Annotated in this window: 48 protein-coding genes and 5 tRNA genes (1 of these 53 running past the window's edge); 23 read left to right on the top strand and 30 right to left on the bottom strand. The window is 57.0% G+C overall.

Translation table 11 applies throughout. The features are described from left to right. The 4 genes from K0B87_01260 to buk all read right to left on the bottom strand — a co-directional run. Positions 1-71, bottom strand: part of the annotated coding region (locus K0B87_01260; GenBank protein MBW6513368.1) for a thymidine kinase (this coding region is incomplete at its 3' end). 360 nt of the annotated region lie to the left of the window's left edge; 71 of its 431 annotated nt are in view. 74 nt (positions 72-145) lie between these two features. Then, positions 146-877, bottom strand: coding sequence for an RNA methyltransferase (locus K0B87_01255; protein MBW6513367.1), 732 nt, complete (start codon positions 875-877; stop codon positions 146-148). 166 nt (positions 878-1,043) lie between these two features. Next, complete coding sequence (locus K0B87_01250) at positions 1,044-2,768, bottom strand: T9SS type A sorting domain-containing protein (protein ID MBW6513366.1); 1,725 nt, start codon at positions 2,766-2,768, stop codon at positions 1,044-1,046. 23 nt (positions 2,769-2,791) lie between these two features. After that, the gene (gene buk / locus K0B87_01245) at positions 2,792-3,871 is read right to left on the bottom strand and encodes a butyrate kinase (GenBank protein ID MBW6513365.1); all 1,080 of its coding nucleotides are present in this window, start codon (positions 3,869-3,871) and stop codon (positions 2,792-2,794) included. A gap of 230 nt (positions 3,872-4,101) precedes the next feature. Here buk and bamE point away from each other — a divergent pair, with 230 nt between their 5' ends. After that, positions 4,102-4,926: an outer membrane protein assembly factor BamE gene (gene bamE / locus K0B87_01240; GenBank protein MBW6513364.1), complete on the top strand. Its 825-nt coding sequence runs from the start codon at positions 4,102-4,104 to the stop codon at positions 4,924-4,926. A 269-nt stretch (positions 4,927-5,195) separates the two neighbouring features. On the opposite strand, the gene K0B87_01235 is transcribed toward bamE, so the two are convergent. The 20 genes from K0B87_01235 to K0B87_01140 all read right to left on the bottom strand — a co-directional run bounded on the left by K0B87_01235 (position 5,196) and on the right by K0B87_01140 (position 25,999). After that, positions 5,196-7,478, bottom strand: coding sequence for a C10 family peptidase (locus tag K0B87_01235; GenBank protein MBW6513363.1), 2,283 nt, complete (start codon positions 7,476-7,478; stop codon positions 5,196-5,198). Positions 7,479-7,663: 185 nt separating this feature from the next. Continuing rightward, entirely contained in the window at positions 7,664-8,134 is a 471-nt protein-coding gene (gene rpsG, locus K0B87_01230) for a 30S ribosomal protein S7 (protein ID MBW6513362.1), read from the bottom strand. A 16-nt stretch (positions 8,135-8,150) separates the two neighbouring features. Beyond that, positions 8,151-8,531 (bottom strand): 30S ribosomal protein S12, encoded by a 381-nt coding sequence (rpsL, locus tag K0B87_01225; protein MBW6513361.1) that lies wholly within the window; start codon positions 8,529-8,531, stop codon positions 8,151-8,153. Positions 8,532-8,563: 32 nt separating this feature from the next. Beyond that, positions 8,564-13,039 carry a DNA-directed RNA polymerase subunit beta' gene (rpoC, locus tag K0B87_01220; protein ID MBW6513360.1) on the bottom strand — a complete coding sequence of 1,492 codons (4,476 nt, stop codon included), beginning with the start codon at positions 13,037-13,039 and terminating at the stop codon, positions 8,564-8,566. A gap of 2 nt (positions 13,040-13,041) precedes the next feature. Continuing rightward, entirely contained in the window at positions 13,042-16,830 is a 3,789-nt protein-coding gene (gene rpoB / locus K0B87_01215; GenBank protein MBW6513359.1) for a DNA-directed RNA polymerase subunit beta, read from the bottom strand. Positions 16,831-17,036: 206 nt separating this feature from the next. After that, positions 17,037-17,417, bottom strand: coding sequence for a 50S ribosomal protein L7/L12 (rplL, locus tag K0B87_01210; GenBank protein MBW6513358.1), 381 nt, complete (start codon positions 17,415-17,417; stop codon positions 17,037-17,039). A 27-nt stretch (positions 17,418-17,444) separates the two neighbouring features. Next, complete coding sequence (gene rplJ, locus K0B87_01205; protein MBW6513357.1) at positions 17,445-17,975, bottom strand: 50S ribosomal protein L10; 531 nt, start codon at positions 17,973-17,975, stop codon at positions 17,445-17,447. Positions 17,976-17,987: 12 nt separating this feature from the next. Further along, entirely contained in the window at positions 17,988-18,692 is a 705-nt protein-coding gene (gene rplA / locus K0B87_01200; GenBank protein MBW6513356.1) for a 50S ribosomal protein L1, read from the bottom strand. A gap of 39 nt (positions 18,693-18,731) precedes the next feature. Further along, the gene (rplK, locus tag K0B87_01195) at positions 18,732-19,163 is read right to left on the bottom strand and encodes a 50S ribosomal protein L11 (GenBank protein MBW6513355.1); all 432 of its coding nucleotides are present in this window, start codon (positions 19,161-19,163) and stop codon (positions 18,732-18,734) included. Between the two features lie 23 nt (positions 19,164-19,186). Then, positions 19,187-19,723, bottom strand: a complete 537-nt coding sequence (gene nusG, locus K0B87_01190) for a transcription termination/antitermination protein NusG (protein ID MBW6513354.1) — start codon at positions 19,721-19,723, stop codon at positions 19,187-19,189. Positions 19,724-19,740: 17 nt separating this feature from the next. Further along, positions 19,741-19,932, bottom strand: a complete 192-nt coding sequence (gene secE, locus K0B87_01185; protein ID MBW6513353.1) for a preprotein translocase subunit SecE — start codon at positions 19,930-19,932, stop codon at positions 19,741-19,743. 51 nt (positions 19,933-19,983) lie between these two features. Continuing rightward, a tRNA-Trp gene (locus K0B87_01180) sits at positions 19,984-20,059 on the bottom strand. A gap of 19 nt (positions 20,060-20,078) precedes the next feature. Further along, complete coding sequence (rpmG, locus tag K0B87_01175; protein MBW6513352.1) at positions 20,079-20,225, bottom strand: 50S ribosomal protein L33; 147 nt, start codon at positions 20,223-20,225, stop codon at positions 20,079-20,081. A 15-nt stretch (positions 20,226-20,240) separates the two neighbouring features. Beyond that, on the bottom strand, positions 20,241-21,425 hold the full coding sequence (gene tuf / locus K0B87_01170) for an elongation factor Tu (protein ID MBW6513351.1): 1,185 nt from the start codon (positions 21,423-21,425) through the stop codon (positions 20,241-20,243). Positions 21,426-21,483: 58 nt separating this feature from the next. Next, positions 21,484-21,559, bottom strand: a tRNA-Thr gene (locus K0B87_01165). Positions 21,560-21,577: 18 nt separating this feature from the next. Then, positions 21,578-21,654: transfer RNA gene (locus tag K0B87_01160), tRNA-Gly, on the bottom strand. Positions 21,655-21,674: 20 nt separating this feature from the next. After that, positions 21,675-21,760, bottom strand: a tRNA-Tyr gene (locus K0B87_01155). Positions 21,761-21,768: 8 nt separating this feature from the next. Continuing rightward, positions 21,769-21,843, bottom strand: a tRNA-Thr gene (locus K0B87_01150). Between the two features lie 415 nt (positions 21,844-22,258). Then, the gene (locus tag K0B87_01145; protein ID MBW6513350.1) at positions 22,259-24,208 is read right to left on the bottom strand and encodes an OmpA family protein; all 1,950 of its coding nucleotides are present in this window, start codon (positions 24,206-24,208) and stop codon (positions 22,259-22,261) included. A gap of 198 nt (positions 24,209-24,406) precedes the next feature. Further along, a complete protein-coding gene (locus K0B87_01140; GenBank protein ID MBW6513349.1) occupies positions 24,407-25,999 on the bottom strand; it encodes an OmpA family protein in 1,593 nt (530 codons plus the stop codon). A 314-nt stretch (positions 26,000-26,313) separates the two neighbouring features. On the opposite strand from K0B87_01140, the gene K0B87_01135 reads away from it, so the two are divergent. The 8 genes from K0B87_01135 to phnC all read left to right on the top strand — a co-directional run bounded on the left by K0B87_01135 (position 26,314) and on the right by phnC (position 36,344). After that, on the top strand, positions 26,314-29,637 hold the full coding sequence (locus K0B87_01135; GenBank protein MBW6513348.1) for an endonuclease: 3,324 nt from the start codon (positions 26,314-26,316) through the stop codon (positions 29,635-29,637). Positions 29,638-29,773: 136 nt separating this feature from the next. Then, the gene (locus K0B87_01130) at positions 29,774-30,880 is read left to right on the top strand and encodes a sodium ion-translocating decarboxylase subunit beta (protein ID MBW6513347.1); all 1,107 of its coding nucleotides are present in this window, start codon (positions 29,774-29,776) and stop codon (positions 30,878-30,880) included. Next, on the top strand, positions 30,877-31,269 hold the full coding sequence (locus K0B87_01125; protein ID MBW6513346.1) for a cytidine deaminase: 393 nt from the start codon (positions 30,877-30,879) through the stop codon (positions 31,267-31,269). The genes K0B87_01130 and K0B87_01125 overlap by 4 nt, the downstream gene beginning before the upstream one ends. Continuing rightward, the gene (locus K0B87_01120) at positions 31,266-32,216 is read left to right on the top strand and encodes a radical SAM protein (protein ID MBW6513345.1); all 951 of its coding nucleotides are present in this window, start codon (positions 31,266-31,268) and stop codon (positions 32,214-32,216) included. Before K0B87_01125 ends, K0B87_01120 begins: the two co-directional genes overlap by 4 nt. A gap of 19 nt (positions 32,217-32,235) precedes the next feature. Continuing rightward, a complete protein-coding gene (locus tag K0B87_01115; protein MBW6513344.1) occupies positions 32,236-33,327 on the top strand; it encodes an N-acetylmuramoyl-L-alanine amidase in 1,092 nt (363 codons plus the stop codon). Positions 33,328-33,339: 12 nt separating this feature from the next. After that, positions 33,340-34,605, top strand: coding sequence for a DUF512 domain-containing protein (locus tag K0B87_01110; GenBank protein MBW6513343.1), 1,266 nt, complete (start codon positions 33,340-33,342; stop codon positions 34,603-34,605). A gap of 55 nt (positions 34,606-34,660) precedes the next feature. Then, complete coding sequence (locus K0B87_01105) at positions 34,661-35,593, top strand: phosphate/phosphite/phosphonate ABC transporter substrate-binding protein (protein ID MBW6513342.1); 933 nt, start codon at positions 34,661-34,663, stop codon at positions 35,591-35,593. Between the two features lie 7 nt (positions 35,594-35,600). Continuing rightward, the gene (gene phnC / locus K0B87_01100) at positions 35,601-36,344 is read left to right on the top strand and encodes a phosphonate ABC transporter ATP-binding protein (protein ID MBW6513341.1); all 744 of its coding nucleotides are present in this window, start codon (positions 35,601-35,603) and stop codon (positions 36,342-36,344) included. A gap of 584 nt (positions 36,345-36,928) precedes the next feature. Here phnC and K0B87_01095 read toward each other — a convergent pair. Further along, complete coding sequence (locus K0B87_01095) at positions 36,929-37,420, bottom strand: hypothetical protein (GenBank protein ID MBW6513340.1); 492 nt, start codon at positions 37,418-37,420, stop codon at positions 36,929-36,931. A 212-nt stretch (positions 37,421-37,632) separates the two neighbouring features. Continuing rightward, a complete protein-coding gene (locus K0B87_01090; protein MBW6513339.1) occupies positions 37,633-39,366 on the bottom strand; it encodes a hypothetical protein in 1,734 nt (577 codons plus the stop codon). Positions 39,367-40,679: 1,313 nt separating this feature from the next. Between K0B87_01090 and K0B87_01085 the strand changes: the two genes are divergently transcribed. From K0B87_01085 to K0B87_01045, 9 genes are all read left to right on the top strand, one after another. Next, positions 40,680-41,279, top strand: a complete 600-nt coding sequence (locus K0B87_01085; GenBank protein ID MBW6513338.1) for a V-type ATP synthase subunit E — start codon at positions 40,680-40,682, stop codon at positions 41,277-41,279. A gap of 7 nt (positions 41,280-41,286) precedes the next feature. Then, a complete protein-coding gene (locus K0B87_01080; protein MBW6513337.1) occupies positions 41,287-42,171 on the top strand; it encodes a DUF2764 domain-containing protein in 885 nt (294 codons plus the stop codon). 12 nt (positions 42,172-42,183) lie between these two features. Beyond that, entirely contained in the window at positions 42,184-43,938 is a 1,755-nt protein-coding gene (locus tag K0B87_01075; GenBank protein MBW6513336.1) for a V-type ATP synthase subunit A, read from the top strand. Beyond that, a complete protein-coding gene (locus tag K0B87_01070; protein ID MBW6513335.1) occupies positions 43,938-45,260 on the top strand; it encodes a V-type ATP synthase subunit B in 1,323 nt (440 codons plus the stop codon). The genes K0B87_01075 and K0B87_01070 overlap by 1 nt, the downstream gene beginning before the upstream one ends. Then, on the top strand, positions 45,257-45,856 hold the full coding sequence (locus K0B87_01065; GenBank protein MBW6513334.1) for a V-type ATP synthase subunit D: 600 nt from the start codon (positions 45,257-45,259) through the stop codon (positions 45,854-45,856). The genes K0B87_01070 and K0B87_01065 overlap by 4 nt, the downstream gene beginning before the upstream one ends. Beyond that, on the top strand, positions 45,853-47,646 hold the full coding sequence (locus K0B87_01060; GenBank protein ID MBW6513333.1) for a hypothetical protein: 1,794 nt from the start codon (positions 45,853-45,855) through the stop codon (positions 47,644-47,646). Before K0B87_01065 ends, K0B87_01060 begins: the two co-directional genes overlap by 4 nt. Positions 47,647-47,659: 13 nt before the next feature. Next, a complete protein-coding gene (locus K0B87_01055; protein MBW6513332.1) occupies positions 47,660-48,163 on the top strand; it encodes a V-type ATP synthase subunit K in 504 nt (167 codons plus the stop codon). A gap of 75 nt (positions 48,164-48,238) precedes the next feature. Continuing rightward, positions 48,239-48,625 carry a hypothetical protein gene (locus K0B87_01050; GenBank protein ID MBW6513331.1) on the top strand — a complete coding sequence of 129 codons (387 nt, stop codon included), beginning with the start codon at positions 48,239-48,241 and terminating at the stop codon, positions 48,623-48,625. 28 nt (positions 48,626-48,653) lie between these two features. After that, the gene (locus K0B87_01045; GenBank protein ID MBW6513330.1) at positions 48,654-49,055 is read left to right on the top strand and encodes a DUF2752 domain-containing protein; all 402 of its coding nucleotides are present in this window, start codon (positions 48,654-48,656) and stop codon (positions 49,053-49,055) included. A gap of 983 nt (positions 49,056-50,038) precedes the next feature. Here K0B87_01045 and hcp read toward each other — a convergent pair. The 4 genes from hcp to K0B87_01025 are packed head-to-tail and all read right to left on the bottom strand — an operon-like array spanning position 50,039 to position 53,437. Then, entirely contained in the window at positions 50,039-51,682 is a 1,644-nt protein-coding gene (hcp, locus tag K0B87_01040; GenBank protein ID MBW6513329.1) for a hydroxylamine reductase, read from the bottom strand. Between the two features lie 27 nt (positions 51,683-51,709). Then, complete coding sequence (locus tag K0B87_01035) at positions 51,710-52,027, bottom strand: cupin domain-containing protein (protein MBW6513328.1); 318 nt, start codon at positions 52,025-52,027, stop codon at positions 51,710-51,712. 13 nt (positions 52,028-52,040) lie between these two features. Continuing rightward, a complete protein-coding gene (locus K0B87_01030) occupies positions 52,041-52,853 on the bottom strand; it encodes a 4Fe-4S binding protein (GenBank protein MBW6513327.1) in 813 nt (270 codons plus the stop codon). Beyond that, positions 52,850-53,437, bottom strand: a complete 588-nt coding sequence (locus K0B87_01025) for a TetR/AcrR family transcriptional regulator (GenBank protein ID MBW6513326.1) — start codon at positions 53,435-53,437, stop codon at positions 52,850-52,852. Before K0B87_01025 ends, K0B87_01030 begins: the two co-directional genes overlap by 4 nt. A 202-nt stretch (positions 53,438-53,639) precedes the next feature. Between K0B87_01025 and hydE the strand changes: the two genes are divergently transcribed. The 5 genes from hydE to K0B87_01000 all read left to right on the top strand — a co-directional run bounded on the left by hydE (position 53,640) and on the right by K0B87_01000 (position 57,664). Continuing rightward, the gene (gene hydE / locus K0B87_01020) at positions 53,640-54,689 is read left to right on the top strand and encodes a [FeFe] hydrogenase H-cluster radical SAM maturase HydE (GenBank protein ID MBW6513325.1); all 1,050 of its coding nucleotides are present in this window, start codon (positions 53,640-53,642) and stop codon (positions 54,687-54,689) included. Positions 54,690-54,832: 143 nt separating this feature from the next. Next, positions 54,833-55,144, top strand: coding sequence for a YbaB/EbfC family nucleoid-associated protein (locus K0B87_01015; protein ID MBW6513324.1), 312 nt, complete (start codon positions 54,833-54,835; stop codon positions 55,142-55,144). A gap of 26 nt (positions 55,145-55,170) precedes the next feature. Then, positions 55,171-55,767 (top strand): recombination mediator RecR, encoded by a 597-nt coding sequence (gene recR, locus K0B87_01010; protein ID MBW6513323.1) that lies wholly within the window; start codon positions 55,171-55,173, stop codon positions 55,765-55,767. 3 nt (positions 55,768-55,770) lie between these two features. Further along, a complete protein-coding gene (locus K0B87_01005; protein ID MBW6513322.1) occupies positions 55,771-56,397 on the top strand; it encodes a riboflavin synthase in 627 nt (208 codons plus the stop codon). Further along, positions 56,381-57,664 (top strand): Ig-like domain-containing protein, encoded by a 1,284-nt coding sequence (locus tag K0B87_01000; GenBank protein MBW6513321.1) that lies wholly within the window; start codon positions 56,381-56,383, stop codon positions 57,662-57,664. The genes K0B87_01005 and K0B87_01000 overlap by 17 nt, the downstream gene beginning before the upstream one ends. Positions 57,665-57,671: the final 7 nt, after the last annotated feature.

Raw genomic sequence — 57,671 nt, 5'->3', positions numbered from 1 at the left:
TCCGTCTTGCCGCTGAACATGCTGCCGCAGATAACTTCTATCCAGCCAGTCTTTTGATTTATGATATTCACGGTCGCTCCTATGACTAACTTACCTGAAAATACACCCTTAAAGAAGCCCCGATTTTGTCAATCGATAAAGTGCTTTACCCAGTATAAAGATGATGGGCGATGATGCCCGCGGCCACAGCCACATTGAGCGACTCGATCCCCCGGCCCATTTCCACGGTGACAACCGAATTCGCGGCTTGCATCAGTTCAGACGATATGCCATGCGCCTCCGAGCCGAGGACAATGATCACCCTGTCTTCCGGGGAGAGGCGCAAATCTCGCAAAGGGCTCCCGGAACGCGCGTCCGTGACAAGCAGCCTGGCATCTTTTGCCGTTATTCCCTCAAAGCCCAAAACTTCATAAGGAACCGCATAGACGCTACCCAGAGAAGCCCTGATCACTTTGGGAGAGGATATCTCCACACAGCTTGGAGACAAGAAGAGCGAATCCAACGAAAAAGCGGCAGCCAGGCGAAAGATGGTGCCCAGGTTGCCCGGATCGCTGATTCCATCAAGGTAGAAAGCGCGCCTGAAATCCACTCTGTGAGGTTCTGGCACCGGAAAAAGCGCCGCCAGGCCCGAAGGATGCTCGCTGTCGCAGATTGCTGCGAATTCCCAATCTCGCAGTTCGAAAGCAGGAACGCCGTCCCACATGGCCTTCCCACCCTCTCCGAGGTATTGTTCAATCGGCGTGAGTCCGTATTCCTTCATCTGAAGGAGGATCCGGATCCCTTCCACCACCACCCTGCCCTCTGCCAGGCGGTATTTTTTCTGCTTCAGTTTCGCCAGTTCCTTGATCCGGTTCTTGCTCAGTTTGGAGTATTCCATAGCTGTTCCCAATTCCCTGATTGGCAGTTATCTACGAACTTATCCACATTGGCCGTGGATAAAGTCCATTTTACAACATCTTGTCTTGCAATACCTTGGCAAATGCGCCAAAACACACTTCCAAGTTATCCACATCTTATCCACAAAATCCGCAAAGCCTCGTTTTCTATAGAATTGTGAGTTTTTGCTGACGCCACTTACTGCCAGCTTTCAATTTCAGGACATACACTCCCCGGGCCAGATGGCGGAATTCCTCTTCGGCGGAAAGCAGCCAGTTTCCTTCCCCGGCTTCATTCTGCTGAAAACTCCGGGACAGCACTTTCTGGCCACGGATGTTGAACAGGGTCAGATCCACCTGCCCTTCCAGGCCATCCGGCAAATACCAGCGCGCGGAGGCCGATAACCTGTCTCTAACGGGATTGGGAACCATCAGTAGTTCCAAGCCGGGCTCGGGGAACTCATACTGGAATGAAGTTGATTCCGACCAATTGCCGCAGGTATCCATGCATTTAACTGTCACTGATCCGAACTGCCAGACCGGAAGGCGTACCCAAAAAGAAGCTTCTGAAACCGCCGGATTAAAGTATGACACATCGCAATCTTCGCTGCTGCCTTGAAAGAGACACACTTGGTAACTCAAGGAGTCCGGATCTGCCGGCTGGACAATGCGAAACTGGAGCGTCCCCAAAACCACTGATTGCTCGGAAACCTCAGGCAGATCCGGCGGAACGGTATCACCCAAACCCCTGTTCAGAAACCTCAGCCACTGCGTGGAGGCAAACTCCAATTTGCGATATTGCCTCCACCAGCCGTCAAAATACTGCCTGTGCCAGGGAAACCAGATCGCCGCGGAGCCGACCGGATAGGCCACCAGCGGAATGTTGAGGTTCCCCGCGAACACGACGCATTCTTCCCATTGCGTGAGCATTTGGTATGGCCAATAAAGGATCTCCAGGCTGGGAGGGATGACCGAGCAACTGGCTATGAACTCGGCAATGTCCACATCGCAATAGGCCGTATTCATTTCCCACAGGCCGTCACGGATGTGCTCAACGATCGCCGGGGCCATGGAGACGCCATAAAGGCTCAGATTCGTGATCCTCTCATAAAATTCCGGTAGGGGCGAAGTTCTGATCCCCGAACAGGTGAGGGGAACGGTGAATCCGCCCGGATTCTGGACCCCCCCCGGTTCATAAGATTCCAGGTATTTCTGCGGGATCTGCTCAGCCAACTGCTCCGGGCCCAATGACGCGAACAACGGGACCATGGTCTGATAGGGAAAACCGGCGGCGGGGACGAGTTCCGCGGAACCGATCACGTAATCCGCAGCGTGCATCACTTCGGCCAGGACTTCCAGGCTCTGCATGCTGCAGGCGTCGAAAAGCAGGATATCCAGATGCGGAATGCCGGTCAGGGCCTCTTTCAGGTCGCCGTTGGCCACGCTCATCAGAGACTGGGACCCGTCATCGGGGCAGATCCATTTGAATTCCTCCTGCTTGAACCAATTGTCCCCATGCCCCCAGATGACCAGCATCCTGCGTTGGGAAGGATAGCGCTCAAAGCCCCAGTTGATGAAGCTTTTCAGGGTCTGGGGATCGCCGCTGTCGATGCTGCCGAGGTTGGCCAGGAGGGGTGAAGTTATCTGGGCAGAGGAATCCTGCCTGATCCTGCGCCTCTGGCCTCCCGGATAGCTTGAATTGACGGGCATGTCCGTCTGCACGATCAGGTTCAGGTTTCCAGGCATGGACACCGATTCCATGTCGTTCACGTCCTGCACCGCGTTCTGCCAAAGGTTGTTATCCGCAGCCATATAGACCAGGACAGTCCAGGTTTCGGCCACAACAGGGGTCAGGAACAGAATTCCCAACAGCAGGAGGAGGCACTTTTTCATGGATCGGCTGTTCTCTACACCCTTTAATACGGATATTCGTGCGCTTGTTCCAAACCGCTGAGCACGCGGACTCCGCCCATGCTGAGGGCTTCCATCTCTTTTTCGCCGGGATAAAGGTGCACAGGGGCGATGAAGCCCACCCGGGATCTGATCTGCTCAACGATGTAATCGTTATAGACCAAACCTCCGGACAGATAGATGGCATCGACCCTGCCCTTGAGGACAGTGGCGCAGACGCCGACCTCTTTGGCCACCTGATAGCACATGGCATCGAGGATAAGCTTGGCCTTGGCATCGCCTTCCTGGATGCGCTTGTTGACCTCGATCCCGCTGTCGGTGCCGAGATATGCCATCAGGCCGGCGGTTTTGGTCAGATAATTTACCAACTCCTTATGGGTGTATTTACCGCTGTAAGCCAGCTCGAGCAGATCACCGATGGGCAGCGCGCCAGCTCTCTGCGGCGAAAAGGGGCCCATTCCCAAGAGGGCGTTGTTCACGTCAACCACACGTCCGCCCAGGATCGCCGCGACCGATATCCCGCCGCCCATGTGCACTCCGATCAGGTTGGTTTCCTCAAACTTCTGGCCCAGCTCCTGGGCCATCAAACGCGCGATGTATCTGATGTTGAGCGCGTGGAACAGCGATTTCCGCTCGATCTCCGGAATCCCGGAAATGCGGGCCAGATCGCCAAATTCGTCCACCACCACCGGATCGACTATGAAACCCGGAATGCCAAGCTCCTGGGAAATCGCGTCTGCTATGAAGGCCCCCAGGTTGGAAGCGTGGATGCGCCCCCAAAGCGCCGGGTCCTTCAGATCGCGCAGCATATTCGGGCAGATCTTCCAGGTACCGCCGGAAACGCCGCGAACCAGTCCGCCGCGACCCACAACCGCGTGTAGGCTATCTGGAGCGACCTGATTTTCCTGCATCGCTTCCAAAACGAGTTTCTTGCGGAAATCATACTGCTCGATGATCCCTCCAAAGGGTTCAAGCTCCGCCGGATCGTGGCGCAGCGTTTTTTCAAAAACCGGCCGGTCTCCGTCGTAGACGGCGATCTTGGTCGAAGTCGAGCCGGGGTTGATGGCGAGAATGCGATAGGACATTGATCCTCCCTGTCATGGATTTTTATATTTTTTTTCATGTTCTGCCACACCCCCCCTTTTGTCAATCTTTTCCTTGACAAGGCCGCCAGCTGGGCGATCAAACCCAAAATCGATTGATCGAATGATATGCCTATGAGAGATTTATCTGGATCTTAATGACATTTTACTTGACATGAATGTACACATCCACACATGGTCTCAAATAAGTTTAAACCCATGGTTGGTGAAAGATGAAAAGACCGATTATACTGCTCTGCGCCTCGATCCTGATCCTGGCCGGCAGCGCTCTGTTCGCTCAGAGCTCTGAGCAAAGACCGTCCAGATTGGAAAAATTGATGTCCAAAATCGAATCCCTGGAAAACGACATTGCCCAGATGGAAGATATTGTTGCCACCCTGGATTCTTTGTTGGAAAGCCGCGGCACGGTTCCTGTCATTGAGTTGCCCGTAGCCAGCCGGGCCGTTCAGGTCATCGACGCCCAACAACCCGCCAGAACGCAGACCGTGGCCTCCGCACAGGCAAACACCGAGCTCAAGCAAAGCAGCACGGCCTCCCTGGCCGTTGTTGAGCCAAAAACTTCCGTGGCCTCAAAACCGGTCATCGAATCCAAACCAGCCGCAACCCCGCAAAATCCTCCCGCAAAGAATCCTGCAGCCGTCCAGCAACCAGTTCAGGAAAAAAAGCCTGAAGCCGCCAAGCAACCTGAAGTTAAATCCACGTCCGCCCCAGAGCCAAAACCGGTCGTTACCCAGCCCAGCGTCGCAACCAAGCCCGCCAAGGCGGCAAAGCAGCTCCAGGAACCTGAACCGGTCAAGGTTGAATTGGTCCGGGATACCCAGCCCCTGGAATGCCTGCCCAAAGACTGCCGGGAAAGCTGGCAGAACCTGAAGATCGGCATGACCAAGAAACAGGTGCAGGCCTTGATGGGCGAGCCCGACAGGAGATCCGAGCGAATCATTGATTATTGGTGCTATGTCACCAGCAAGGGCAACGCCGGATATGTCTATTTCAATGAGGGCAGGCTGTCCGGCCTGGGTGAGCCCTACATCGAATAGCTTCGAGCTCTTTCCAGGTTTCTTTAGCCGCCTGCGCATCCGATCCATACGCAAAGCCCCGTCCCCAGGCAATCATGGCGCTTTCATCCCATCACGGCCTTATCTCCAAATCCTGATCCCCTCTCACATTCATCCAACACATCCCCAATATTGTTCGGGATGTGTAGGGCGAATGTAGCCTAGGCGTGAATTGAGGATATGTCCGCAGAGGCAAAAAAAGGCAGGGATAAAAACCCCTGCCTATAATGTAAGTAGCGCAGATAGATGTGCTATTTGAGGATCAGGATCCTGCTCCGGCCCTGATATCCATCCTGTTGCCAGGCGAGGAAATAGATCCCTGAAGCGAGCCTGGCCCCGGCGCTGTCCTTCACATCCCAGGCCAGTTCACGGCCGGGCTGGAGCTCAATCTCGCGCACCATCTGGCCTTTAAGGTTGAAAACCTTCAGCTTCGCCGGAATGTCCGCTTTGCCCGAAAAACTGAGATTGGCGGTTCCGGAGATGGGATTGGGCCAGATCCGCAGGGTGGGGACGACTGCAGTCACTTCGTCCTGAACTTCTGTGGTGCCTGCCGCGAGGATGAAATTGGCCGATCCGGTCGAGGCGATGAGGGTGTCGTTGTAGAAGAAATTGCTTGGCGTGACCTGGGTTACCATGATGGTCACCGAATTGCCGATGGCCCGGAAGTTAAGCTTGAGCAGGATGCCGTCGCCGGTGAGGGAAGAACCGGCGTCACAACTGACCGAAACGCTCCCCGGCGAATTCACCACCGCCTGGGGTGAATGGCCCTGGCTGATGGTGCCGGTGGCGTCGATGCCCACAAATTCAAGCATGGCGGGGTCGTAGGCCAGGTCAAATTCATAGTGCGTCACGTTCCAGGAGGGAAGCAGATAGGTGGTGCGGATCTCGGTGGTGCCGATCTCGTAATAACCCAGATGCATCACGTTGAGCATGCTGATCGCGCTTTGGGCGAGGGTGGCCACGGGCGCCAGAACTTCCAGCATCAGGTAATCGGTATTGGTGACCGGGGTGGTGTTGAATTTCATCTGGCCGAGGTCAAAGAGGAATTCCCCCGCCTCCAGTGGCATGAAGGTGAAATTGATCAGGTCTCCGGCCCCGAAGAGGTTCGAGGTTCCGTCCCAGTTCACATTGAGGAAGCCGGGGGTCGTTTCGGTGACGGTCAGAGTGCCGTTGGCGGCAATGGTGTTGCTGACGGAAGCGCCGTTGAAGACGATGTGCTCATGGTCGTAAAAGAGTTGGAATTCATAGTGGTCCACGTTCCAGGAACCAAGGATGGGATAGGTGGAGACGGCCAGGTTGAAATTGTTGCCCACGGTGGCACCGACCGCCCGCATCCTGATCCGGGCATTGGCCATGCTGTAGTTTTCCGGAATGCTGTTGATGATCGCGGATTGGAATTCGCTGAAATAGCTGCCGCCGGGATTGATGTTATTCACGTAGTAGTAGCCGTTGTAGGACCCGCTCCAGCCGAAGTTGAAATGGAAAAAGTTGGCCGTGTCGTAGCCATCGACGCAAAAGGCATGCCCGCCGCTGCCGTAGCCGCTGTAATACATGGGGCTGGCATTGTCGATCTGGGCCGTCAGGAGGCTGTTCCAGGCCGCGTCGCTATAGCTGTTCTTACTGTGGAGCGCGGCGTTGGGATAACGGAAATGGTCCACCAGGGCATCGGCCGCGGCTGAGCTTTGGGCGCCGGATCCGTCCGGAGAATAGCCCATGTCCACGGAAACGCCGCAATGATAGAGCAGGGTGGCTATGGGTAGGTTGGAATTTCCGACTGCGTTGGGCATCTCGTCCCAAAGATAGGTGGTGGCGCCGAAATTGGCGCTTTGATATCCGTATCCCGAAGCGTAATAGCTGTTGCTGCCAACCCCGGTGATGGGATGGTTCCAGTATTTCATGACCATGCCCATGGCGGTGGCCACACAGCCAGCCCAAACATGTCCGCCCGGGCCCTGCGGGTCAACCGGGCAAAGCTCATTGTAAGGCCAGCCCTGGTCCCAATTGGAGGCCAGCAAAGGCTGCACGGCGCGATTCTGTTTGTAGCCGGGATCCACCCTGCCGTTTCTCAACTCCTGCCATTTATCTTTATTTTCGGGTATCTCCAAACCGCTCTGGATGATCTGGGCGATCTGCAACTCGTAATAGCCGACCCAATCCAGGAATGTGGAGTGAAGAAGCTGGGGCTGGCTGAAAGCCTCGGCCGAGTAGCCCAGAACGGGGATGGAATTGTCATCGGCAGACATCAGCACGAAAGCGCCGTCGGCAAAACTGACCAAATAGACCAGGGGAAGGTCTGGATCGCTTTTATCATAAGCACTCGCGCCGGCTGAAAAACTTCCCTGCCTGAACTGAAGGACCTGAGCCACAGCGGAGCCGTTGGAAACCCCGGATGGCGAGTCGAGCAGCCAGGTTTGGGCAATCTTGGCCGCATCCCCAGGCTGGATGAAAGCAGCCGTCAGAGGCAGGTGGATCAAGCTTAGCAGCAAGCCCAAGGCCAGCACTGCGCAGAGTCTGTTGTTAAACGGAAAATTCATTTTTCCTCCTATAAATTGACATCAAGTATGATGCAATTTTTATTCCATATAACGGTTTGCCAAACAGTTAATCCCATTGCTCCCAATCCGATGTCCGGACGGGCACATCCCTGGGATGGATTTCCAAAAAAAAATAAGCGGGACCGGGGTCCCGCTCGATTGGATAAGACGTATGATTGTGAGAACTAGCGCCTGAGATGCGCGAAAGCCCTGTTGGCCTCGGCCATCTTGTGGGTGTCCTCGCGTTTCTTGATCGAAGCGCCTTCTTTCTTGTAGGCGGCAATGAATTCACCGGCCAGTTTTTCGATCATGGTCTTCTCGCTGCGGGCACGGGCATAGCTGATCAGCCAGCGAAATGCCAGGGCCTGGCCGTTCTTTTCATTGACCTCGGTGGGTATCTGGTAGTTCGATCCGCCCACGCGGCGCGAAACGACCTTCACCTGGGGGCGCACATTGTCCAGGGCTGTTTTAAAGACTTCCAGCGGAGGCTGTTTGGTCTTTTCGGCGATGATGTCGAAAGCGCCGTAAACGATCTTTTCCGCAATGCTCTTCTTACCCTTTTTCATCAGGCAGTTCATGAACTTGGAAACAACGACATCGTTATACTTGGGATCCGGAAGAACTTCGCGGACGACTGCTTTTTTCTTTCTGGGCATGTTTCATTTCCTCCGCTTACTTCTTCGCCTTGGGACGCTTGGTCCCATATTTTGAACGGGATTTGGTGCGTTTTTCCACACCCGCGGAGTCGAGGGCTCCGCGCACGATATGATAGCGCACGCCGGGAAGGTCTTTGACACGACCGCCGCGAACCAGCACGATGCTGTGTTCCTGCAGGTTGTGGCCTTCTCCGCCGATGTAGGCTGTAACTTCAAATCCGTTTACCAGACGGACACGCGCAACTTTACGCAAGGCCGAGTTCGGTTTTTTGGGCGTCGTCGTGTAAACACGAGTGCATACTCCGCGCCTTTGCGGACATCCCATAAGCGCCCTGTTCTTTTTTTTCTTTTCGATCTCGGTCCGGCCTTTTCTAATCAGTTGATTAATGGTTGGCACTGATTACCTCCATGATATTTATCTTTAGTTGGTTAGAAATTGAAATAATCCTCCGCTTCCTCATCTCCTTGCGGATGGGCAAAGCGGTCGACAATCTGGGCCACTGTTTCGCCGGAATTGACAGCTTCCTCAAGCATGGTGTTGTAAAGCTTGGTTCCGGTTCCCACAGGGATGCGATGGCCCAGGATGATGCTTTCCTTGAGTCCTTCGAGGCGGTCGACGCGTCCCTCGATGGAAGCCTTGGTGAGAACCTTGGTGGTTTCCTGGAAGGATGCGGCGGAAAGCCAGCTATCGGTGAGCAGAGAGGTTTTGGTGATCCCCAGCAGGAGTTGTTCGAACTGCGCGGGAGTCTTGCCAAATTGGATGATCTCGCGGTTTTCCTTCTCCACGGTGATCTTGTCCACGATGTCCCCTTCGAGGAAGGAAGTGCTGCCGCTATCGGTAATGCGCACCTTTTTGAACATCTGGCGGATGATCACACTGACGTGCTTGTCGTCGATCTTCACGCCCTGTTTGCGGTAGATCTCCTGCACTTCGTTGAGGATCATGAGCTGGGCTTCTATGATACCTTTTACCAGCATGTCGTGCGGATCGAAGGGGCCGTCGGATAGGGCGTCGCCGCTTTCCACATGGTCGCCCTGGTGGACTATGATCCGCTTGCCTGAAGGAATGGAATATTTCCTGCCGGCGAGGGGCTGGCCTTTTTTGACCATATCACCATCGCTGACAATGCTTTCCTGCATGGGCGGGATCTCCAGGACCCTTCCGCAAAGAGCGGCTCCGGCTTTCACATTCTGGTCGTTGCTGACGATGATCTGCATTCCCTTGGGGATCTCGTAGACCGTCGCTTTGGCATTGCGTTTGGCGATGGAGACCATCTTTTTCTTATTTTCTTCCACGATGGTCACCTTGCCATCCTTTTCCGCATAGACCGCCTTGTCGGTCAGGATGACTATCTGATCCTGGAATTCGTCAGATTGAACCTGGATCTTGCCGTCGATGGGGGCAAAGACCCCGTTTTGCGGTGTGACGAAGATATCGCGGCCTGTCTTTTTCAAACCGCCGATGGTGACGATCCCTTCGATGTCCGAGATCTTGGCCTTGTCCTTGGGCACGCGGGCTTCGAAAAGATCCTGTACGCGGGGCAGGCCGCCCGTGATGTCGCGCTGTTTGATCGTCATGCGCGAGGTCTGGCCCAGAATGTCGCCCGTATGCACGAAGCTTCCGTCTTCCACGCGTATCACCAGCCCTGACGGCAATGGGATAAACACCGCGCTTCCTTCTTCGCTGACCACGCGGAACTGCGGCTGCTTCTTTCGGTCTTTGGATTCGATGATCGTGATGTCGCGGGAATAGGTGATGTCGTTGTATTCTTCTTTGAAGGTAATGTCCTTGACGAAGTTTTCATAATGCAGGACACCCTTGGCGGTCGAGATCAGGGGATTGTTGAACTGGTCCCAACTGAGCAGTTTGGTGTTTTGAACGACCTTCTGCCCATCGCGCACATGCACCGTGGCCGCGTATTCGACCTTGTATTCTTCCAATACCTTCTTGTTTTCTTCATCCATGATGAAGATCTTGCCCAGATGGCTGACCGATATGAGCTGGTTATCGATGTTCGAAACCGTGTTCATGCGGTCGAAGCGGATGAAGCCGTCATGGCTGGCAACAACTTCCGCCAATTCGGTCGTGGTGCTGGCGGCGCCTCCGATGTGGAAGGTCCGCAGAGTTAGCTGCGTGCCGGGCTCACCAATGCTCTGGGCCGCAATGATGCCAACCGGATCGCCAACCGTGGCTGGTTTTTGCGTGGCCAGGTTGCGCCCGTAGCATCTGGCGCAGATGCCTCGCTCGGCTTCGCAGGTCAGCACTGAACGCACATGAACGCTGATAATGCCGTGATTTTGGATGGTACGCGCCATTTTATTGCTTATCTCCTGTCCGCTATGGACAAGGACTTTGCCCGTGACCGGATCGACCACATCGTCAACAGCAGTCCTGCCTTGGATGCGATCAGCAAGTGTGGTTACAACTTCGTTGCCTTCCTTGAGGACACTCATGTGCACGCCACGGCTGGCTCCGCAGTCTTCCATTTGGATGATGGCATTTTGAGCCACGTCGACCAGGCGGCGGGTCAGGTATCCAGCGTCAGCCGTTTTGAGGGCTGTATCTGCCAGTCCCTTGCGGGCGCCGTGGGTTGAGACGAAGTACTCCAACACCGTGAGGCCGTCGCGGAAATTCGATTTGATCGGAGTTTCGATGACATCGGCGCCACCGGTGGAGCCGATCTTGGCAGGCTTGTCCATCAAGCCGCGCATGCCGCCCAATTGCTTGATCTGGTCCTTGCTGCCCCTGGCCCCGGATTTGAACATCATATAGATGGAGTTGAGCCCGTTTCTGCTGTGCGAGAGCTCTTCCATCATCTCGTCGGTCACGCGGACAGTGGTCTTTTTCCAGAGGTCGACGATGCGCCCGAAACGCTCGTTTTCGGTGATGCCGCCTTTCTGGTGAAGGTCAAACACCTTCTTGACCTCTTCCTCGGACTGCTCGATGATCTCATCCTTGCGTTTGGGAGCAACGATGTCGCTGAAACTGAAGGTCACTCCGGCCCGGGTGGCATAGCCAAAGCCAAGCTCCTTGAGTTGGTCAAGCATCTGGGCGGTCCGCCATTGCCCCACCGCGTCAAAACAAAGCATGGCAAGGTCATTCAGTTTGCCTTTATCATAGGTGATGTTTTGGAATCCCACCTCAGGCGGAATTATCTGGTTGAAGATAACCCTGCCAACCGTGGTCGAGATAAAATTGTTGTCGACTTTGACCCGAATCCAGGTGTGCAGGTCCAAACTACGTTCCCCTTCCATTTCTCCTTTGATGGCGTATAGTTGTTCTTCCGCTTCATAGGCGGCCATCACTTCATCTGGGCTGTAGAAATGACGGACCTTCGATACGTCTTCCGGTTCGGGATGTTCGATCATGGTCAGGTAGTAGCAGCCGAGCACGATGTCCTGGTTTGCCGCCATGGCCAGCCTGCCGTTTGCCGGCAGGAGCAGATTGCGGGTCGCAAGCATCAAAACCCTTGCTTCGATCTGGGCTTCGGTGGACAGAGGCACGTAAACGCCCATCTGGTCACCGTCGAAGTCCGCGTTGAAAGGAACGCAGACCATGGGATGCAGTTGGATGGCCTTGTTGTCCGTAAGCACAGGCATGAAGGCCTGGATGCCCAAACGGTGCAAGGTCGGCGCGCGGTTGAGCAGAACGGGATAATCCTTGATCACATCCTCCAGGATGGACCAGATCTCCGGCTGTTTCTTCTCAATGAGCTTTTTGGCGTTTTTGACCTTGTCCACTTCGCCCATCTTCTGCAAGCGCTCGATGAGGTAGGGCTTGAAAAGTTCGACGGCCATATCCTTGGGAATGCCGCATTGATACAGCTTCAGTTCCGGCCCGACCGTGATCACGGAACGTCCGGAGTAGTCAACGCGTTTTCCCAGCAGGTTCTGGCGGAACCGGCCTTGTTTTCCTTTCAGCTGATCGGTCAGGGATTTCAGGGGCCGATTGCCTCTGCCCCTCACCGGGCGCGGTTTGCGCGAATTGTCGATCAGGGCGTCCACGGCTTCCTGGAGCATGCGCTTTTCGTTGCGCAAGATCACTTCAGGAGCGCGAATGTCCAAAAGTTGTTTCAAACGGTTGTTGCGCGTGATCACGCGGCGATAGAGATCATTGAAATCCGCGGTGGCAAATCTTCCGCCTTCCAACGGGACCAGGGGTCTCAGGGTTGGCGGCAAAACTGGCAAGGCTTCCAGGATCATATACTCAGGACGGTTCCCGGACTTGAGGAAGGCATCCACGATCTTCAGCTTATTGATCAGCTTCTGCTTGTGCAGGGTGGCCTTTTCCATCTTGAGGCGCGAACGGATATTCAGGGCCTCATTATTGAGATCAATGCGGGCCAGTAACTCCCGGATCGCTTCCGCGCCCATCATAGCGAGGAAATTGTCCCCCACCTTGTCCTTGATCTCGTAGTATTCGTCGACTTCGATCAGTTCATATTTCTCATAGGGGCTGTCGCCCGGGTCGATGACGATGAAGGATTCGTAATAGAGGATGCGTTCCAGGTCTTTGACCGTCATGTCCAGCAGGGTGCCTATCTTGCTGGGAGCGCTCTTCACGAACCAGATGTGGGCTATGGGGACCGCGAGGGAGATGTGCCCCATGCGGGTCCTGCGCACGCGGGATGTGGTCACGAGCACGTTACAGCGATCGCAGACCGTATTGGCAAAGCGTTTCTTTTTATACTTTCCGCAGGCGCATTCATAGTCCCGTTCCGGGCCAAAGATCCTTTCACAGAACAAGCCGTCCTTTTCTGGTTTGAGGGTGCGGTAGTTCAGGGTGTCCGGTTTGGTGACCTCACCGTGGGACCATTCGTTGACGATGGTTTCCGGCGCGGCGAGTTTGATGCGCACGAAATCGTAATCATTGGGGCGGATTTCACGTCTGGTGTCTTTTAACACGCCTACCTCCCTTCGCTCTTTTCTGATTCTTTGATGAACTCAATGTCGAAACCCAGCGATTTGAGCTCGCTGATGAGCACATTGAAGGATTCCGGAACACCCGGAGCCGGAGGGTTTTCCCCTCTGGTGATGGCCTTGAATGCGTTGTTCCTGCCATCCACGTCATCTGATTTGATGGTGAGCATTTCTTCCAGAAGGTGGGCCGCGCCGTAAGCTTCCAAAGCCCAGACCTCCATTTCTCCCAGACGCTGCCCGCCGTGCTGGGCTTTTCCACCCAGGGGCTGCTGCGTGATGAGGGAATAGGGGCCCGTGGAGCGGGCGTGCATTTTGTCCGCCACCAGGTGGTTCAGCTTCATCATGTAAATGATGCCGATGGTAACCCTTTCTTTGAAAGGCCTGCCGGATTTTCCGTCGTACAAGACCTGTTTGCCGTCCACCGGAAATCCCGCTTCACTGAGGGCTGACTCAATGTCCTGGACGGACGCACCGTCAAAGATTGGGGTTTCCACATCATAGCCAAGAGCATGGGCAGCCATGCCCAGATGGGTCTCCATGATCTGTCCGATGTTCATGCGTGAGGGCACGCCCAGGGGGTTCAAAACTATGTCCACCGGGGATCCGTCTTCCGTGAAGGGCATATCCTCGATCGGGGCAACAATTGAGATCACGCCCTTGTTGCCGTGCCGGCCGGCCATTTTATCGCCGACCTCGATCTTGCGTTTCTTGGCCACGAAGACCTTCACCATCTTGCGAACTCCATAGGGAAGCTCATCTCCATGCTTGATCCGTTCGCGGGATTTGCGGTAGATGTTTTCGCTTTGTTCGAGGGATTGTTTTATCTTGAGGATGATGTCGCTGTAGATCTGTTCGTTCTTGGCGTGATCAGCAACAAGTTCGGCTTCCAGGTCCAGTTTCTTGAAGTTTATGCGTTCGAGGTCCTTCTTGGTGATCTTCTTGCCAGGCATGATAAAGTGCGCGTTTGTCTTCTCGTCCCAGATATTCTTGGCCACTTCGCCGAGTAACGCGGCGCTGAGCTTCTCTTCCTTGAATTCCTCCACTTTCTTGCGGCGAAGGTTGAGGTCGTTTTTAAGCTTGATATACTTGTCGTCCTGATCTTCCAGGCTTTCTGCCCCCTCTTCCAGGCGCGAGAACATCTTAACGTCGATGACCACGCCCTCCATGCCGGGTTTGGCTTTCAGAGAACTGTTGGTGAAATCTCCAGCACGGTCGCCAAACAGCGCCCGCATCAGGTTTTCTTCGGGGGAGGGATCGATCTCGATACTCTTGGGGGTAACCTTTCCAACGATGATATCCCCGGCGTGGATCACTGAACCGACGCGGATGATTCCTGTTTTATCCAGATTCCGGAGCGCATGGGCCGGCACATTGGGAATGTCGTATGCAAGTTCCTCACGGCCATTCTTCACGTTGCGGACAAGTACCTCCATCTCTTCGATGTATATGGAGGTCAGGGTGTCTTCCCGGGCCACTTTTTCGCTGAGAATGATGGCGTCTTCATAGTTGTAACCGTACCAGGGCATGAAAGCCACGAGCATGTTGGTCCCCAAGGCGAGACGATTGTCTTCGACGCAAGCGCCGTCAGAAATGGGTTGTCCCTTCCGGACAGTGTCCCCAATCCGGACCACCGGCCTCTGATTATTGCAGGTATCCTGGTTGGTACGGACAAATTTCTTCAGTTCGATGCGGTTGCCGGTCCCGAGGTAGAATGCCTCGTCCTTCTCACTCAGCGGTTTGATCTCCACATAGGAGGAGGTGACGTTGGTGACCACTCCGTCATAGGGGGCCACCGCAATGTTGGAAGTGTCCGAAACGGCGATCTTTTCCATGCCGGTGCCGACGATGGGAGCGACAGGATTGATCAACGGAACCGCCTGGCGCTGCATGTTTGAGCCCATCAGTGCGCGGTTGGCGTCGTCGTGCTCGAGGAAGGGGATCATGGCGGCGGATACGGAAACCATCTGCTGGGGAGCCACATCCATATATTGCACCTGCTTGGGATCAACCAAAATAAATTCCCCTTTTTCGCGGGCAAACACTGCTTCATCGGTTATCCTGCGCTTATCGTCAAGATGCACATCGCATTGGGCGATGATGAAGTTTTCTTCCTGGGCAGCATCGAAAAACTCATAATCGTCCGTGATCCTGCCATCGACCACTTTCCGATAAGGCGTTTCGATGAAACCGAACTGGTTGATCCGGGAGTAGATTGAAGGTGAAACGATCAGTCCGATGTTGGGCCCTTCGGGTGTTTCCACCGGGCAAACCCTGCCGTAGTGGGAAGCATGGACATCGCGGACCTCAAAGCCCGCCCGTTCGCGGGTCAGGCCGCCTGGTCCCAAAGCCGAGAAGGCACGTTTATGCCGCAGGGCCGCCAGCGGATTTGTCTGTTCCATGAACTGGGATAGTTGGCCGGTGAGGAAGAACGACTGCACCACAGAGATAAGCGCGTTGCTGTTCACCAGGTCGTGCACTGTGATCTCGTCTGTGTTCGAAATGGCCATGCGTTCCTGGATGATGCGCGCCACCATGGATAACCCGGTCTTATATTGCTCCTGTAGCAATTCGCCAACCGTGCGGACGCGGCGGTTGGACAGATTGTCTATGTCGTCGACCTCATCCTTGTCGTTGTAGATATTGATCAGGGTTTTGAATATGTGGACGAAATCCTCGACGCAAAGCGTGAGGACATTGGGATCGACGTTGATGCCCAAGCGAGTGTTGATCTTGTAGCGACCCACCTCATCAAGATTGTACCTTTTCTCATTGAAGAACATCCTGTCCACAAGCTGTTTGGCAGCTTCCAGAGGGGCGTCCTCGCCAGGACGGATCAGGCTGTAGATCTTTTTCAGGGCTTCTTCTTGGTTATCGGTGGGATCCTTGGCAATGGTGTTTTCCAAAACCTTGCGGGCAATTTCAAAGTTGTAGTCGATAACCTCGACTTTCTTGATGCCCAGAGATTCCAAATGCTTGATCAGACTGTCGGTGACCTGTTCGTTGGCCAGGGCCTGGGGCTCTTCATTGTCGGGGACCATGATGTCGTGGAATAGGTGGCGGCCTTTGGCTTCCTTGAGCTTGAGATCCTCAGATTCGTAAAAAACCCTGCGCAGGTCGCCGTTCGTGGAAATGCCGATCGCGCGGAGCAGAATGGTCACGGGCAGTTTGCGGCGTTTGTCGATGTGCACATACATCACGTCGTGGATATCTATGTCAAATTCCAGCCAGGATCCGTTATAAGGGATCACTTTTGCCGAATACAGGGTTTTCCCGCTGGGATGCTTTTCCTCCGAGAAAAACACGCCGGGAGAGCGCTGCAACTGTGAGATAACTACCCTTTCGGCACCGTTGACGACAAAGGTGCCCTGTTCAGTCACCAGTGGGATCTCGCCTAGAAAAACGTCCTGTTCGATCGTGTCCTTGTGCTCACGCACGCCCTCGTTTTCCTCAAAGACGCTCAAGCGCATCTTGGCTTTCAGGGGAGCCTGATAGGAAAGGTTTCGTTCACGGCATTCGTCGATGGTATACTTTTCTTGGAGAACGTTATATTCTTGGAATTCCAGCAAAAAATTGCCTTTGACATCCTCAATCGGAAAGATGGACTCAAAAACTTCCTGAAGACCTTTTCGTTCGCGGCGCTGGGGATGAATGTCCTTCTGTAAAAAGTCGTTGAACGAGTCCACTTGCATGGCCAGCAGATTGGGTATTTCCACTTCCGGGATGCCCAGTTCGGCAAAGCGTCCGGAAACCTTGGAAAAACTTTTGATCTTTCTCAAAAGCTCACTCCTTTGCGGTGTCTAACCGTTGCTTGGTAATTGGTTTGCTTTTGTGATTCTTGCATGAGATGCGCTAAACTGCCTGCCGTATGGGATGGACAGGGGTATCGCTCTGACAATCTGAATTCTCTGTAAACTGAAGCATAACAAGTCCAAAAAAAGTCCCTGGGGACTTTTTTTGGACGCTTGAAAGGGTTTGGTATCCCTTACTTAAGTTCGACAGAAGCACCGACTTCTTCGAGTTTCTTCTTAACGGATTCGGCTTCTTCTTTGCTGACTTTTTCCACGACGACTTTGGGCGCGCCGTCGACCAGGTCCTTGGCTTCCTTGAGCCCAAGCTTGGTGATCTCGCGCACGACTTTGATCACGTTGATCTTCTTCTCGCCGGCACTCATCAGATGTACGTCGAATTCGGTCTGTTCTTCCTTGGCTTCCGCGGCTCCGCCAGCGGCAGGAGCAGCAGCAACGGCTACGGGGGCGGCAGCGGAAACGCCAAATATCTCTTCCATCTCTTTGACCAGATCCGAAAGCTCGAGCACTGTCATCTCTTTGATCAGGTCAATAACTTGTTGTTTTTTATCGGACATTTTTCCTCCAGAATGATATGATTATTTTTAGCTTGCCTTATTCTTGGCAATGGCATCGAGCGCATACACAAATTTACGGATGATGCCTTGGGACAGGTTGACAAAGTTGCTGATGGGGGCGTTCAGGCTTCCCAGGACCTTGGCGATCAGCTCCTCGCGGGAGGGCAGCTTGGCCAGGTACAGCAATTCAGCCTGGTTGAACACGTGACCAGTCACGTAACCGGCTTTGAAGCTGGGGAAAGGCGCATCTTCCATCACTTCCTTGACAAATTTGACGAGCACCTTGGCCGGGGCGACCTCGTCTGCATGGCAGATCGCCAGCGCGGTAGGTCCCACCAGGTATTCGTCCAGCTCGTTTATGCCCAGATCATTGAGAGCTATCTTGATCAGGGTGTTCTTTTGGACCAGATAGTCCACCTGCACATCCCGGAATTGGTTGCGCAGCATGTTCACCTGTTCCACGTTAATTCCCTTGTAATCCACCAGTACGATCGCTTTGGCGCCATTCAAACGTTCTTTCAGTTGTGCTACGATGTCTAATTTTCCACTTTGAACCATTTCAACCTTCCCTTAGCTCTTCGCTTCCAGGGTTGCGCTTGCGATTTGCAGTTTGATGCCGGGTCCCATGGTCGAGCAGAGCGTGATGCTCTTGATATAGACACCTTTCAAGGTCGCGGGGCGGTCCTTGAGAACGGCCGCCAGAACGACTTTGAGGTTGTCCTTGAGCATCTCCGCGGAAAAGCTGATCTTGCCAAAGAGGATGTGCAGATTGCCGAATTTATCGACACGGTAGGCGATCTTGCCCCCCTTTGATTCCTCAACAGCTTTTCCCACGTCCATGGTAACGGTACCAACCTTGGGATTGGGCATCAGGCCGCGGGGGCCCAAAATCCTTCCCAGTTTGCCGATCCGTCCCATCAGGGTGGGTGTGGTGACCACGACGTCGAAATCGAACCAACCGCCCGAAATCTTTTCCATCAGATCATCCAATCCAACGTAATCGGCGCCAGCTTTCCTGGCTTCGTCTGCCTTGTCGCCTTCGGCAAAGACCAGCACGCGCGTGACCTTGCCCGTTCCATGGGGCAAAACCAGCGAGTTGCGGATCTGCTGATCGGCTTTTCGAGGATCGACCCCCAGATTGAAATGAACCTCGACGGTCTCGTCGAACTTGGAAGCCGGATACGTCTTCAAGATCTTCAGAGCTTCGTCGATCTCATACCTTTTCTGGCGGTCATACATCGAATAGGCAGTGTTGTACCTTTTACTATGTTTCATTGACTCTCCTTATGATTACAATCTCCTGCACAGGGGGCATCAGTCGTCAACGACGACTCCCATGCTCCTTGCAGTGCCAGCGATCATACTCATAGCAGATTCAAGGGTATTACAATTCATGTCCTGGATCTTGAGCTGGGCGATGGCGCGCAGCTGATCCTGATTGATATGGCCCACCTTGGCCTTGTTCGGCGTGGGCGAGCCTTTGGCCAGCCCAGCTTCTTTCTTGATCAAGATCGAGGCGGGCGGGGTCTTTATCTCAAAAGTAAAGGATTTATTCTTGGCGACATAGATCACCACGGGAAAGACCATCCCGGGCTGGTCGGCCGTTTTTTCGTTGAACTGGCGGCAAAATTCGGGGATATTCACTCCCACCTGGCCCAAAGCGGGGCCGACCGGAGGGGCGGGAGTCGCCTTGCCTGCCGGAAGCTGGAGTTTGAGCATTGCCACGGCGTCTTTTGGTTTTGCCATTCTATTTCCTCATCTATTATAGCTTATTTTCTAATGATTTCCACTTGGTTGGAGTTCAGTTCCACCGGTGTGCGCCTGCCGAAAACAGTCACATCGATCACCAGTTTGGCCCCGTCGTCCGCGACCTTTTGCACGATGCCCTCAAAATCAGAGAATGGACCCGTGGTCACTTTCACCATATCCCCGGGCATGTAGGAAAATGCCTTGCCCGGTTCCTTGTCTCTGTCGGCGATGCCGAGCAGCCTGTTCACTTCCTCTTCGTCCAGAGGAATGGGATCCTTGTGTTCCTTGCTTTGGCCCAAAAACTTGGTGACTCCGGCGATGTTCAGAATGTAGGTCCGGAGTTCAGGGGTCAGGTCCGCTTCGATGATCACGTAGCTGGTGAAGAGCTTGCGCTCGCGCTCGACCTTTTTCCCTTCGCGGATGATGAAGGACTTACGCACGGGAACCAGGAGCTGCCCGACGCATTCGCTCAGCGGAGTTCCTTCCAGGCCTTTTTCGATGGCCGTCTTAACCTTGTTCTCGTGAGACGAGTAGGTATGGATCACATACCATTTCATTATGGCTTGCTGTTCCTTTAAAAGACCAGATTGACGATCTGGCCGAAGCCGTAGTCGACCAGGCTCAGAAAGACGCCCACGATGGCGGAGATCACGATCACTACCATCGTTCCCTCCTTGACGTCTGCCTTGCTGGGCCAGGCCACAGATCTCATCTCAATGTAAACTTCGTGGAAGAAGCGGCTTATCTTTTCGATCAGTTTTTTCATTTTTCTACCATTTAATATTGCTTGCCAAAGCTCGGATCGCAATGCGTCATGTGGCAGGACAGGCAGGAATCGAACCCGCAACCCCCGGTTTTGGAGACCGGTGCTCTACCAGTTGAACTACTGTCCTGCAACATCTATGCCAGCGCTTAGCGCTGTTTGTGCGTCGTGTGTTTCCGGCAACTGGGGCAGAATTTCTTCAGCTCCATCTTTTCCGGATGCTTGCGCTTGTTGCGGGTGGTCGTATAATTACGGTTCTTGCAATCCTCGCAAGCCAGGATGACGATATCTCTCATTGTTTGCTACCGTGCCTATTCGAGCACTTTGGAAACGACTCCGCTGCCGATGGTGTGGCCGCCTTCGCGGATGGCGAAGCGGAGGCCCTGTTCCATGGCGATGGGAGTGATGAGTTCAGCGCTGATCTCGACGTTGTCGCCGGGCATGACCATCAACACGCCTTCAGGCAGGGTGAGGGTCCCGGTCACGTCGGTGGTCCGGAAGTAGAACTGGGGACGGTAGCCAGTGCGGAAAGGCTTCTGGCGTCCGCCTTCGTCGGCTGTGAGCACGTAGGTCTGGCCAACAAACTTGGTGTGGGGGGTGATGGATTTGGGTTTGGCCAAAACCATGCCGCGTTCCACGTCCGTCTTGGCAAAGCCGCGCAGGAGCACGCCGATGTTGTCGCCGGCCTGGGCTTCGTCGAGTAGTTTGCGGAACATTTCCACGCCTGTGCAGGTGGTTTCCACGGTTTCCCTGATCCCCACGCGTTCAACCTTGTCGCCAAGCTTGATCACGCCGCGTTCCACACGGCCAGTGGCCACGGTTCCGCGTCCGGGGATGGAGAACACATCTTCCACGGGCAGCAGGAAGGGCTTGTCTGTCGCGCGGTCGGGTTCCGGGATATAGGTGTCGACTGCGTCGATCAGTTCCTGGACCTGGGCTTCGCCTTCGGGATCGCCGTTGAGGGCTTTGAGGGCGGAACCGCGGATCACGGGCAGGTCGCTGCCGGGGAACTCATATTTTTCCAGAAGTTCGCGGACTTCCATTTCCACCAGGTCGAGCAATTCGGGATCGTCGACCAGGTCGCACTTGTTCATGAACACCACGATGGCGGGAACGCCCACCTGACGGGCGAGCAGGATGTGCTCACGGGTCTGGGGCATCGGGCCGTCCGCGGCACTCACGACGAGGATGGCTCCGTCCATCTGCGCAGCGCCTGTGATCATGTTCTTGATATAGTCTGCGTGTCCGGGGCAGTCAACATGCGCGTAGTGGCGCTTGTCGGATTCATATTCCACGTGGGCTGTGGCGATGGTTATACCGCGGGCTTTCTCTTCCGGCGCATTGTCAATGCTGTCAAAGGAACGGAATTTGGCGCCGCCCTTCTTGCTCAAATACAAAGTGATCGCTGCAGTGAGCGTCGTCTTGCCATGGTCAATGTGGCCGATCGTACCAACGTTGATGTGTGGCTTGTTACGTACGAATTTTTCTTTTGCCATTTTTCCTCCTGGGACCCTTGCTGGATCCCATGTCGTGTTTTATTTAGTTTTAAAGAACTGGAGCTCAAGATCGGACTCGAACCGATGACCTCCTCCTTACCAAGGAGGTGCTCTACCTGCTGAGCTACTTGAGCTTCTATCACCGTCAAATTTGGAGCGGGAAACGGGGTTCGAACCCGCGACCCTCAGCTTGGAAGGCTGATGCTCTAGCCAACTGAGCTACTCCCGCTGGCCTATGGTCTAAAAAAGTGGTGGACAGGGAAGGATTCGAACCTCCGTAGACTCGCGTCGCTGGGTTTACAGCCCAGTGCCATTAACCACTCGACCACCTGTCCACAATTTCTGGAGCCGATGAAGGGAGTTGAACCCCCAACCTATTGATTACAAATCAATTGCTCTGCCATTGAGCTACATCGGCGTCAAGTTTAACCAAGCAATTTCAGTGCCTGTTTTTTGTCAATCTCTTTCTTGCTCACACTCTATTTACATAACCGGATTCCCCGGTTCGGCGCAAAAAATTCCACAGCCCCTTTTTTGTCAAGGCTCCCGTGAAAATTTATAACCTGGCGAAAACCAGCCTCAAACCCAGCGGCCGCCACCAAGTGGTCGGATCGCCTTTACCGCTGGGGATTCCGGCGCTTGAACCATCTTTCCAGCCGGCCACGCCACTGGTAGTTTCGCCCTACACACTCCGAACAACATTGGGGATGTGTGCGGTGAATGTCAGACAGGGAATGGGGCTGGGCCAGGGGGCGGAATGGCCGGCATGAATCGAGGGCAAAAAGAAAGGGCCCGGAAGTCCGGGCCCCTGATATTTGTTCTATTGATTTAGTTCAATCCACGATGACGATGTCGGCGCGGCGGTTTGCCCGGCGTCCTTCTTTGGTATCGTTGGATTCGACGGGGCGCTCGGAGGCGAAGCCTTTGACGTCGATGCGGGCGATGTCGATCCCGCGGTTGATCAGGTAGTCACGCACGAATTTGGCGCGGTTCAGGGAAAGCGGGATGTTGATCTTGTCGCCGCCGGTGCTGTCTGTGTGGCCCTGGACCTGGATCCTGACGTTGGGCAGCTTTTTCATCGATTCGGCCACGCGGTCGAGAAACAGCTTGTCTTCCGCGGGGATGAGGTATTCGTTGGTGGGGAAATGGACAATGTGGATATAGAGGTCTTCCTCCAGGGCAACCATTTCCGGATGTTCGTTCACGTTACCGGAAACGGGGAGCATGGCATTCTCGACGCCCGCGCTGGTGTGCATTACAAAGCCCTGGAAAGCGCCGGTTTGGAGGCCGGTCATGCGGATCCAGACCGGGCCGCTGAAGCTGGCGTCCACATTGCCCGTGGGCACCCAGGTCTGGCCGCCGTCGATGGAGATCTCATAGCCGTTGGGGGCGGTGATGGTGATCCAGCCGCTGAGGTTGGAGCCGTTGATATTGTAGCTTTGGGGCTCGGAAGGGGTTCCCTTTTCCGTGGAGAAGCCGCTGAGGTTGCCGCTGATGCCGATGCGCGGGGTTCTGGTGAATTCGCCGACCACACCGGAAACGGGAAGGTTAATGCTCAGCGCGCCCGCGCTGGTTGTCTCGACGATACCTTCGTAGCGCCCCATTTGGGCTCCGGTCAGGCGTACCCAGATCGTTCCCACATAATCTGGATCCAGGCTGGTCGAGGCTCCCCAGGTCTTGCCGCCGTCGGTGGAGAGCTCATAGCCGTTGGGGGCACGGAGATTGATCCTTTCCTCGAGATTGGTCCCGGAAAGGTTGAAGGGCTGGGGATCTGAAGGCGTGCCCACTTCCGTGGTGAAGCCGCTGATGTTGCCGCTGATATTGATCCTGGCCGGCTCTCTCGGCGCCACGACCACTCCGGTGAGGGGCATCCTCACGAGCGCCGCTCCGGGGCTGGCGTTGAGGACCTGGCCTTGGAAGACTCCGCTTTGGAGGCCGGTCATGCGCACCAGGACAGGGCGGTCAGACCGGGGATCCAATGTCGCCGAGGATGTCCAGCTGCGCCCGCCGTCGATGGAGAGCTCATAGCCGTCCGGCGCGGTGATGGTGATCGGTTCTTTGAGGCGTTTGCCGGAGATGTTGTAGCTTTGAGGGGCGGAAGGGGTGCCAAGTTCCGTTCCGAAGCGGCTGAAGGCGCCATCTACGACGATCTGCGGCGGCTGGCGGGTCCCGAAATGGATGCCCAGGCCCACGTAGGGCATGAAATAGCCGTCATTCCAGTCGCCGGACGGTATCATGTCGATGATGTCGGTATCGGTGTAGTTGTATTTGACGCCAAGGTCGAAAGTGGAGTTCGCTTTGGTCAAAAAAGAGATCCCCGCTGCCAGATGGGGCAGCACGACCATGTATTCGTTGCTGTTATCATAGGGAGTATCCATGATCGTTTTGCTGCCGTGGGCCGCGTAGCCTGCTCCGAGGGCAATGAAAGGCGAGATCCGGCTGAGGGCCGCTTCTTCGCTGAAATTGATGGCCAAAATGCGGTCCGGCCGCAGCTTCAGGTATACGTCCACTCCTTCGATGGAAGAGGAATAGCCATAGTCGCCGTCGCCTGGTTTGACCAGCAGGTTGGTGAAATAGGGATTGACGCCGATACCCAGGGCTTTGGTCACCCAGGCTTCCCAGGAGAGGCCCCAGGAGGCCATCAGTTCATTTTCGCCTTCTATGTCGTCGTGGGGGATATTCACTCCGCCCTGCAGGGTCAGAGTGCTTTCAAACGCGTATACGGCCGGCAGCAGGGCCAACGCGATCACTACTAGCAGAAGATTGCGTAAGCTTACGTTCATGTGGCACCTCTTGATTAATAAAATTTCTAATCGCCATAAGAATTCCAGACCCGCCACTTGTCAAGGATTATTTCTGAATTTTTGCCGGAATCTGTAGATTAAAATAAACGGCTGCCAGCAATTGTAACATGTTCAAAAGCCGGATGAGCGAAAAAGGCCCGGCAAAACCGGGCCCTTTCCTTGTATTATGGAGGAGGATCAATTGCTGGCCGCGAAATCGGTGCGGCGGTTATTGGCGCGACCTTCCACGGTTTCGTTGGTGTCCATGGGAACGGTGGCCGCGTATCCTTTGGTTTCCAGGCGGTCGGCCTCAACACCTTTGCTGACGAGGTATTCCTTCACGGCCTTGGCGCGGTTCTCGCCCAGGGGAATGTTGATGCGGTCATTTCCGCTGTTGTCTGTGTGACCCCGTACCAAAAGTTTCACTCCGGGGAATTCTTTCAGGCCGGCAGCCAGGGCGTCGAGCAGGAGTTTATCGGAAGGGGAGATTTCATACAGGTAGGTCTCAAAGTGCACGACTGTCTGGATCAGCCCGGGATCGATCTCTTTGACCGGTTCGGGCATCTTTTCGTTCACGCGGCCTGAAACTGGCAGCCTCAGGTCGGGCGCCCCTGCGCTGGAGAATATGACATGTCCTTCATAGTCGCCAGGCTGCGTTCCGGTGAGGCGGGCCCATACGGTTCCGTCGAAATCGGATCTCAGGGTGGCGGTCTTGACCCAGGTCTGGCCTCCGTCCGCGGAGATCTCATAGCCCTCGGGCGCGCTAACGCTTATCATGCCAGCCAGGTCTTTTCCGGAGATGCGGACGCTCTGGGCGGCTGAGGGACTCCCCTCTTCCGTGCTGAACCTGGTGAAGGTCCCCACGGATGTGATCTCGGGCTGGGGAGCAATGTATTCCTGAACGATGCCGAACACGGGCAGGTTGAGAGTGACTGCCCCAAGGCTGGAATTGACGATGTTGCCGTTAAAAGCCCCGGCCTCTTCTCCGGTCAGGCGCACCAGAATTGGCAGGTCGGAACCCTGCTTCCAGGTGGCTGTTTTGGCCCAGGTCGATCCGCCATCCAGCGATAACTCGTAACCTTCCGGGGCTATTACATTGATGTCTCCGGTCAGGTCGGTTCCCGCCAGAGTGTAGCTTTGGGCTGCTGATGGAGTTCCCTGGGTGGTGGAAAAATCGCCAAATGCCGCCGTAGCCAGGATAACGGGCTGCAAAGCGGCCTTGCGTCCGCCAAAATGGAGGCCCAGCCCGATGTAGGGAGTGATGTATCCGTCCTGCCAGTACCCTGTGTTTTTGAAGTCGATCCGGTCGGTGTTTGTATAGTCATATTTTACACCCAGATCCAAAGTGGTATTCCATTTGGTGAGTAGTGAGATTCCGGCCGCCACGTTCGGCAGCACGTACATGTATTTGCTCCTATCAAGCTCCGGCAGCCCCTGGACGCTCTTGCTGCCGTGATGCGCGTATCCCACCCCCAGCGCGGCGAAGGGGGAAACGCGGTTGATGATGGCCACATCCTTGAAATTGAGGGTCAGAAAATTGGTCGGGCGCAGCTTCAGATAGACGTCCACGCCTTCGATCGAGGAGGAATAGCTGTCCATGTCCGCGCCGTCCATGACCAAAAGGTTGTTGAAATAGGGGTTGATGCCCAGGGCCAGGTATTTGGTCAGCCAAGCGTCCCAGGAAAGGCCCCAGGCGCCTTTCCAGACATTTTCGCCATCGACGTCGTCGGTGGGAATGGCCACCCCGCCCTGCAGGGTCAGAGTGCTTTCAAAAGCAAACAGCGCAGGCATCAAGGCCAACAATAGCAATGTAGCAAGGAGATTATGCAGTGATGTGTGCATCATATACCTCTTGTTTTGATTGATCTATGGTGACATATTAACCCGGGACAGCTTAAGCGGCAAGGCTTTTTTCACTTTGGCCGGCCAACTGGCTCATCCATTGGCGCTTAACCCCGGTAGCCCTGCCGGGAAAGCAAACCCTTGCCAGCGTGACTGGAACCAATCTTGCTTGAACATGGCATTGTGCTTGACAGATATTCCCAAATAGAATTAGAGTTTATTTTGGTGGTGGATTTGCCATCTCACTGTACAGGAGTTTTCAGATGCTTAGAAAAACACTGGCCTGCGCCTTCGCCATTTTCGCCTTTTCCCTTGGCTTTGGGCTGTATGTGGTCAATTTTGAGGGACCAAGCGAGATAAAACCCGCCTATGCCAGCGGAACGGTCAACCTTAGCGGCTTGGATTGGGATCTGACAGAGGTGTTGATTGGCACCCTGGAAGCAGATTTCAAGAACGGCGAACGCTCCGCCAGGCTGCGCGGCTACGGAACTTCGGCCATGACCATGCTGGAAGACAAGAGCGGCGGACTGGGCACCTTATCCTTTTTATACCGGCGCTACGGCACCGATCCCCAGGTCGATTGGAAGGCCGAGTACAGCGTTGATGCGGGCAATTCCTGGATCCAGATCGGATCCTCCTTCACGGCTCCGGCCAGCGATGTCCCCCAGACCTTTTCCCAGGCGGTGAACATGCCCGGAAACGTGCGTATCCGCGTCAAACGGGCCACCGAGACCGGCACTTCCAACAACCGGCTGAACATCGACGACATCACTCTAACGGACTATGTTTCCAGCGCGGAGCTGCTTGTCAGCGGCGATCTTTTGCCTTTCAGCACCTCCGTGGGGATTCCCTCCGCGGCCCAGAGCTACTCGCTTTCTGGAACGGACTTGGCGGAAAACATCGATATCGCCGCCCCACATGGCTTCGAGATCTCATCAGACGGAGGCTTGGTCTGGCAAACACAAGCAAGCCTGCCCCCGGCTTTCAATGGCCTCATCCAGGTCCGGATGACTGGCGCCATGAGCGGGACCTACGGCGGTTACATAGTCCATTCCAGCCTTGGGGCGGAAAACGCCTTGCTGCCCGTGGCCGGGGAAGTGAGCGGTCAGGCCGGGTTCGCGGCAGACCTCTTCATCAGCGAATACATCGAAGGTTCCAGCTACAACAAAGCGCTCGAGATCTTCAACGGCACCGGCAACACCGCGGACCTCTCGGACTACAGACTGGAAACCTATTTCAACGGAGCAAGCACACCATCTCCCCCCCTGACCCTTTCCGGTTATCTGCCCCACGGTGAGGTGCTCGTTCTGGCTCACAGCTCGGCGAACCAATTGATCCTCGACCAGGCGGATATCATCAACAACTCCGTGATCAACTTCAATGGCGATGACGCCATTGTGCTAAGAAAGGTCAGCAATGGGGATTATATTGATATCTTCGGCGTGATCGGCGACGATCCCGGAACAGCCTGGCTTGGAGACGGAGGCTATTCGACCCAGGACCGGACTCTGGTGCGCAAGCCGTCGGTCAGCGCCGGAATAACTGAAAACCCCACTGGAACTGGCAGCGGGGCATTTACGACCCTGGCCTCGGAATGGGACCTCTATGCCCAGGACAGCTTTACCAATCTTGGCTGGCACAGCTTTGAAGGCTCGGGAGAAGAGGTCGATCCGCCCACGGCGCAGGCTTCGGCGATCATCAGCTATCCCACCAGTTCGACGATCGCGCTGGAATGGACGCCCGGAAACGGTTCCCGCCGCCTCGTCAAGATCAACACCCTGAACAGCTTCACCGATCCTCTGGACGGGACCAGCCTCCCGGCCAATCCGGTCTGGGCGGGAGCGGGCGAACAGGTCATCTTCAACGGCTCGACTCAGATCATTGAAGACCTACCCTTCAACGGCTGCGAAGTCACCGGCCTCGGACCGGACACCACCTGGTGGTTCCGGATCTATGAATACAACGGCAGCGGCACTTTCATCCGCTACCTGACCGTCCCGGCCACGGGCAATCCTGCCTCCGCAACCACTCTGCCCTCGCAGGGGACGGACTACTACTCGGATGTTTACGGATACGGGGCGGCGCTCAAGGGTAACCTCCACATCCTGCTCAGAAACACCCACAGCACCCAGTATTCCTATTCCGCCCTGCTCACCCAGATCCCCTACACAGACGAAGATCCGGACAATTTCAATAACATCATCGAGATCTACACCGGCTGGAGCGTGGACAAGGATGACTTCGGCAACGAGGGAACGGACTGGAACCGGGAACACGTTTGGAGCAAGAGCCACGGCGATTTCGGCGATGTGGCGCCCGCGGGCACCGATCTCCACCATCTCCGCCCCTGCGACTCGACTGTCAATTTCTCCAAGAGCAACAAGGACTTTGGCAACGGAGGCAGCCCCTACGTCGATTCCTCTCCTCCGGCAGGCTATTCCGGTGTGACAGGCTGCTATTCCACCTCCTATTCCTGGGAGCCGCGCTACGAGGACAAAGGCGACGTGGCCCGCATGATGATGTACATGGCCGTCCGCTATGAAGGGACTGACACCAGCTACGACCTGGAACTGGTGGACCACTTCTATAGCGAGGGAGGCGCCTACCTGCCCCATTACGGCAAGCTGGCCACCCTGCTCCAATGGCACGTTCAGGACCCGCCCGACCCCCGCGAGGCGAGGCGCAACGATCGCATCTACGAACGCCAGGGCAACCGCAATCCCTTCATCGACGTCCCCGCCTACGCCCAATACATCTGGGCCCCGGTCCCCCTTGCCAATTCCAGCGTCACCACCAGCGGCTTCACGGGCCACTGGAGCACGCCCATCTCCGCCACCGCCTATTACCTGCAGCTTGCCACGGACAGCCTGTTCACCAGCCTCGTCGGCGGATACGTCAACCTCAATGTCAACCTATCCACCAGCCGGAGCTTCACTGGCCTGAACGCCGGAACGACCTACTATTACCGGCTGAGGTCCTGGTTCGAGGACGACTATGGCATGTATTCACCCTTTATGCGGGTCACCCTTTTGGATACCGTCCTTGCCACAGCCACCCTGACGCCCGCCCAAACCCTCGAGGAGACCAATCTGCAGGGAGCGGCCCTCACTTTCAGTTTGCAGAACGCCGCTTTTCTCGACGCCGAACTGTCCATCTCCAGTTTCGTGCTGAACGACGCCCCCGCCGGGCTTTCCATCCAAAGCGTCAGCCATCTGAATCCAACCACGGCAACGATCATCCTGGCCTTTGACGGCACCGATTTCGACGATAATTACCACAGCTTCCGGATCACCGTGGCAGCCTCCGAGATCAGCGTGGACTATCCCGTCACCAGTTTCCCCCTCGGCATCATCGCCCATGTGGAAGGCACCGCCACCATCGCCTTGGAGGGGGAATTCATCCGGCTGACCCTCACCCCTCTGTCCGGAGCCGTGGCCTATCACGTCTTCGCCGCAGATGAGCCCTGGGGCGGCTACATTGAGGTGAGCGCCGAGGGCCTCTTCGACCCCGCTCAGATCAATGTCTGGAGGATCGTGGCCGCATTTGCGGAAAGGCGCTTCTTCCGGGTTTCGGCCGTTCGGGATTAGCTCGCCTTTCCCCTCATTTGCCTTCAAAAAACAAGCTCAGGCGGGATACACAAGCGCCCTCCGGCGATATTCTCATTGACAAACATGTCGCGCCGCAAATAAATGGATTTTCAAGTATAAATTAGGGAGTTTGCCCATGCAGGCCATATTTGGCGGAATTCTGGACTTTGAATACCAACAGGTCATCATGATCCTGATCGGACTGGTCCTGATTTATCTGGCGATAGTCAGGAAGTACGAGCCCACCCTTTTGCTTCCCATAGGGTTTGGCACGATCCTGGCCAATATCCCCAATTCCGCCGCCATCGGAGAGCACGGGCCGCTCCAGATCCTCTTCAACGCGGGCATCAGCACGGAGCTTTTCCCCCTCCTGATCTTCATCGGCATCGGCGCCATGATCGATTTCACACCGCTCTTGAAGAATCCCTCCATGCTCCTCTTTGGAGCCGCAGCGCAATTGGGGATCTTCGTAACCCTGGCCGTGGCCACTTTGCTGGGCTTCGACCTCAGGCAAGCCGGGGCGATCGGCATAATCGGCGCAGCGGACGGCCCCACCTCGATCTATGTGGCCAATCGCTTCGCCCGCGATCTCCTGCCTGCGATCTCCGTCGCCGCCTATTCCTACATGGCCCTGGTGCCCATCATCCAACCTCCCGTGATCCGCCTGCTCACCACCAAGGGGGAGCGCAAAATCCACATGGATTACAACGCCGGGGACGTTCCCAAGATCGTCAAGATCCTCTTTCCCATCATCGTCACCCTCATCGCCGGGATCTTTGTGCCGGCCTCCGTCGCCCTGATCGGATTCCTGATGTTCGGCAACCTCATCCGCGAAAGCGGGGTCCTGCCCGGCCTTTCCAAGACGGCGCAGAACGAGCTCGCCAACATCGTGACCATCTTCCTCGGCATCAGCATCGCCTCCACCATGAGCGGCGTGGCTTTCCTGCGCCCCACCACCCTTTTGATCTTCGCCCTGGGCCTGGTCGCCTTCATCTTCGACACTGCCGGCGGGGTCCTCTTCGCCAAGCTGATGAACCTCTTTCGCAAGCAAAAGCTCAATCCCATGATAGGCGCCTGCGGGATCTCGGCCTTCCCGATGTCCGCGCGGGTGGTGCATCAGATGGGCCAGAAAGAAGACCCCTTCAATTTCCTCCTGATGCCTGCCGTATCCGTAAACGTCGGCGGACAGATCGGTTCCGTCATCGCCGGAGGCCTGATCCTGGCCCTCCTGGGGAATCTATGAACGCAGAATTAAAAGCTCTTCTCTCCCAGGCCAAAGCCGCCTCTGCCCAAGCCTACGCCCCCTATTCAGGCTACCGCGTCGGCGCCGCCTTGCTCTGCGCGGATGGCAGCATATTCACCGCAGCGAATGTGGAAAACGCCTCCTATTCGCTTTCCAGCTGTGCCGAGCGCAACGCCGTCTTTCAGGCCGTGAACGCCGGCCAGAGGGACTTCGCGGCCATCGCCATCTACGTGGGCGACGACAAGCTCTTTCCCCCCTGCGGTGCCTGCCGCCAAGTATTGGCGGAGTTCAATCCCGGCCTCCGGATCGTCTATGCCAACCGCCTCCAGGCGATCGAGACCGACCTGGCCACCCTCCTGCCCCAGGCTTTTTCCTTAAGAGAGATATGAGCAGGGAATACAGCGAACTAAAGGATTGCCGCGTCTGCCCCCAGGCCTGCGGAGTGGACCGCTATCGGGAAACGGGGTTCTGCGGCGCGGGACATCGCCTCAAGGTCAACCTGGTCCAGCTCCATCACGGCGAGGAGCCTGTCCTGAGCGGAACCCGGGGCAGCGGAACGATCTTCCTCTCCCATTGCAACCTGCACTGCGTCTTTTGCCAGAACCACACCATCTCCCAGGGAGGCTGGGGAAACCACATCACGGAAGAGGATTGCGCGGAGACAATGCTCGAGCTCCAGACCGCGGGAGCCCACAACGTCAACCTGGTCTCCCCCACCCACTTCACGCCCCAACTGGCGGAAGCGATCCGGATCGCCAAAGCAAAGGGCCTGGCCATCCCCATCGTCTGGAACAGCAACGCCTATGAGTCCGTGCCCAGCCTCCAAAGCCTGGCCGGGCTGGTGGACATCTATCTGCCGGATTTCAAATACGCCCACGCCGCCTATGCCCTCAAATACTCCTCCGCCCGGGATTATCCCGAAGTCGCCCTCCTGGCCCTCAAGGAAATGTACGCCCAGGTTGGCGATCTGGAAACCGACGCAGATGGCAACGCCACCAAGGGCGTCCTCATCCGCCATCTGGTCCTTCCCAACGGACTGGCCGGAACCCGAGCAGCCCTGAACCTGCTTTTCGACAACTATGGGACCAATGTCTCCCTCAGCCTCATGGCCCAATACTATCCCGCCGCAAGGGCCGCCAATTATCCCGAACTGGACCGCGGCCTGAGGCCGGATGAATACCAACAGGCCCTCGACCAGGCGTCAAACCTCAGTTTCAAGAGGGTCTTCACCCAGCAGCTGAGCTGCTCATCCGAGTGGACACCGGATTTCACCCCTCCGGGCGAACCGTCCTCTCCCACCACCGTCAATTTCCGGGGAAAACAAAACCATGCCTAAATACGCTCCCTTGCTCATCATGGCCCTGCTGGCCTCCCTCACCGCCCTGGCGGCCGACATCAGCTTCGTGCTCAATCCCACCAACACCACCAAAAGCATCCCCACTCTCAAGCTGCAACAGCGTGATTACGTTAGTTTTGAGGACATCAACGCCACCATCGGCTCGATCGTCAAAGAGGAGCTCAGCGAAAACCGCGTCCATTTCTTCTTCTACGGCGAGCAGTTCATCTTTCTCACCAATTCATCCTTTTACAGTTTCAAAAACGAGATTTACAACATGCATTTCCCGATGCTTCAGGAGGGCGCGAAATTCTATCTCCCGGCCGTCTTCGTCCTCGAGCATCTCCCCCTCCATTTCCCGCGGGAAGTGCAATTGAGGGGCAAAAACCTCAAGGTCGCCAAGCCGCCGGACAAAAGCATCCGCAGGATCGTCATCGATCCCGGCCATGGCGGCAAAGACCCCGGCGCGGTGGGCAAGAAGGGAGCCCGGGAAAAGGACGTCAACCTCAGCGTCGCCCTCCGCCTCAAACAGCTTCTGGAAAAGGAACTGGGGGTGCAGGTGCTGATGACCCGCTCCGACGACCGCTTCGTCTCCCTCAGCGATCGCACCAAGTTTGCCAACGACAACCGCGCCGACCTCTTCATCTCCATCCACACCAACGCCTCCAAAACCAGGACCGCAACAGGCCTGGAAACCTTCTACCTGGCAACCTCCATGAATTCGGACACCCGCGCGGTCGAGGCCCTCGAAAACGACGTCGTGGAGCTCTATGAAGGCAAGGGCGAAAGCAGCAAATACGACGACCTCGCCTTCATCCTCAGCGATCTCAGCCAGACCGAGCACCTGGAAAACAGCAACAGCTTGGCCTTCCTGGTCCAGCGCAACCTCGTGGCCGGGGCCAGAGGGATGGACCGCGGTGTCAAGCAAGCCAATTTCTGGGTCCTCCGCGGCGCTTTCATGCCCGCCATCCTCATCGAGATGGGCTTCATCTCCAATCCAGCCGAGGAAGCCCTGCTCTCCAACCGCGATTATCAGGATCGCCTGGCCCGCACCATCTATGAAGGCATCAAACGCTATAAATACCGCTACGACCAGACCCGCAACGCCTGAGCAGGGATAGCCATGCCGCTCTTGATCGCTGAAGTCCAGCCCCGCAGCCTCGCCGCCAAGGCAGGCATCGAGGCCCGCGACACCATCCTGAGCATAAACTCGATGCCGGTGAATGACTTCTTCGACCTCGAATACTACGCCAACGACTATCAGCTCGATTTTGAGCTCAGGGACACCCAGGGCCAGCCCAAATCCGCCACCGTCCTCAGGCAAAGCAGCAAAGCCCTCGGGATCGGGCCCGAGCCCCACACCGTCTCCCGCTGCCGCAACAACTGCATCTTCTGCTTCATCGACCAGATGCCCCCCAAACTCCGCCCCAGCCTCTATCTCAAAGACGACGACTACCTCTATTCCTACGTCTTCGGAAACTACATCACCCTCAACAACCTCAATCCCGCGGAGATCAAGCGCATCGCCGGCCAACACATCAGCCCCCTCTACATCTCAGTCCACACCACCGATCCCGCCCTCCGCGGAAAGCTGATGCGCGGGCTCAACCAGCCGGACGTCCTCGCCACCCTGCGCGAACTGGCCGGATCCGGCATTGACTACCACCTCCAGATCGTCTGCGTGCCTGGCTACAACGACGGCGGCAAGCTGCGCGAAACCCTGCGCGACCTCTCAGACGGCTCCCTTTCCACCCTGTCCGTCGGAGTCGTTCCCGTCGGCCTCACCCGCTTCCGCGAAGGCCTCACCCCCCTGCGCCCCTTCGATGAAAATCTGGCCCGCGAAACGGTCGCCATCATCGAGGAATTCCGCATCCAGAACGAGAACGTCTATGCCGCGGACGAGCTCTTCGTCCTTGCTGGCCTTTCCATCCCCGGCCCCGAGTACTACGGCGATTTTCCCCAGCTTGAGAACGGCATCGGCATGCTCAGGCTGATGCAGATGAATTTCCAGAGGCGGAAACGCGCCCTCGCCAAGGAGCTGGACAAAGCCGCCGCGCCTTTCCTGATGCTCACTTCACGCCTCGCTTTCGGCACCGTCGCCGCCATCGCCGAGGACCTCAACGGCCGCCTGAACAAGAGCCAGCTTCGCGTCCAGGCTCTGCGCAACGACTTCTTCGGCGAGCACATCAGCGTCAGCGGCCTCCTCACCGCTTCCGACATCCTCAGCCAGCACACCGCAGCCACCAATGAGGGGATCATCCTTCCCTCCAGCATTTTCAACCACGAGGGTGTCACCTTGGACGATGTTTCCCAGGTCGAGCTCAAAGCCAAACTCCAGCGCCCCCTCCTGCTCATCGACCAGTTTTGCGAGGATTGGGAATGGCTCTGACGCGAATTTTGCCCTGCATAACAATTTCATCCCCAAACTATCTCCGGGAGAGCGTATGAACCTGAAAAGTATATTCCTGTCAATGATCGCCCTGGCCTTGCTGCTCGGCTCTTGCATGAGCGAGAAGGACAGGCTGGCCAAGGCCAACCTGGACCTCGGTTCCAAGAAGAATCCCATCAAGATGTATTTCGTGCCTTCCATGGAGGCCTCCACCGTGGTCACCAGCGGCGAGGCCATTGCCGACTATCTGGAAAAGGAGACCGGCTACCGCTTCAAGGTCGCCGTTCCCACCAGCTACGCCGCCGTGATCGAGGCGATCGGCACTTTCCAGGCGGACGTGGCCTGGCTGCCCACCTTCGCCTACGTCCTGGCCCAGGAAAAATACTCTGCCGAGGTGAAGTTCATGACCATCCGCAACGGCCTGGACAAATACCGCGGCCAGTTCGTGGCCAGGAGCGACAGCGGGATCGACAGCCTCGCGCATATCGCCGGAAAGGTCATCGCCTACACCGATGCCGCCTCCGCCTCCGGCTATATCTATCCTTCCGCCATCCTCAAACTGCAGGGCGTCGAACCGGGGCGCTACACCTTCGCCGGAGGCCATCCCCAGTCCATCACCGCCGTCTACAACGGAACCGCGGATGTCGGCTGCACCTACTGGTCCCCGCCCGACGCTTCCGGCAAGCCCAAGGACGCCCGCGAAAAGCTGCTCGAGACCTATCCAGACGTCTTTGACAAGATCAAGATCGTCGCCTTCACAGATTGGATCCCCAACGACACCGTCACTTTCCGCCGCGCCCTGCCGCCCCAGATCGAGGCCAGCCTGATCGCGGCGCTCGCCAAGTTTTCCCAGAGCGACGACGGCCAGGAGGTCCTCCGCGCCCTCTACGACATCGACGGCCTCAGCCCCGCCACTGACGCGGATTACGACGTCGTGCGCCACACCCTCGGGACCCTCGGCATGGATCCCCAGGAGATGCTCGATTAGAGCGGCGATGGCGCCCCAACTCCAGATCAGGGACCTGCGCAAGAGCTACGACGGCAAGATCTGGGCCCTGGACGGCATCTCCTTCGATGTTTCCAAGGGGGATTTTGTCATCCTCCTCGGCCTCTCCGGCAGCGGGAAATCCACCCTCCTGCGCTGCGTCAACCGCCTCGTGGAGCCCAATTACGGCGATGTCCTCTACGAAGGATCCTCCGTCCTGGCCCTCAGCGGCCACCAGCTCCGCCGTTACCGCTGCCACATCGCCATGGTCTTCCAGCAATTCAACCTGGTCAAAAACCTCACCGTGCTCACCAACGTCCTCAGCGGCCGCCTCGGCTCCCACGGCCTGATGGCCAGATTCACCCCCGAGGAGCTGGATCAGGCCCATAAAAACCTCAAACGGGTCGGATTGGAGGACTACGCCCGCCGCCAGGTTAAAAACCTCTCCGGAGGCCAGCAGCAGCGCGTTGCCATCGCCCGCGCCCTGATGCAAAACCCCGCCGTGATCCTCGCCGACGAGCCCGTGGCCAGCCTCGATCCCGCCACCGCCGATTCGATCATGCAATACCTCGCACAGATCAATTCCGAGGGCATCACCGTCCTCTGCTCGCTCCATTTCCTCTCCCTCGCCCGCCGCTACGGAAACCGCGTGATCGCCCTCAAGGACGGCCTCAAGGTCTACGAAGGCCTCCCCATCGACATCGACAAAGCCCGCTTTAAACAGATCTACGGGCAGGACGCCGAAGAGATATAGCCGTTTTCAGAGTGGATTGAGAAGACCTGGAGCCGAGCGGTACCCTGGAGTCGAGCGGTATCCTGGAGTCGAGCGGTACCCTGGAGTCGAGCGGTACCCTGGAGTCGAGCGGGGCGGCCTCTGACTTATCCTGTTCAGTATCCAGGCTATGTTTCCGGCCCGCATGGACTCCAGGAAAGAAGCTAACGATGACCTGATAAATCTTGCTGGAAAGAAGCTAACGATGACCTGATAAATCTTGCTGGAAAGAAGCTAACGATGACCTGATGGGTCTTGCTGGAGTCCATGCCCGCCTTCACTCAGCTTCGCGTTGCTTGAGGATAATCGGGAGGCAGGCGGGCTCGACTCCAGCGTGGCGGGCTCGACTCCAGCCTTCCCAGCCCCTCTTCCCCTCTTCCCCCTCCCTATCGGCGCTTCGGCGAGCGCCGCTACTGTACAGGCGGACGCCGTTCCGCCTTTCCCCTCTTCCCCTCTTACCCTCTTCCCCTCTTCCCCTCTTACCCTCTTACCCTCTTACCCTCTTACCCTCTTACCCTCTTCCCCCTCTTCCCCTTTACCCCATTTTACATTCTACATTGTACATTTTACATTGCCCCGTCCAGCCTCTCATACCCGGGCACGGGCAGAAGCAGCCCGGCTTCCACGGCCTGTTTGACCGAGGCGCAGGGCAGGTTTCCCGCCGTGATCTGGGCGCGGTTGAGCGTCTCCAGGTCGATCGCGGTTTCGCCCGCGGGCGGAGTCCCGTCCGGAGCGAGCGGTGAGCCTTCCAGGCTGTAGTTTTTGGCCAGGTTCCACATCATCCGGTTGAACAGGTTGTACCAACTGTTGACGCTGTTTTCCCGGTATTCCCTGCGGTACATCTCGGTGTAGGTGATCAGGTCCAGCCGGAAGCCCTCCGAGAGCCCCAGGGCCTTCAGGTTGCGCGCGATCCGGGCCAGGCGGTGGTTGTTTTCCGTCGGTTTCCACTTGGGTATGGTGCGCACCAACACCCGGTCCAGCCTGGGGTTGTAATAGAAAACCAGGCCGTCGCACTTGCCCGAATAGGCCAGCAGCATGTTTTTGAGTATCGCTTTCATTTTCCCTCCTTTTTACTTTGTTTTTACTCCGTTTTTACCGCTGAATCCCTCATCAGGACAAGATCCGTAAAAACGTAGGAATATTTTGCACCTTATCTCCATTTCATTTTTGAATGAATTCTGCTGCTATAGGAATTATTTTTACATTTTTACCAACCCATGCTGCTCCTGAGTTCTGGAAGTAAAAACGGTTTTTACTGGTTTTTACTTTTTTACTCATGCCCAGCTCCGATCGGGATGAACGTGCACCAATAGATACTTGAAGAAGCTTTGACCGAAACCTCCAGCTTCCTCAGCTCCCCATACTTTTTCAGCCTCATATTGAACTTCTTGGACGACTCCTTCCGCTTGATCCCGTATTCCTCTTCGTAGTTGGTTTTGAGGGCCTTGGCGTCGAATTTGGCCTCGCCTTTCTCCACCAGGGCGCCTCCCACCCAGTGGTCCAGATATTCGACGAGGTCGTCCCCGATCTCCAGTTCCAGCGAGGTTTCCAGCACGTTGTTGGCGTAGGGCGGCAGGCCTTTGGTGGCCACTTCATGGAGCAGCGCGAGGCGGACGCAGTTCAGCGCGAAGAGGTCGAACTGGCGCCAGTCTCGGGCGTTGAAGCCCTCGTTGAAGAAGCCGCGGCCAAAGTCGTCGACCGGTTTGTGGCTCGCGTTGTAATAGCGGTGGAGCTGGACGTCCATCCTCCGGCGCAGGTCCGAATCGCGGGTCCCCGAGACCGGGTTGTTGCTCGTGATCACGGCTTTGGGCGCCTCTTCGAAGCTCAGAAACTCCGATTCCTGGCCCTTCTTGTTCAGCTTCATGCCCACGCTCACCCAGGAATAGACGTCCTCGATGCGGAAGCGCCGCGTATCCAGGTCGTCGATCACCACCACCTTGGTTTGGCGCGTCACGTTGTCGAAATTGTGCTGGTAATCGCGTTTCAGGTTCTCCCCGGTCTCCAGCACCAAGCGGTTGCCCGCGGCCCCGGAAGGGGACTGCATGGCCGCCAGGAGCTGGATTATCAGCGATTTTCCCGAACCTCCGTTGCGTTCGCGATCGCCCTCCGTGGCGTCCGAATAGATCGTCAGGCAAGGCTGGAGGCGGCTTTTAAAGCCATGCAGGTTGTAGCCGATGGAGCAGAGATAGGCCGTGTGGCGCGCTTCATCGAACAAAGGTTGCCCGTCGGGGCCTTTTCTCCGCGGATCAGTACACTGGTTTTTGGTGAAGCGGTAATAGATCCCCTCCTTCCAGTCCGGATCGAAGCCGAAGGCCCTCTGGATGATGTCCTCGCGCCAGACATAGCGGTCCAGCTTGGGATAGGGGATGGTCTGGAAGCCGTCCGCCGTGATCCGCACCGCGACATTCAGATAGAGCTTGTAGCATTCCGTGGCGGTGTCGGAGAGGAATTTCCCCTCGAACTCCGGCAGCGTGGTCAGGTTCTTGATCTTGAAGAATTCCTTGGTTTTCCGAAAGACCTTGTCCTTCACCGCCTGGATCAGCTCGTTCGCCTTGAGCATATTTTCCACATCCTGCTTGGCTCTGAGCATGTCCACCTTCTCCAGGATCTTCCCCTTGGGCAAAACGAGCTCGCAGGTTCCGTTCGCCAGATAGCGCCGGTAGCCCAGATGGGCCAGGAAGCCGCAGAAATCCACCGGATTGAGGTATTCGTCCACGTTTCCCTTCAGCATCGACGTCAGGAAAGGCGGATCGGGCTCTCTTTCCGGGGTGGGCGGAATCGGGGTGGCATATTCCGATTTGCCACAGGGCCCGGAGGGCTCTTCAGGAATAGAATCGGACTCCGTCCGATCTGCCGAAACGGAATTCGGCAGCCCAATCTCCGGCAGGCTCGGCTCCAGCTGGGCGGCCTCGCCATCCTCGTCATCGTTGTAGTCAGGATACCCCGGCTGGTCGTAATACGCCCCGGGATAGTCCTCCACCAGTTGTTTTAACACATTTCTCATAATGTCCTCCTTTTCTTTTTTTTGTTTCGGGAAAAGCCCCCAAACGCCAGGTTGGAAAGGCCTCGCGGCTGTTTTCCCCGGTGGGGGTGGAAGGGGCTGGCCCCTCCTCAGGGAAAGGCCGGGAAAATGACCCTTGAACAGGCCCGAGACCCTTTTCCCCACAGGGATTGAAGCTCTTCACCGAGTTATGATGCCAAGATACTCAGGCCGGGTTATCTGTCAAGGGCTTTTTGCGTCTGAATGTTATTCTTTTCACCCTCGTATTTCCCTACCTTATATAATATATACTCGCTTCACCTTTCTTCCCTTCACACTTTTTTCGCCCACGCCCCGCGGGAGCTCAATTTACACATCCCCAATGGCCTTCGGACTGTGTTGGGCAAAGGTTCGAGGGGCATGAACACCATCAATGGGCCGATATTGGGTTTGTTGAAGATATATGAGTCCGAAGGACGGCAGTGTATTAACACGGTATGGAGCGCAGCGGAATGCCGTGGTGGCGGGATGGCGTTTTGGCGTTTTGGCGTTGTGTCGCTTTTTGCGAGTCCGGAGGACGGCAGTGCATTAGCACGGTATGCAGCGCAGCGGAATGCCGTGGTGCCGTGGTGGCGGGGTGGCGTTTTGGCGGTTTGGTGTTGTGTCGCTTTTTGCGAGTCCGAAGGACGGCAGTGCATTAGCACGGTATGGAGCGCAGCTGAATGCCGTGGTGGCGGGGTGGCGTTTTGGTGTTGTGTCGCTTTTTGCGAGTCCGAAGGACGGCAGTGCATTAGCACGGTATGGAGCGCAGCGGAATGCCGTGATAGCGTAGGTATGATCCCAATGATATAATATCCCCACCCCCACCCCCAGGGCTGACGGAGTCTGCCCTTGGGGGTGGGGGTGGGGCAAACACGAACACAGTCCCCGTCACATATCACGGCATTCCGTTCCTTGCCCCGCAAACTCGCTCCGCTCCTTTGCCGGCCGCGTCACTCCATACCGTGCTAATGCACTGCCGCCCTCCGGGCTTTAATAAGGATCCCCAGTGGCGAGCCCCAGCCCCTTTTCCCCTTCCTCTCGGCGCTTCGGCGAGCGCCAGCCCCTTTTCCCCTTCCTCTCGGCGCTTCGGCGAGCGCCAGCCCCTTTTCCCCTTCCTATCGGCGCTTCGGCGAGCGCCGCTACTGTACAGGCGGACGCCGTTCCGCCTCTTCCCCTTTTCCCCCTTTTCCCCTTTTGCCCTTTCCCCCTCTCCCCCTTTTTCCCATATAATTATTGACATAATCGGGGCGGCAGATTTTTTTGTAAACCAAAGCGAAAATCACAGTGGAGAAGTTATGACCGACAAGCTGCAAGACCTTTTGAAGCGTGTTTACGACGAGGGCGTGGACAAGGCCAAAACCGAGGCGGAGGCGATCCTGGAGCAGGCCAATTCGGAGGCGGAAAAGATCGTGGCCCAAGCCAAAGCCGAAGCGGAAAAGACGCTTTCCGAGGCCCAAAAGAAGGCCGCGGACCTGCTCAAGAACAACGAATCCGACCTCAAGATGGCCGCCCAGCAAACTTTGAGCGCCGTCAAGCAAAAACTCACCGACGTCTTTCTGGACAAGGCTTTCGACGCCAGCCTGGGCAAAGCTTCCGGCGACCCGGAGTTCCTCAAGAAGGTGATCCTGGAAACAATTGCTGCCTGGAAGGAATCCGGAGGTTTGATCACCATCTCGGAAAACATGAAGGGCAAGCTCGAAGAGCAGTTCCTGAGCAGCCTCAAAGGCACGGCGGAGAAAGGCCTCAAGGTGGAATTCTCGCCCCAGATGAAGAGCGGTTTTTCCCTCGCCCCGGCCGACGGCGGCTATAAGCTCAGCTTCACAGACGAGGACTTCGCCAGCCTCTTCAAATCATACCTCAGGCCCCGCAGCAACCAGCTCCTCTTCAAGAACTGACCCGGGCATGCGCAGCCAGTATTACTATTTCATCACGGGTCTGCCGGCCCTCTCGATCGACGACTCCAAGAGCTCGATCACGCTTCAGAACTTCATGGAGGAGGCCAAGACCCACCTCACGGCGGGGGATTTCAAGCTCCTGCTGCTGCTCTGCCTGCCCGAGGACGTGGGCGACCTCCTGCGCCTGATCTACCAGAACGAAAGCGAGAGCCGGCCGATCGGGGAATGTTCGCGCGCTTTCTGGCAAGCCTACATTGAGCTGATGAAACAAAAGGCAGCCGATCCCTCGATCCGCCTCAGCAAAGACTATCAGGCCTATCCGGACTACTGGCACGAGCTGATCCTGGGCATCTTTTCCGGCGAGGAACTGCCCCCCTTCCTGGACAGCCAGCACCGGCTCCTGGAGGCCACTTTCGCCTTCGCCGCGGGGCTGAGGAACAAATTCCTCTCCGGCTGGTTCGAATTCAACCGCGAGATCCAGAACATCCTCATCGCCATCAACGGCCGGCATCATAAGCTGGACTTTGCCAAACACCTCGTCGGCGGCGGAGAATTGGTGGAAAAGCTGGCCAAGAGCCACGCCGCGGACTTCGGGCTGGGCAAGGACCACGAGCTTTTCAACGACCTCCTGCGCATCTGGGAGCAAAACAACATCCTCTACCGCGAACGGGGCTACGACATCCTCCGCTGGAAATGGATCGACAACCATAACTTTTTCAACTATTTCAACATCGACCGGATCCTCGGCTACTACGCCCAACTGCGCATCCTCAGCCGCTGGCTGGCGCTCGATCCCTCCCTCGGCAAGGAGGTCTTCCAGGACACCATGGACACCCTCTCCGGCAGCTTCTCCTTCCCCGAGCAATTCAATATCAAAGCAAAAAAGAAATAGAAGGTAGTTTATATGACCACAGGCACTGTGAAAGGAATAATCAGCAACCTGGTCCACGTGGAGGTGGACGGGCCGGTCTCCCAAAACGAGATCTGCTACATCGACCACCACGGCGTCAGGCTGATGGCCGAAGTGATCAAAATTACGGGCAACATTGCCTACACCCAGGTGTTTGAAAGCACCCGCGGCCTGATGCCGGGCAGCAAGGCGGAATTCACCGAGCGGATGCTGGAGGTGAAACTGGGGCCGGGCATGCTCTCCAAGAACTATGACGGGCTCCAGGACGACCTGAACAAGATGGAAGGCCTCTTCCTCAAACGCGGGGAATACACCGATCCGCTGGACGAGGACAGCGTCTGGGACTTCAAGCCCCTGGCCAAGGCCGGCGACAGCCTCCAGGCGGGCGATTGGCTGGGCTCTGTCCAGGAAAACTGGATCGACCACAAGATCATGGTCCCCTTCAAGCTGGAAGGGAAATACAGCCTCAAATCCATAGTCCCCGAAGGCCAGTACAAGCTCACGGATACCGTCGCCACCCTCAGCGACGAGGAAGGCAAGGACCTTGAGCTGAACATGATCCAATACTGGCCGGTCAAGCTCCCCATCCGCGCCTATGACAACAAGCCGAGGCCCTTCAAGATGATGGAGACCGGGGTGCGCACCATCGACACCCTCAACCCCATCGCCGAGGGCGGCACGGGCTTCACACCCGGGCCCTTCGGAACGGGCAAGACCGTGCTCCAGCACAGCATCTCCCAAAACGCCGAGGCGGACCTGATCATCGTGGCCGCCTGCGGCGAACGCGCCAACGAGGTCGTCGAGCTGTTCACCGAATTCCCGGAACTGGACGATCCCCGCACCGGCCGCAAGCTGATCGAGCGCACCATCATCATCTGCAACACCTCAAACATGCCCGTGGCGGCGCGCGAGGCCTCGGTCTACACCGCCATGACCATCGCCGAATACTATCGCTCAATGGGGCTGAAAGTCTTGCTCCTGGCGGATTCCACCTCCCGCTGGGCCCAGGCCCTCCGCGAGATGAGCAACCGCATGGAAGAGCTCCCCGGCCCGGACGCCTTTCCCATGGACCTTCCCGCCATCATTTCCAACTTCTATTCCCGCGCCGGCTACGTCTACCTCAATAACGGCACTGCCGGCTCCATAACCTTCATCGGCGCGGTCTCGCCCGCCGGCGGAAACCTCAAGGAACCGGTGACCGAATCCACCAAAAAGGCCGCCCGCTGCTTCTACTCCCTCTCCCAGGAACGGGCGGACAGCAAGCGCTATCCGGCAGTTGACCCCATCGATTCCTATTCCAAATACCTCGAATACGACGAGGTGCGGGAATATCTGGACAACAACATCGCCCCCGGCTGGGTGGACAGCGTGACCCAGGCCAAGGATATCCTCCTGCGCGGCAAGGAAGCCAAGGACCAGATCAACATCCTCGGCGACGACGGGGTGCCCCTGGACTACCATTCCCGCTTCTGGAGAAGCGAGCTGGTGGACCGGATCATCCTGGTCCAGGACGGCTTCGACGATGTGGACAAATCCACCCCCATGAAGCGCCAGGCCTACATGCTCAAGCTGGTCCTCAAGGTCTGCGACACCGACCTGGCCTTCGAGAACTATGAGGAGCTCCAGCCCTATTATTCCCGGCTGATAAACTTTCTCCGCCAGATGAACTACCAGCCCTTCGAAAGCGCTGAATTCAAGAAATACGAGGCCGAACTGGACAAGGCCCTGGAAGAAAGGAGGGTGAAATAATGGCCGGACAAGCTTTCCAAAAGATCTACACCAGGCTCACCCAGATCACCAAGGCCACCTGCGCCGTCAAGGCCACCGGGATCGGCTATGAGGAACTGGCCACCGTCAGCGGCAGGCTGGCCCAGGTCGTCAAGATCATGGGCGACATCGTCACCCTGCAGATCTTCGCCGGGACAGAGGGCATCGGCACGGACGCCGAGGTCGTGTTCTTCGGGCGCCCGCCCGTCCTCAAGGTCGGCGACCAGCTTGCCGGAAGGTTCTTCAACGCCTATGGCGACCCCATCGACGGCGGCCCTGAAATAGAAGGCGAGGAAGTGGAGATCGGCGGGCCATCCGTTAATCCCGTCCGCCGCAGCGACCCTTCGGAACTTATCGCCACCGGCATCGCCGGCATCGACCTGAACAACACCCTGGTCACCGGCCAGAAGATACCCTTCTTCGCCGATCCGGACCAGCCCTTCAACCAGGTCATGGCAATCGTCGCCCTCCGCACCAAGGCGGACAAGATCATCCTCGGCGGCATGGGGCTCTCCAACGACGACTACCTTTACTACAAGCACACCTTCGAGAACGCCGGCGTGATCGACAAGATCATCTCCTTCGTGAACACCACCGACGATCCGCCCGTGGAACGCCTCCTGGTGCCGGATATGGCCCTGGCCGCCGCGGAATACTTCGCCATCCAGAAGAACGAGGCCGTCCTCGTCCTGCTCACGGACATGACCCTCTATTGCGACGCCCTTTCCATCGTCAGCAACCGCATGGACCAGATCCCCTCCAAGGATTCCATGCCCGGCTCGCTCTATTCGGACCTGGCCAAGATCTATGAGAAGGCCGTGCAATTCCCTGATGGCGGCTCCATCACCATCATCGCCGTCACCACCATCTCCGGCGGCGACATCACCCACGCCATCCCGGACAACACGGGCTACATCACCGAAGGCCAGCTCTACCTGCGGCGCGACACGGACATCGGCAAGGTCGTCATCGACCCCGCCCGCTCTCTTTCCCGCCTCAAGACCAAGGTCATGGGCAAAAAGACCCGCGAGGACCATCCCCAGGTGATGTCCACCTCCGTGCGCCTCAATGCGGACGCCACCAACGCCCGCACCAAGATGGAGAACGGCTTTGACCTCTCGGACTACGACGAGCGCTCTCTGGAATTCGCCCGCGACTATGCCGAACAGATCCTTGCCATCGACGTCAACGTCGACACCGACGAAATGCTCGACATCACCTGGGCCCTCTTCCACAAACACTTCACCCGCGAAGAGGTGGCCATCAGAAACGAACTCATGGAAAAATACTGGACCAAGGCATGACCTTCAAGTTCCAATACAACAAGATCTCCCAGATCCACCTGGAAAAACAGCTCAAGATCAGGCTCAAGGCCCTGCCGACCCTCAAGAACAAGGAATCGGCCCTGCGCCTCGAGGTCAAGCGCGCCCGGGACAAAGCCCACGAGCTGGACGCCAAGGTGATCGCCGAGACCGCCAGACTCGATGAGCTGATGAAGCTCTGGGCGGAATTCGACCCCGGCCTCGTGAGCGTGAAGAGCGTGGAGGTCCTCACCCGCAACATCGCGGGAACCAAGGTCCCCGTCCTCGGCGAGATCGATTTCCAGCTGGCGGACTACGACCTCTTCTCCGCGCCTTCCTGGTTCCTGGACGGGATCGAAATGGCCAAGCAACTGGCCACCTTCCAGATCGAGCGCGACTTCTTCCTCCGCAAGATGAAGATCCTGGAGCACGTGCGCAAGAAGACCACCCAGAAGGTCAACCTCTACGAAAAGGTCCAGATCCCCGCCTTTGAGGACGCCATCCTCAAGATCAAGCGCTTCATGGAGGACGAGGAAAACCTCTCCAAAGCCTCCCAGAAGATACTCAAGAACCGCCTGGGAACGGAGGCCTACGCATGATCGAGCCAATGCGCAAATACACCTTTGTCCTCTTCCACCGCGATTACGAGGATTTCCTCCGCGAGCTGCAGAAGCTCGGAGTGCTCCATCTGATCAGGAACACGGACGCCAAGACCGAATCCCTGCAGAAAAACCTGGAGCTGATCCAGGACTACGCCGAGGCGGTGGATTTCTTCAAAAAGCTCGGCTCCGAAGCGGAAAAAGCCGCCACGCCCCTTAGCCCCAAAATGCTGCTCAACAAGATCACCGAAGCCCGAGACGGGCAGGCCCAGCTCCAGCGCAAGGCCGAGGTTTTGCGCAAGCAGATCCGCGATCTCGAGCCCTGGGGCCATTTCGACTATGCCCTCGAAACCCAGATCGAAGCGCAGGGCATCAAGGTCGATTTCCACACCTGTTTGAAGAACCACTTCAAGCCCGAATGGCTGGAGGACAACGCCATCGAGATCATCAACGAGGTCTTCGGCGTGGTCTACTTCGTGGTCTTCTACACCGGCGAAAAGCCCGCCCTGGATGCCGACAGCTTCAGCTTCCACCGCCACACCCTGCAGGAGTTTGAGCAGCAGTTGGCGGAAAACGAAGCCCAGATCAAGGACATCGACGCATACCTGGCCACCACTGCCCCGGCGGCCATCGAGCTCTTTGAAGAGGAGATCGGCCGGCTCAGCCAGGCCTGCGAGTTCGAGGACGCCACCCTGCAAGGCGTAAGCGAGGCGGAGGACCACGTCGTCGTCCTCGGTGGCTTCGTTCCCGAGCGTTTGGAGCCCGGTCTGAACGAGTGGCTGGAAACCGAAGGCGTGATCAGTTTCGCCGCCCCGGCCACGGTGGAGGACAATCCCCCCGTGAGCCTGGTCAACAACTGGTTTTCCCGCCTCTTCGAGCCGATTTCCAAGATGTACATGCTGCCCTACTACAACGAGTTTGACCTCACCCCCTTCTTCGCCCCCTTCTTCATGCTCTTTTTCGGCTTTTGCAACGCAGACATCGCCTATGGCATCATCTTCATCCTCCTGGCCTTCTTCCTCGGCAGAAAGGCGAAAACCCCCGCCATGAAGGGCATATTCACCCTGGTGGGGGTGTTTGGGGTCGCCTCCGTGATCATGGGCTTCGTCGTCGGCACCATCCTCGGCTTCGACCTCAAGCAGACCTCGCTGGACAACCTGGTCATCATCCGCAACAATGACCAGATCTTCAATTTCGCCCTGCTTTTGGGTGCCATCCAGATCCTCTTCGGAACTGTCGTCAAGGGCATCAAGCAGGCCCGCCAGGGCGGATTCACCCATTTCCTGGCCCCCTTCGGCACCTTCCTCTTCCTGCTCAGCCTCACCGTCATGGGCGCCGGGATGCTCAAGGTGGACACCTCCCAGATCCAGCCCTACACCAGTTGGCTGATCTGGCCCGGATTGGCCCTGCTCCTGCTCTTCAACGCCCCCGGCAAGAGCATCGTGAAGAACGTCCTCGGCGGCCTTTGGCTGCTCTACAACGTGGTCACCGGCTTCTTTGGCGACATCCTTTCCTACATCAGGCTCTTCGCCTTGGGGGTCTCCAGCGCCATCCTCGGCTTCGTGATCAACTCCATCGGCCAGCAGTTCCTGGGCATCAAGATCGCCGGCCCCGTCATCTTTTTCCTCTTCATGGTCGCAGGCCACGCCCTAAACATCGCCCTCGGCGCCCTCAGCGGCTTTGTGCACCCCTTGCGCCTCACTTTTGTCGAGTTTTACAAGAATGCCGGGTTCAACGGGCCTGGCCTTGAATACCATCCCTTTGGCAACTCAAAGAAAATAAAATCATAAACCTGGAGGTTACATGCCTTACATTCTCTTACAAGCAGGAAACGACGCACTGGCCGCGATCGGCGGGGGAAACCCGGCCTATATCCTGGCCTGGATCGGGATCTTCCTGATGGTCTCCCTGTCCGGGATCGGTTCCGCCCTCGGAACGGGAAACGCAGGCAGCGCCACGATCGCCGCCATGAAAAAACGTGACGACATCTTCGCCAACTGCATGATCCTTTCCGCTCTGCCCGGCACGCAGGGGCTCTACGGATTCGGCGCCTTCTTCATCCTCAAAGAGCACATCACCCCCGAGATCACCATGCTCACAGCCGCCGCCCTCTTTGGCGCCGGGCTCATCTCCGGGATCACGAACCTGCTCTCCGCCTATTTCCAGAGCCGCGTGGTGGCCAACGGCATCGAAAGCATCGGCAACGGCAACAACGTGTTTTCGAACACCCTGATCCTCGCCGTCTATCCCGAACTTTACGCCATCATCGCCTTTGCCGCCTGCTTCCTGATCAGCGGCGCCCTGTAAAGAGAGGCCTTTTCGAGCTAAAACCGGACAGGGGGCGCGCTTCCCCTGTCCCCTTCTTTCAGACAAGGAGCAAAGATGGACAACAACGAAAACAACGGAAACAACGAGAACAAAGAAACACCCCCTTACGAGCAGTTTCAGCAGTATCAGACCCCGCCACCCCCGCCAATGCAGCTTCAGCCGCACCGGGGGACCATGATCCTCGTCTTTGGCATCGTGGGCCTGGTCGCCTGCCAGATCTTCGGCATTCTGGCCTGGATCTTCGGCAACGAGGACCTCAAAAAGATGGAATACGGCCAGATGGACCCCAGCGGCCGCGACCTGACCAACATAGGCCGCATCCTGGGGATCATCTCCGTGGGCCTGATCATTTTGGGGATCGTCTTCGGACTGGTCTACTTCTTCTTTTTCATGGGAGTGATGGGCGCCGCGGCTTCCGACGGATTAAAATTCTTCAATTGAGCTGTTAGCCGCCCCGTCCCCGGTCTCAATGCGCCTCCGCGTAGAAAAGCTGTCTGACCGCTATCCGGCAGGAAAACTGCCGGTTTTTGTTTTCTACGCCTTCTTCCTGGCCTATCTGGGCATTCATTTCGGGCTCGAAGCCTGGCTCCGGCTCTGCTGGTTCCGGGCTCTCACCGGGATCAACTGCCCGACCTGCGGGCTCTTCCGCGGCTTCATTTCGCTCTTGGGGGGGCATCCGCTGCGGGCCTTGCTCTCCAACCCCCTCATGCTCATCTTCACCCTCTTCGTCTTCTTCCAGCAAAGCGCAACCCTCGCCTTCAAGCGCCGCCTCGCCCTGGACGCCACGCCCCGCCAGCGCCGCCTGCTCCTCATCCTCTTCCTCGCCCTTTTCCTCCTCAACTGGCTCTACCTCATCCTCTTCCTTCCCTGATTATTCCCCTTCTCTGAACCCCTTTTCCGGGAAGCCACCCCCCTTTCACGCTCACCCTACACATTCCCAATCTTGTTCGGGATGTGTTCGGCGAGTGTAGGACTGGCGTGAGGAACAGGGAAAGGAAGGATGTGGTATTATGAGGATTGTGATCAGCTATTTTTCTTCATATTAGATCTCGGTAACCATTGATCATAATGAAGTCCGGAGGACCGTCTTGCAATAACACATAATGGAGAGAAACGGAAAGCCGTGATGGCGGGGTGAATGTAGCCGGAGCTTTCCAAAGCAGGGGTCCCCGCTTGCGGGGCTTCCGCTTCCTCCCCTGTTGCCCTGGATGCAGAGGATCGGAGTCCTCCGGCTACATCTTGCGGGGTGGCGCTTTGGCGTTTTGGCGTTGTGTCGCTTTTTGCTAGTCCGGAGGACGGCTGTGTATTAACACGGTATGGAGCGCAGCGGAATGCCGTGATGGGTGCGGATTACAATGATTTTGTTTTTTACCCCACCCCCACCCCCATTGACGGGACGCCGTCCCGCCTATGGGGGTGGGGGTGGGGATATTTTGTGTTGTACTCATCACGACTGGTCACGGCATTCCGCTCCTTGCCCCGCAAACTCGCTCCGCTCCTTTGCCGGCCCGCGTCGCTTCATACCGTGTTAATGCACTTTCGTCCTCCGGACTGGCTCCGTGATCGATTACCTAACCATCTCCCTTTACGTACTCCGGGCTTGTTCCGTGATCGATTATCTGCCCATCACGCCAGGTCACGGCATTCCGTTCCTTGTCCCGCAAACTCGCTCCGCTCCTATGCGCGCCTCGTCACTTCATACCGTGCTGATGCACTGTCGTCCTCCGGACTTGCTTCGTGATCGATTACGATTCAGCCTCTCTGCTTCTCCATCTGGGCACCCATGCCAATGAAAAAAAGCGGGACCCGGTCTGGATCCCGCTTGGTTTAGATGGGTTTGGGAGATTGTCTGGCTCAGGCCATGATGGCGGCCACGTCGGCGTCGGAATCGGTGGTCTGTTTAAGGCCGAAGGTGTCGATGATGACCTTGGCCACGTTGGGCGAGAGGAATCCCGGCAGGGTCGGCCCGATGCGCACGTTCTTGAAGCCGAGGGAAAGCAGGGCCAGCAATACGGCGACGGCCTTCTGCTCATACCAGGCGATTGCGAAGTCGAGCGGAAGCTTGTTCACGTCGTCCAGGCCGAAGGCTTCCTTGAGCTTGAGCGCGATCACGGCCAGGGAATAGGAATCGTTGCACTGGCCTGCATCGAGGACCCGCGGAATCCCGCCGATGTCGCCCAGGGGCAGCTTGATGTAGCGGTATTTGGCGCAGCCGGCGGTGAGGATGACTGCGTCAGAAGGCAGCTTTTCAGCCACTTCGGTGAAGTATTTGCGGCTGGGCATGCGTCCATCGCAGCCGGCCATCACCACGAACTTCTTGATCGCTCCGGATTTTACCGCTTCTACGATCTTGTCGGCCAGGCCCAGAACGGTTCTGTAATTGAATCCGCCGGTGATGGTGCCGGTTTCCAGTTCCTTGGGCGGCTGGCAGGCCTTGGCTTTGGCGATGAGGGCGGAGAAGTCCTTCTGCTTGCCGGGTTCGCGGTCCGGAATGTGGGTGGCGCCGGGATAGCCGGTCATGCCGGTGGTGAAGAAGCGGTCCAGATAGGTCTGCTCCTTGCGCAGGGGCACGATGCAGTTGGTGGTCATGAGGATGGGGCCGTTGAAGTTTTCGAAATCCTCGAGCTGGTGCCACCAGGAGGAGCCGTAGTTGCCGTGGAAGTGTGGGTACTTCTTGAAGGCGGGATAATAGTTGGCAGGCAGCATCTCGCTGTGGGTGTAGATGTCGATCCCGCTCCCCTCGGTCTGTTGGAGCAGTTCCTCAAAGTCCTTGAGGTCGTGGCCGCTGACCAGGATGCCGGGGTTGGTTCCCACTCCCAGCTGGACGACCGTGGGCTCCGGAACGCCGTAGGTTTCCGTGTTGGCGCGGTCCAGAAGCTCTATGACCTTCACCGCGTGTTCTCCCGTTTTGACCACCAGTGCGGTGAGCTCTGCGGCGGAAAGGGAGTCGTCGATGGTGGCGGCGAGGGCCTCCATGAGGAACTTGTTGATCTCGTCGCTGGTGTAGCCCAGCATCCAGGCGTGCTCTCCATAGGCGCTGATCCCTTTCAGGCCATAGATGACGGTCTCGCGCAGGGAGCGGATGTCCTCATTCCCGGTGGCCAGAACGCCGACCTGCTGGCCATAGCTGTCATAGTCTTCAGGTTTGACCTGGAAGGTGGCGGCATCCGGGCAGGTCGTGCATTCGCCGTCCAGAACGGCGCAGAGCTCTTCTTTGCGCTTGTCGCGGATGGCCATGACGTTCGCGATCGTGTCCCGGATCTGCTGCTCATCCCAGTTGGCGTTGGTGATCGTGCGGAACAGGCCGCCCATCACCAGCAGCGCGTCTTCCGGATAATAGACGCCGTGCTTGAGAAGCCGGGCGTCAACATGGGCCAGGCCTTTCATCGCGTGGATGGCCAGGTCCAGCAGGTGGCAAAGCTCGGGGGATTTTCCGCAGACTCCGCGCATCGTGCAGCCGAGGTTGCGGGATGTTTCCTGACATTGGTAACAGAACATGCTCATGGGTGTTTCTCCTTATGTTTATTATGGTTTGGGCAGTTTCATGACCAAGAGGCGGACGGCCTCTTCGGACGGGTTTTGGATGCCGTGCGGGATGCCTTTGGGGCTCTCGACCATTGTCCCCGCCGGGCAGATCTTTTTCTCAGGGCCGATCTCGATGAGCGGCTCGCCTTCCAGGACATACATCGCGACGTCCACCGGGGTGATGTGCGAGGCCAGGGTGCAGCCTGGAGCTATCGTCATGTGGATGATCTGGGCCTCCGGCAGGTCGTAGAGCCGCCTGCCCTCGATCCCGCCCTTCTGGAAGAAAGGCTCGGTTTGCTTGCAGTTTCTGGTGATCATTGCTGCTCCTTGTTCAGATTATCTTGCCGTCGACGGAAATGACGTTGAGCCGGACCATGTGGACCTTGCCCGCCTTCTCCAGTGCCTTTTGCACAATGAACTCGGTCCCGCCGCAGCAGGGCACTTCCATGCGCACGACGGTTACGCTGTTGATCTTGTGCAGGGTGAAGATCTGGGCCAGTTTGTCGATGTAGCGGTCGTTCTGCTGGTCCAGCTTGGGGCAGAAGGTGATCACGATCCGGTCCTTGAGGAAGCGGTTGTGAAAGTCGCCAAAGGCGTAGGGCACGCAATCCGCTGAGATGAGCAGGTCGGCATTGTCAAAGTACTCAGCCGCGGGATTGAGCAGTTGGATCTGGACCGGCCACTGGCGCAGTTGGGATTCTACCTCGCCCGCCGGTTTGGCCTCCGAGCGGGGCTCCAGCTTGCGGGCGTGGGTGCCGGAACAGCCGCAGGCCATGGTTTCCTCCCTCGTCAGGTCTTCAATGTCAAAGCCCTGTGCTTTGAGGATCTCCAGGGCCTGGGTGTAATAGCCCGTCTCGCCGTGGCTCTTCAGGTGCTTCAGGTGGGCTTTGATGGTGTTCTCGCCATGGGGGATGATGTTTTCCAGCACCAGGGCTTCGCTGTAGGGCTCGGCCTCGCGTTCCTCGATCGTGATCGCGCCAACCGGGCAGGTGCCGATGCAGGCGCCCAGGCCGTCGCAAAAGAGATCGCTTACCAGGCGGGCCTTGCCGTCGATGAGTTGGATCGCCCCCTCCGGGCAGCCAATGATGCAGTCTCCGCAACCGGTGCAGGTTTCGGGGTCGATCTTGATGATCTGTCTCTTCACTTCTTTACCTCTATGAGTTGTTTTATCGTTTCAAACAGTTTGCCGCCCTCGCCCACCAGGTCAAAACCCTGGCCGGAAAGGTTCCATTGGGTGACGGTGAAGCGCATCGAGCCCACGATGATGCGGAAAAGCTGCCCCGGATCGAGATTGGCACCGATCTGCCCCTGCTCCTGGGCTTCCCTCAAATAGGAAACCACGCTGTCCTTATGCGAGTGCATGATGCCGCGCATTTGCTCCGAAAAGGCCGGATCGTAGCGGAACAGCTCCTCGGAGAACATCACCTGGGCCAGGTCGGGGTTGGCGCTGAACATTTCGTAGCGGTTCATCACGAAACGGCGCACCCGCTCCAATGGAGCGAGCCCGGCGGTGCGGATATCCTCCAAAACCTGGCAGGACATGAGCTGGAAGTATTCCAGGATCTTGGTGATGAGATCGTTCTTGCTCTCGAAATGACGGTATAGCGCGGCTTCGGTCAGCTTCATCTCCCGGGCCAGATTCTTGGTCGTCAGGTTCTTGAACCCCTGCCGGGCGATGATCAGGATCGCCGCCTGGATTATATCTTCCTGTCGTTTCGTGAGTTCCATCGCTTATCCTATAGGTTAGTATGTCTTCACTAACCAATCTAACCAGCCCCGGGATTTTGGCAAGAAGAATTTTTCCCACCGCCGCAATCCAGCCCCCTGTGCCAGGCCACAGGCAGATTTCCCCTTTTGTTTGCAGGAAATCAAACTATACTGTGGGTATGCCAAAACCATTTCAGGCAAATCCAATGGAGCAAACCCAGACATGCGTCCCAACAGAAACGAACTGATAGACATGCTTGCCCTGACAGATCCGGAAGAGATCCAAGCTATGTATGACCGCGCCTACGAGGTGAAAAAGCAGTATGTGGGCACCAAGGTGTATTTCCGCGGCCTGATCGAACTGAGCAACATCTGCGCCAAGAATTGCTACTATTGCGGGATCAGGGCGGGAAACGAGAAGGTGGCACGCTACACGATCGACCGGGACGAAGTGCTGGCGGAGGCCGCTTGGTGCCACCAGCAAGGTTACGGTTCGATCGTATTGCAGTCCGGAGAACGCGAGGATGAGGCATACACGGCTTATATCACGGATCTGGTCCGCTCAATCAAAGGCCTTTCCCAAGGAGAACTGGGCATCACCCTCTCCCTGGGCGAGCAAAGTGAAGAAGTATACCGGCAGTGGTTCGAGGCTGGCGCGCATCGCTACCTGCTGCGCATCGAAACCACCAATCCCGCGCTCTATGAATCACTCCATCCGGCTGACCATTCCTTCCAGCGCAGGAAAAACTGCCTGGACCTGCTGCGCGAGCTTAATTACCAGGTGGGAACCGGCGTGATGATCGGCCTGCCGGGCCAGACCGTGTCTGACCTGGCCGACGACATTTTGTTCTTTTACGACCAGGACATCGACATGCTCGGCATGGGACCCTTCATCCCCCATCAGGACACTCCGCTGGGCCACCTCAGCGTTGGATACGATCCGGAGGCGGCTCTGGAAAACGCTTTGAAGATGATTGCCGTCTGCCGCATCGCCCTGAAGGATGTGAACATCGCCTCCACCACCGCGCTGCAGGCTTTGATGCCGACCGGACGCGAACTTGGCCTCCTCGCCGGCGCCAACATCATCATGCCCAACCTCACGGATGTAAGCTACCGGGCAGGATACCAGCTCTATGACGGGAAACCCTGCCTGGATGAGAACGCCAGCCTCTGCCGCAATTGCCTGGAAAACCGCATCAGGTCGATCGGGGAAACCATCGGCTATGGCGAATGGGGCGATTCCCGCCACTATCAAAACAAGCCCCACAAGTGATCTCCGCCTCAGGCCTATCCGAGGCTCAGGCCGCGATGGCTTAGATATCTCTTGACGAAAACCGCGATCCGGCCAGAATGGTTGAAAGCACTTTTTGATAAGCGCGATTTGACGCAAGGATCGCCAAAGCCCAAGGAGTTTATATGCAAAACATGAACCAGATGCTGAAACAGGCCCAGCGGATGCAGCAGGAAATGATGAAATCCCAGCAGGAGCTGGAAGATTCCACCTTTGAAGCCAGCGCCGGCGGCGGAGTTGTCAAGGTGGAAATGACCGGCAAGTTTGAGCTTAAATCCCTCAAGATCGATCCCGAGGCGGTGAGCCCCGATGATGTGGAAATGCTTGAGGACCTGATTGTTGCCGCGCTGCAGGAGGCCCATGCCAAGGTCGCCGCGGCCACCGAAGAGATCATGGGCAAGATCACCGGCGGGATGAATATCCCCGGATTGTTCTAAGCTGATTCACAGCCCAGGTTGCCTGAATGCTGATCTCCCCCGGCCTGGAACGCTTGATCCAAATCCTGAACCGCTTTCCAGGCATTGGCCGCAAAACCGCGCAGCGCCTCGCCTGGTTCCTCGTGAGCCAGGATAAAAGCTTTGCCCTGGAGCTCGCGGACACGGTCAGAACCACGGTGGAAAGCTTCACCACCTGCCAGCTCTGCAACATGCTCTCCGAAAGCGATCCCTGCCAGATCTGCCTGTCCCAGGAGCGTTTGGACGGCCTGCTCTGCATCGTTGAAACCACAGCCGACATCCAGATCATCGAAAACATGAACGACTACCGGGGCCGCTATTTCGTCCTCGGACACCTGCTTTCCCCCATCGATGGCTACGGGCCTGAGCAGATCAGGTCGGATTCCCTGCTGGAAGCGATCGGCCGCCTCCATCCGGAAGAGATCGTCCTGGCCCTGAAACCCTCTCCGGAAGGCGAAGCCACCATCCATTACCTCTCCGAGATCCTCAAGGACAAAGGGGTTCAGGTAACCCGCCTCTCCACGGGAATACCTTTTGGTGGCGACCTGGAATACAGCAGCATGCTCACCCTATCCAACGCCTGGAAAAGGCGCTATCCGGTCTAAGCCATGTTCACGGGGATAATCCAGGCCACAGCCAAAGTCCTGCGCAGCGTGCCTTCCGGGGGAAAACACCTCGTCACGGTCGAGCGTCCGGCCTCATTCTCCGATCTGCGTGAAGGAGCCAGCATCGCCTGCGACGGCATTTGCCTCACCGTTCTGAGCTTCGACAGCAGGAGTTTCACCGTGGAAGTGATGCGGGAAACCCTCACCAAAAGCACCGCCTCGGCCTGGAACGCGAACACCCTGCTCAATCTGGAGCCCGCCTTGCAGGTCGGGGACCGCCTGGACGGGCACTGGGTTTTGGGCCATATCGACAGGACCGCTCAACTCCTGGCCAGCCGCGTCATCGGCTCCACAACCTATCTGCGTTTTGAACTTCATTCCCAGGACCGGCCTTTGGTCGTGTCCCAAGGCTCCATCGCGATCAACGGGGTCAGCCTCACCGTTACGGAGCTCGATTCCTCCTCCTTCACGGTTGCCCTGATCACCCACACCCTGCAGAACAGCAATCTGGGCAAACTCGCGCCGGGAAACACAGTCAACCTGGAATACGACATCCTGGGCAAATACATCCTCAACCAAGGCAACCATCTGGATCTGAGCATGGAGGGCCTGCGTGAACAAGGTTATTAAGCTTTTCGGGTTGTTGCTGCTGATCCTCGTTCTGGCCTCCTGCGGCAGCAAAAAGAATCCCACCGGCGGGCCCGAAGACCTGGAAAAACCCACGGTCCTCACCACTTTGCCGCCTCAATACGGGCAACTCGGTTCCGGCAGGATCGAGATCAATTTCTCCAAACCCTTGGACAAAAGCTCCGTCACCCAGGCGATCTATATCTATCCCCCGGTCGCCGACAAAAAGGTGACCGTGGACAAAAACACCCTGCTGATCAGGCTTTACGGCGATCTGCTCCCGGACACGAACTACTACGTGACCATCAGCACCCGGCTCAAAGACCTGCGCGGCAACGCCCTGGCCGAGAACCAGACTCTGGTCTTCGCCAACGGAGACCTGAACAACCTGCGGATCGCCGGGAACTTCGAGTATGAAAACCCGGCTGACCTGGGCCTGCCGGTCCAGATGAGCCTCCTCTCGGCGGATTCCCTGCTGGTGATGAATATGGCGATGAGCGGGCCCACCTACGCGCTCGAGGCCCTCAATCCCGCCTCCTACATCCTTAGGGCCTATATCGACAAAGACCAAAACGGCCGCTACGATTTCTCCCGCGAGCCCTGGTTCGAACAACGGGCAAACCTCGACAGATCCATGAACCTGAACCTAACCCTCGCCTATGCTGACACCACCAGACCTGTGATCAGAACCGCCCTGGGCAAGTCTCCGCGGGAAATCGAGGTCACTTTCTCCGAACCGGCCGCCAGCTATGGATCGGTGAACATCGTCAGTTCGGACACTCAAACGGACCTGCCGATATTGATCTCGCGGCTGCGGGACAATAAAATGACCCTGCTCACAGCCAGACAGGAGAGCTTTTCCTACTTTGTGGAAGTCCGCCAGCTCAGGGACCTGAAAGGAAACACGACGCCCCTGGAAAGGGTCGAATTCCGCTCCGTGCCTGAGGATGACACCACTGCGCCGTTTGTCACCTTCACCGATCCCCGCAACGGAACCTCGGTCAACAACTTGGAGCCGGTTCTGGAAGTGCGTTTCTCGGAGATCATCCCTATCTCGGGCCTCAAGGCCAGACTCACGGCCGCGCGGTCTTCTGCTGAAGTTCCTCTTGATATCATCCAATCCGATAGCGACATATATCTGTTCCAACCCCGCCAGCCCCTGCAAAACTACCGCTCCTACGTCCTCAGCATCTTCGCGGAGGATATCAGCGGAAACAAGATGCAGGAAGAATTCCAGCTCAATTTCCTGCCCCTGCTCCGAACTGAATAAAGCTCAC

This window comes from Candidatus Syntrophosphaera sp. (assembly GCA_019429425.1).
Lineage (GTDB): Bacteria > Cloacimonadota > Cloacimonadia > Cloacimonadales > Cloacimonadaceae > Syntrophosphaera.
Note: the sequence above shows the minus strand (reverse complement) of the source record. Positions and strands in the feature narration are given on the sequence as shown.

Coding starts and splice junctions, on each gene's coding strand:
- K0B87_01255 (MBW6513367.1), bottom strand. CDS start 877: ATGGAATACTCCAAACTGAGCAAGAACCGGATCAAGGAACTGGCGAAA.
- K0B87_01250 (MBW6513366.1), bottom strand. CDS start 2,768: ATGAAAAAGTGCCTCCTCCTGCTGTTGGGAATTCTGTTCCTGACCCCT.
- buk (MBW6513365.1), bottom strand. CDS start 3,871: ATGTCCTATCGCATTCTCGCCATCAACCCCGGCTCGACTTCGACCAAG.
- bamE (MBW6513364.1), top strand. CDS start 4,102: ATGAAAAGACCGATTATACTGCTCTGCGCCTCGATCCTGATCCTGGCC.
- K0B87_01235 (MBW6513363.1), bottom strand. CDS start 7,478: ATGAATTTTCCGTTTAACAACAGACTCTGCGCAGTGCTGGCCTTGGGC.
- rpsG (MBW6513362.1), bottom strand. CDS start 8,134: ATGCCCAGAAAGAAAAAAGCAGTCGTCCGCGAAGTTCTTCCGGATCCC.
- rplL (MBW6513358.1), bottom strand. CDS start 17,417: ATGTCCGATAAAAAACAACAAGTTATTGACCTGATCAAAGAGATGACA.
- rplJ (MBW6513357.1), bottom strand. CDS start 17,975: ATGGTTCAAAGTGGAAAATTAGACATCGTAGCACAACTGAAAGAACGT.
- rplA (MBW6513356.1), bottom strand. CDS start 18,692: ATGAAACATAGTAAAAGGTACAACACTGCCTATTCGATGTATGACCGC.
- rplK (MBW6513355.1), bottom strand. CDS start 19,163: ATGGCAAAACCAAAAGACGCCGTGGCAATGCTCAAACTCCAGCTTCCG.
- nusG (MBW6513354.1), bottom strand. CDS start 19,723: ATGAAATGGTATGTGATCCATACCTACTCGTCTCACGAGAACAAGGTT.
- secE (MBW6513353.1), bottom strand. CDS start 19,932: ATGAAAAAACTGATCGAAAAGATAAGCCGCTTCTTCCACGAAGTTTAC.
- rpmG (MBW6513352.1), bottom strand. CDS start 20,225: ATGAGAGATATCGTCATCCTGGCTTGCGAGGATTGCAAGAACCGTAAT.
- tuf (MBW6513351.1), bottom strand. CDS start 21,425: ATGGCAAAAGAAAAATTCGTACGTAACAAGCCACACATCAACGTTGGT.
- K0B87_01145 (MBW6513350.1), bottom strand. CDS start 24,208: ATGAACGTAAGCTTACGCAATCTTCTGCTAGTAGTGATCGCGTTGGCC.
- K0B87_01140 (MBW6513349.1), bottom strand. CDS start 25,999: ATGCCTGCGCTGTTTGCTTTTGAAAGCACTCTGACCCTGCAGGGCGGG.
- K0B87_01135 (MBW6513348.1), top strand. CDS start 26,314: ATGCTTAGAAAAACACTGGCCTGCGCCTTCGCCATTTTCGCCTTTTCC.
- K0B87_01130 (MBW6513347.1), top strand. CDS start 29,774: ATGCAGGCCATATTTGGCGGAATTCTGGACTTTGAATACCAACAGGTC.
- K0B87_01125 (MBW6513346.1), top strand. CDS start 30,877: ATGAACGCAGAATTAAAAGCTCTTCTCTCCCAGGCCAAAGCCGCCTCT.
- K0B87_01120 (MBW6513345.1), top strand. CDS start 31,266: ATGAGCAGGGAATACAGCGAACTAAAGGATTGCCGCGTCTGCCCCCAG.
- K0B87_01115 (MBW6513344.1), top strand. CDS start 32,236: ATGGCCCTGCTGGCCTCCCTCACCGCCCTGGCGGCCGACATCAGCTTC.
- K0B87_01110 (MBW6513343.1), top strand. CDS start 33,340: ATGCCGCTCTTGATCGCTGAAGTCCAGCCCCGCAGCCTCGCCGCCAAG.
- K0B87_01105 (MBW6513342.1), top strand. CDS start 34,661: ATGAACCTGAAAAGTATATTCCTGTCAATGATCGCCCTGGCCTTGCTG.
- phnC (MBW6513341.1), top strand. CDS start 35,601: ATGGCGCCCCAACTCCAGATCAGGGACCTGCGCAAGAGCTACGACGGC.
- K0B87_01095 (MBW6513340.1), bottom strand. CDS start 37,420: ATGAAAGCGATACTCAAAAACATGCTGCTGGCCTATTCGGGCAAGTGC.
- K0B87_01090 (MBW6513339.1), bottom strand. CDS start 39,366: ATGAGAAATGTGTTAAAACAACTGGTGGAGGACTATCCCGGGGCGTAT.
- K0B87_01085 (MBW6513338.1), top strand. CDS start 40,680: ATGACCGACAAGCTGCAAGACCTTTTGAAGCGTGTTTACGACGAGGGC.
- K0B87_01080 (MBW6513337.1), top strand. CDS start 41,287: ATGCGCAGCCAGTATTACTATTTCATCACGGGTCTGCCGGCCCTCTCG.
- K0B87_01075 (MBW6513336.1), top strand. CDS start 42,184: ATGACCACAGGCACTGTGAAAGGAATAATCAGCAACCTGGTCCACGTG.
- K0B87_01070 (MBW6513335.1), top strand. CDS start 43,938: ATGGCCGGACAAGCTTTCCAAAAGATCTACACCAGGCTCACCCAGATC.
- K0B87_01065 (MBW6513334.1), top strand. CDS start 45,257: ATGACCTTCAAGTTCCAATACAACAAGATCTCCCAGATCCACCTGGAA.
- K0B87_01060 (MBW6513333.1), top strand. CDS start 45,853: ATGATCGAGCCAATGCGCAAATACACCTTTGTCCTCTTCCACCGCGAT.
- K0B87_01055 (MBW6513332.1), top strand. CDS start 47,660: ATGCCTTACATTCTCTTACAAGCAGGAAACGACGCACTGGCCGCGATC.
- K0B87_01050 (MBW6513331.1), top strand. CDS start 48,239: ATGGACAACAACGAAAACAACGGAAACAACGAGAACAAAGAAACACCC.
- K0B87_01045 (MBW6513330.1), top strand. CDS start 48,654: ATGCGCCTCCGCGTAGAAAAGCTGTCTGACCGCTATCCGGCAGGAAAA.
- hcp (MBW6513329.1), bottom strand. CDS start 51,682: ATGTTCTGTTACCAATGTCAGGAAACATCCCGCAACCTCGGCTGCACG.
- K0B87_01035 (MBW6513328.1), bottom strand. CDS start 52,027: ATGATCACCAGAAACTGCAAGCAAACCGAGCCTTTCTTCCAGAAGGGC.
- K0B87_01025 (MBW6513326.1), bottom strand. CDS start 53,437: ATGGAACTCACGAAACGACAGGAAGATATAATCCAGGCGGCGATCCTG.
- hydE (MBW6513325.1), top strand. CDS start 53,640: ATGCGTCCCAACAGAAACGAACTGATAGACATGCTTGCCCTGACAGAT.
- K0B87_01015 (MBW6513324.1), top strand. CDS start 54,833: ATGCAAAACATGAACCAGATGCTGAAACAGGCCCAGCGGATGCAGCAG.
- recR (MBW6513323.1), top strand. CDS start 55,171: ATGCTGATCTCCCCCGGCCTGGAACGCTTGATCCAAATCCTGAACCGC.
- K0B87_01005 (MBW6513322.1), top strand. CDS start 55,771: ATGTTCACGGGGATAATCCAGGCCACAGCCAAAGTCCTGCGCAGCGTG.